Origin of the sequence: Caloramator quimbayensis, assembly GCF_900167605.1 — a bacterium.
In the GTDB taxonomy this organism is placed as follows: Bacteria; Bacillota; Clostridia; order Clostridiales; family Caloramatoraceae; genus Caloramator_B; species Caloramator_B quimbayensis.
In genome coordinates this window covers 115343-173013 of the sequence record NZ_FUYH01000001.1, presented here as the reverse complement: position 1 = coordinate 173013, position 57671 = coordinate 115343, and the positions used below count along the sequence as shown (strand labels likewise).

Annotated in this window: 56 protein-coding genes (2 of these 56 running past the window's edge); 54 read left to right on the top strand and 2 right to left on the bottom strand. The window is 32.8% G+C overall.

The window, feature by feature from the left end:
- The 7 genes from ispE to spoIIR all read left to right on the top strand — a co-directional run.
- A protein-coding gene (gene ispE / locus B5D15_RS00845; RefSeq protein ID WP_078695206.1) for a 4-(cytidine 5'-diphospho)-2-C-methyl-D-erythritol kinase crosses the window boundary here: on the top strand, positions 1-147 show its 3' end. Its footprint begins 708 nt before the window's first position; the window shows 147 of its 855 coding nt (coding positions 709-855); the start codon falls outside the window, past its left edge; its stop codon occupies positions 145-147.
- 11 nt (positions 148-158) lie between these two features.
- Complete coding sequence (locus tag B5D15_RS00840; protein WP_078695205.1) at positions 159-887, top strand: nucleotidyltransferase family protein; 729 nt, start codon at positions 159-161, stop codon at positions 885-887.
- 147 nt (positions 888-1034) lie between these two features.
- The gene (locus B5D15_RS00835; RefSeq protein ID WP_078695204.1) at positions 1035-1247 is read left to right on the top strand and encodes a CLC_0170 family protein; all 213 of its coding nucleotides are present in this window, start codon (positions 1035-1037) and stop codon (positions 1245-1247) included.
- An 11-nt stretch (positions 1248-1258) separates the two neighbouring features.
- Entirely contained in the window at positions 1259-2830 is a 1572-nt protein-coding gene (locus B5D15_RS00830; RefSeq protein ID WP_078695203.1) for a spore germination protein, read from the top strand.
- Positions 2817-3923: a GerAB/ArcD/ProY family transporter gene (locus B5D15_RS00825; protein ID WP_078695202.1), complete on the top strand. Its 1107-nt coding sequence runs from the start codon at positions 2817-2819 to the stop codon at positions 3921-3923. The genes B5D15_RS00830 and B5D15_RS00825 overlap by 14 nt, the downstream gene beginning before the upstream one ends.
- Positions 3913-5109: a Ger(x)C family spore germination protein gene (locus tag B5D15_RS00820; protein WP_078695201.1), complete on the top strand. Its 1197-nt coding sequence runs from the start codon at positions 3913-3915 to the stop codon at positions 5107-5109. The genes B5D15_RS00825 and B5D15_RS00820 overlap by 11 nt, the downstream gene beginning before the upstream one ends.
- A gap of 66 nt (positions 5110-5175) precedes the next feature.
- Positions 5176-5880, top strand: coding sequence for a stage II sporulation protein R (gene spoIIR, locus B5D15_RS00815; protein ID WP_078695200.1), 705 nt, complete (start codon positions 5176-5178; stop codon positions 5878-5880).
- Between the two features lie 4 nt (positions 5881-5884).
- Here spoIIR and B5D15_RS00810 read toward each other — a convergent pair whose 3' ends face one another.
- Complete coding sequence (locus B5D15_RS00810; protein WP_179122131.1) at positions 5885-7000, bottom strand: MGDG synthase family glycosyltransferase; 1116 nt, start codon at positions 6998-7000, stop codon at positions 5885-5887.
- A gap of 190 nt (positions 7001-7190) precedes the next feature.
- Between B5D15_RS00810 and ypeB the strand changes: the two genes are divergently transcribed.
- The 18 genes from ypeB (at position 7191) to B5D15_RS00720 (ending at position 27873) form a co-directional block, all read left to right on the top strand.
- The gene (gene ypeB, locus B5D15_RS00805; protein WP_078695198.1) at positions 7191-8543 is read left to right on the top strand and encodes a germination protein YpeB; all 1353 of its coding nucleotides are present in this window, start codon (positions 7191-7193) and stop codon (positions 8541-8543) included.
- 67 nt (positions 8544-8610) lie between these two features.
- On the top strand, positions 8611-8793 hold the full coding sequence (locus tag B5D15_RS00800) for a small, acid-soluble spore protein, alpha/beta type (RefSeq protein WP_078695197.1): 183 nt from the start codon (positions 8611-8613) through the stop codon (positions 8791-8793).
- A gap of 152 nt (positions 8794-8945) precedes the next feature.
- Entirely contained in the window at positions 8946-9752 is an 807-nt protein-coding gene (murI, locus tag B5D15_RS00795) for a glutamate racemase (RefSeq protein WP_078695196.1), read from the top strand.
- 16 nt (positions 9753-9768) lie between these two features.
- Positions 9769-10191: a YwiB family protein gene (locus B5D15_RS00790; RefSeq protein WP_078695195.1), complete on the top strand. Its 423-nt coding sequence runs from the start codon at positions 9769-9771 to the stop codon at positions 10189-10191.
- 110 nt (positions 10192-10301) lie between these two features.
- Positions 10302-10943 carry an MBL fold metallo-hydrolase gene (locus B5D15_RS00785; protein WP_078695194.1) on the top strand — a complete coding sequence of 214 codons (642 nt, stop codon included), beginning with the start codon at positions 10302-10304 and terminating at the stop codon, positions 10941-10943.
- A 158-nt stretch (positions 10944-11101) separates the two neighbouring features.
- Positions 11102-12712 (top strand): CTP synthase, encoded by a 1611-nt coding sequence (locus B5D15_RS00780; protein WP_078695193.1) that lies wholly within the window; start codon positions 11102-11104, stop codon positions 12710-12712.
- Between the two features lie 93 nt (positions 12713-12805).
- Complete coding sequence (locus tag B5D15_RS00775) at positions 12806-13174, top strand: hypothetical protein (protein WP_078695192.1); 369 nt, start codon at positions 12806-12808, stop codon at positions 13172-13174.
- A 216-nt stretch (positions 13175-13390) separates the two neighbouring features.
- Positions 13391-14350: a class II fructose-bisphosphatase gene (gene glpX, locus B5D15_RS00770; protein WP_078695191.1), complete on the top strand. Its 960-nt coding sequence runs from the start codon at positions 13391-13393 to the stop codon at positions 14348-14350.
- Between the two features lie 284 nt (positions 14351-14634).
- Complete coding sequence (rho, locus tag B5D15_RS00765) at positions 14635-16017, top strand: transcription termination factor Rho (RefSeq protein WP_078695190.1); 1383 nt, start codon at positions 14635-14637, stop codon at positions 16015-16017.
- A 149-nt stretch (positions 16018-16166) separates the two neighbouring features.
- The gene (rpmE, locus tag B5D15_RS00760; protein ID WP_078695189.1) at positions 16167-16379 is read left to right on the top strand and encodes a 50S ribosomal protein L31; all 213 of its coding nucleotides are present in this window, start codon (positions 16167-16169) and stop codon (positions 16377-16379) included.
- Positions 16380-16500: 121 nt separating this feature from the next.
- Positions 16501-17676, top strand: coding sequence for an amidase domain-containing protein (locus B5D15_RS00755; RefSeq protein ID WP_078695188.1), 1176 nt, complete (start codon positions 16501-16503; stop codon positions 17674-17676).
- Positions 17677-17868: 192 nt separating this feature from the next.
- Positions 17869-18576, top strand: coding sequence for a GntR family transcriptional regulator (locus B5D15_RS00750; RefSeq protein WP_078695187.1), 708 nt, complete (start codon positions 17869-17871; stop codon positions 18574-18576).
- Between the two features lie 20 nt (positions 18577-18596).
- Positions 18597-19343 carry a glucosamine-6-phosphate deaminase gene (gene nagB / locus B5D15_RS00745; RefSeq protein ID WP_078695186.1) on the top strand — a complete coding sequence of 249 codons (747 nt, stop codon included), beginning with the start codon at positions 18597-18599 and terminating at the stop codon, positions 19341-19343.
- Between the two features lie 263 nt (positions 19344-19606).
- Entirely contained in the window at positions 19607-21607 is a 2001-nt protein-coding gene (locus tag B5D15_RS00740; RefSeq protein ID WP_242948663.1) for a methyl-accepting chemotaxis protein, read from the top strand.
- A 131-nt stretch (positions 21608-21738) separates the two neighbouring features.
- Positions 21739-22440 (top strand): DUF624 domain-containing protein, encoded by a 702-nt coding sequence (locus B5D15_RS00735; RefSeq protein WP_078695184.1) that lies wholly within the window; start codon positions 21739-21741, stop codon positions 22438-22440.
- A 36-nt stretch (positions 22441-22476) separates the two neighbouring features.
- Positions 22477-23466 carry a glycoside hydrolase family 130 protein gene (locus tag B5D15_RS00730; protein WP_078695183.1) on the top strand — a complete coding sequence of 330 codons (990 nt, stop codon included), beginning with the start codon at positions 22477-22479 and terminating at the stop codon, positions 23464-23466.
- A gap of 176 nt (positions 23467-23642) precedes the next feature.
- Positions 23643-24737 carry a GntR family transcriptional regulator gene (locus B5D15_RS00725; RefSeq protein WP_078695182.1) on the top strand — a complete coding sequence of 365 codons (1095 nt, stop codon included), beginning with the start codon at positions 23643-23645 and terminating at the stop codon, positions 24735-24737.
- Positions 24738-24741: 4 nt separating this feature from the next.
- Positions 24742-27873, top strand: a complete 3132-nt coding sequence (locus B5D15_RS00720; RefSeq protein WP_078695181.1) for an alpha-mannosidase — start codon at positions 24742-24744, stop codon at positions 27871-27873.
- Positions 27874-27913: 40 nt separating this feature from the next.
- On the opposite strand, the gene B5D15_RS00715 is transcribed toward B5D15_RS00720, so the two are convergent.
- Entirely contained in the window at positions 27914-28924 is a 1011-nt protein-coding gene (locus tag B5D15_RS00715; protein WP_078695180.1) for a LacI family DNA-binding transcriptional regulator, read from the bottom strand.
- A gap of 279 nt (positions 28925-29203) precedes the next feature.
- Between B5D15_RS00715 and B5D15_RS00710 the strand changes: the two genes are divergently transcribed.
- The 29 genes from B5D15_RS00710 to B5D15_RS00570 all read left to right on the top strand — a co-directional run.
- Positions 29204-30772 (top strand): extracellular solute-binding protein, encoded by a 1569-nt coding sequence (locus tag B5D15_RS00710; RefSeq protein WP_078695179.1) that lies wholly within the window; start codon positions 29204-29206, stop codon positions 30770-30772.
- A gap of 68 nt (positions 30773-30840) precedes the next feature.
- Positions 30841-31803: an ABC transporter permease gene (locus B5D15_RS00705; RefSeq protein WP_078695178.1), complete on the top strand. Its 963-nt coding sequence runs from the start codon at positions 30841-30843 to the stop codon at positions 31801-31803.
- 13 nt (positions 31804-31816) lie between these two features.
- Positions 31817-32704: a carbohydrate ABC transporter permease gene (locus B5D15_RS00700; protein WP_078695177.1), complete on the top strand. Its 888-nt coding sequence runs from the start codon at positions 31817-31819 to the stop codon at positions 32702-32704.
- 96 nt (positions 32705-32800) lie between these two features.
- Positions 32801-33865, top strand: a complete 1065-nt coding sequence (locus B5D15_RS00695; protein WP_078695176.1) for a glycoside hydrolase family 18 protein — start codon at positions 32801-32803, stop codon at positions 33863-33865.
- Entirely contained in the window at positions 33816-35135 is a 1320-nt protein-coding gene (locus B5D15_RS00690) for an alpha-L-fucosidase (protein ID WP_242948656.1), read from the top strand. Before B5D15_RS00695 ends, B5D15_RS00690 begins: the two co-directional genes overlap by 50 nt.
- Before the next feature lie 12 nt (positions 35136-35147).
- On the top strand, positions 35148-36170 hold the full coding sequence (locus B5D15_RS00685; protein ID WP_078695174.1) for a carbohydrate-binding family 9-like protein: 1023 nt from the start codon (positions 35148-35150) through the stop codon (positions 36168-36170).
- On the top strand, positions 36170-38752 hold the full coding sequence (locus B5D15_RS00680; protein ID WP_078695173.1) for a transglutaminase family protein: 2583 nt from the start codon (positions 36170-36172) through the stop codon (positions 38750-38752). The genes B5D15_RS00685 and B5D15_RS00680 overlap by 1 nt, the downstream gene beginning before the upstream one ends.
- 10 nt (positions 38753-38762) lie before the next feature.
- Complete coding sequence (locus B5D15_RS00675) at positions 38763-40631, top strand: glycoside hydrolase family 20 zincin-like fold domain-containing protein (protein WP_078695172.1); 1869 nt, start codon at positions 38763-38765, stop codon at positions 40629-40631.
- Positions 40632-40647: 16 nt separating this feature from the next.
- On the top strand, positions 40648-41577 hold the full coding sequence (locus tag B5D15_RS00670; protein ID WP_078695171.1) for a uroporphyrinogen decarboxylase family protein: 930 nt from the start codon (positions 40648-40650) through the stop codon (positions 41575-41577).
- Between the two features lie 247 nt (positions 41578-41824).
- Positions 41825-42325: a sigma-70 family RNA polymerase sigma factor gene (locus B5D15_RS00665; RefSeq protein WP_078695170.1), complete on the top strand. Its 501-nt coding sequence runs from the start codon at positions 41825-41827 to the stop codon at positions 42323-42325.
- Complete coding sequence (locus B5D15_RS00660; RefSeq protein WP_078695169.1) at positions 42318-43226, top strand: DUF4179 domain-containing protein; 909 nt, start codon at positions 42318-42320, stop codon at positions 43224-43226. Before B5D15_RS00665 ends, B5D15_RS00660 begins: the two co-directional genes overlap by 8 nt.
- Positions 43227-43484: 258 nt before the next feature.
- Complete coding sequence (locus B5D15_RS00655; RefSeq protein WP_143287161.1) at positions 43485-44579, top strand: hypothetical protein; 1095 nt, start codon at positions 43485-43487, stop codon at positions 44577-44579.
- 118 nt (positions 44580-44697) lie between these two features.
- On the top strand, positions 44698-45822 hold the full coding sequence (locus tag B5D15_RS00650; RefSeq protein WP_078695168.1) for a hypothetical protein: 1125 nt from the start codon (positions 44698-44700) through the stop codon (positions 45820-45822).
- Entirely contained in the window at positions 45809-46075 is a 267-nt protein-coding gene (locus B5D15_RS00645; RefSeq protein WP_078695167.1) for a hypothetical protein, read from the top strand. Before B5D15_RS00650 ends, B5D15_RS00645 begins: the two co-directional genes overlap by 14 nt.
- A gap of 143 nt (positions 46076-46218) precedes the next feature.
- Complete coding sequence (locus B5D15_RS00640; protein WP_078695166.1) at positions 46219-46515, top strand: BMC domain-containing protein; 297 nt, start codon at positions 46219-46221, stop codon at positions 46513-46515.
- Positions 46516-46542: 27 nt separating this feature from the next.
- Positions 46543-46854 (top strand): BMC domain-containing protein, encoded by a 312-nt coding sequence (locus B5D15_RS00635; protein ID WP_078695165.1) that lies wholly within the window; start codon positions 46543-46545, stop codon positions 46852-46854.
- A gap of 23 nt (positions 46855-46877) precedes the next feature.
- Entirely contained in the window at positions 46878-48356 is a 1479-nt protein-coding gene (locus tag B5D15_RS00630; RefSeq protein ID WP_078695164.1) for an aldehyde dehydrogenase family protein, read from the top strand.
- A gap of 83 nt (positions 48357-48439) precedes the next feature.
- Positions 48440-50986, top strand: a complete 2547-nt coding sequence (gene cutC, locus B5D15_RS00625) for a choline trimethylamine-lyase (RefSeq protein WP_078695163.1) — start codon at positions 48440-48442, stop codon at positions 50984-50986.
- Between the two features lie 117 nt (positions 50987-51103).
- Positions 51104-52054 (top strand): choline TMA-lyase-activating enzyme, encoded by a 951-nt coding sequence (gene cutD / locus B5D15_RS00620; RefSeq protein WP_078695162.1) that lies wholly within the window; start codon positions 51104-51106, stop codon positions 52052-52054.
- Between the two features lie 42 nt (positions 52055-52096).
- Positions 52097-52450 (top strand): BMC domain-containing protein, encoded by a 354-nt coding sequence (locus tag B5D15_RS00615; protein ID WP_078695161.1) that lies wholly within the window; start codon positions 52097-52099, stop codon positions 52448-52450.
- Entirely contained in the window at positions 52447-52890 is a 444-nt protein-coding gene (locus tag B5D15_RS00610) for a EutP/PduV family microcompartment system protein (RefSeq protein WP_078695160.1), read from the top strand. The genes B5D15_RS00615 and B5D15_RS00610 overlap by 4 nt, the downstream gene beginning before the upstream one ends.
- Before the next feature lie 12 nt (positions 52891-52902).
- Positions 52903-53601, top strand: coding sequence for a hypothetical protein (locus tag B5D15_RS00605; protein WP_078695159.1), 699 nt, complete (start codon positions 52903-52905; stop codon positions 53599-53601).
- Positions 53583-54428, top strand: a complete 846-nt coding sequence (gene eutJ, locus B5D15_RS00600) for an ethanolamine utilization protein EutJ (protein WP_078695158.1) — start codon at positions 53583-53585, stop codon at positions 54426-54428. Before B5D15_RS00605 ends, eutJ begins: the two co-directional genes overlap by 19 nt.
- Positions 54429-54440: 12 nt before the next feature.
- Positions 54441-54746, top strand: a complete 306-nt coding sequence (locus B5D15_RS00595; RefSeq protein ID WP_078695157.1) for a BMC domain-containing protein — start codon at positions 54441-54443, stop codon at positions 54744-54746.
- A complete protein-coding gene (locus B5D15_RS00590) occupies positions 54740-55003 on the top strand; it encodes a EutN/CcmL family microcompartment protein (protein ID WP_078695156.1) in 264 nt (87 codons plus the stop codon). The genes B5D15_RS00595 and B5D15_RS00590 overlap by 7 nt, the downstream gene beginning before the upstream one ends.
- Before the next feature lie 18 nt (positions 55004-55021).
- Positions 55022-56350, top strand: coding sequence for a 4Fe-4S dicluster domain-containing protein (locus B5D15_RS00585; RefSeq protein WP_078695155.1), 1329 nt, complete (start codon positions 55022-55024; stop codon positions 56348-56350).
- A gap of 1 nt (position 56351) precedes the next feature.
- Positions 56352-56900, top strand: coding sequence for a BMC domain-containing protein (locus B5D15_RS00580; RefSeq protein ID WP_078695154.1), 549 nt, complete (start codon positions 56352-56354; stop codon positions 56898-56900).
- A 50-nt stretch (positions 56901-56950) separates the two neighbouring features.
- Positions 56951-57601, top strand: a complete 651-nt coding sequence (locus B5D15_RS00575; protein ID WP_078695153.1) for a cupin domain-containing protein — start codon at positions 56951-56953, stop codon at positions 57599-57601.
- Between the two features lie 30 nt (positions 57602-57631).
- Positions 57632-57671, top strand: the 5' portion of a protein-coding gene (locus tag B5D15_RS00570; RefSeq protein ID WP_078695152.1) for a BMC domain-containing protein. It continues 662 nt past the right edge of the window; 40 of the gene's 702 nt are visible here — the first part of the coding sequence; the start codon lies at positions 57632-57634; its stop codon lies off the right edge, out of view.

The following is a 57671-nucleotide window of genomic DNA, read 5'->3' as shown; positions in this document are numbered from 1 at the left end:
ATGGAATTCAATGCTTTAGGAAGTCTTATGAGCGGAAGCGGGCCTACTGTATTTGGATTGTTTGAAAATAAAAGTTCTGGGGAAAGGTGCTATAATAGACTTAGAGATTATCTCAAGGAGGTATTTCTTGTCAGGACTTGCAATTAGGGGGGATAGATATGGTTAATGCTCTAATACTTGCGGGAGATAAGGGAACAAATGGAGAACCTAAGGCTTTATTAAAAATTAAGTCTATGTATATGATAGAGTATGTCATAAAAGCTCTTAGGCAATCAGGTGCTGTTTCAAAAATTTATGTAGCTGGGGATGATATTTTAAAAGAAAAAATAGGTCATTTGACAGATGGCTTTATCAAATCCAGCGGCAGCATTATGGATAACGTAAGAAACAGCATTAAAGTTATAAAGGATTATGACACACCTTTATTGCTTTGTACCTCGGACATACCTATGGTTAGCGGAGAGGCAGTTGCGGATTTTATTAAAAGATGTGAAGAAAAAAAACTCGATATTGGATACCCAATTATTGATAAAAGTCTTAATGACAAGAAATATCCCGATGTCAAAAGAACCTATGTCAAGTTGAAGGATGGGATTTATACAGGTGGTAATATAGTCTATATGAACCCTAACGTGGCAGAAAACTGTACTAAAAAGGCAGAACTTCTTATTGAATATAGAAAAAAACCTTTAAAAATGGGAAAGGTTCTCGGATTTACTTTTCTTTTAAGACTTGCTCTTGGAATTCTTCCAATAAGCGATGTGGAGAAAAAGATTTGCAGCATGTTTCAAGTGAAGGGTGCTGCTATTGCAACTTCCTATCCTGAGATAGGGAATGATGTTGATAAACAGGCGGATATTGATTTTGTAAATAAATACATATCTTAGGGTATACCCCTTAAAGCTGTCATATCAGCAGTTTAGAATGCTGATATGACAGCTTTTTTTTATGATTTAATATCGATGTTTTGTTTTTTAAATTTAGAATAAATAATTCCATATTAGCACAAATTAAATAAAAAGGTGGGAGAATATATGGAAGTTATTTTAAAGTTTATAGTCGATACCTTTGATTTAACTGTTTATATACTTTTTATAATTTCAAGTATGTTTTTGATTTTTATAGACTGCAGAGAATACAAAAAGATGAAATTAAATAGAGAATATAAATTTGCAAGGAATACAGCAATAGTATATTTGATTCTTGGAACAATACTATACATAGCAGCAAGATATATAAAAATATAGGAGTGATTTACATGTCCCTTTGGAATAAAGGCAGGTTTAAGTCTCCAAAACCTCTTGTTGATTATAAAATAGAAAGCAGGACTGATATAAGTGAAGAAATAAATAATAATATTACAAAGATAAAAGAAACCTTTAAAGGCTCCGATGATGTTGTTTTTAGAGAATTTGTTGTAGGCGGTTTAGACGGCAGAAGGATGTTTTTAAGCTATATCGATGGCATGAGCGATAAGGCTCTTTTGGATGATTTTGTTCTGATGCCATTAATGCTTATATCAAGGGAAGTAAAACCGGATTACGAAGAAATTAAGGATAATCTTGCAAATATAGCAAAAAACTCAGCCCTGACTGTCACTGACTTTAAAGAGGTTGAAAAAATGGAGGATGTTTATCTTGCAGTTTTGTCTGGCGAAACAGCCCTTTTTATAGATGGCTATAGTAAAGCAATAATTATAGCTACAAGACTGTGGCCTGCAAGAAATACAAGCGAGCCTTCAGCAGAAACTGTAATAAGGGGGCCCAGAGACGGCTTTGTTGAAACTCTTCGCTTTAATACCGCATTAATAAGAAGAAGAATAAGAGATACTAAATTTAAAGTTAAACAGCTGCAAGTAGGACAAAGATCAAAAACCGATGTTGCAATAATGTATATCGATGATATTGCAGATAAAAGAGTTGTTGAGGAAGTAGAAAAAAGAATAAAAAAAATTGATATAGATGCTGTAATTGACAGCGGCTATATTCAGCAGCTCATTGAAGAAAGGCAGTTTACTCCTTTTCCACAGGTTCAGACGACAGAAAGGCCTGATGTTGTTGCGGGTGCTATATATGAAGGAAGAGTGGGGATATTAGTTGATAATTCTCCCTTCGCACTTATTGTACCTGTTACATTGAATGCTTTTTTACAGTCCTCCGAAGACTACTATTCCCGCTCGAGCATTACAACCTTTGTTAGGTTTTTAAGGCTCATATCTGGAGCAATAGCAATAATAGCACCAGGTACCTATATAGGCCTTATATCCTTTAATCCCGGAGTAATACCTTCAAAGCTTCTTTTTTCAATCTCAGCTTCGAGAGAAGGTGTGCCTTTTCCAGCTTACATAGAAGCCTTTGTAATGGAGCTTACCATTGAATTTTTAAGGGAGGCGGGAGTCAGGCTTCCAAGGCCTATAGGTTCAACAATAGGAATCGTTGGAGGTCTTGTAATAGGTCAGGCAGCTGTTCAGGCGGGAATCGTAAGCCCTATAATGGTTATTGTTGTTGCTGTAACAGCGATTTCTTCCTTTGCAATTCCTAATTATGAAGTAGCCGCAGGATTCAGGCTTATAAGATTTTTCCTTATGATACTTGCGTCTATATATGGACTTTACGGAGTTATGCTTGGTATAATTGCAACTTTAATTCACCTTGTAAATATAAAAAGTTTTGGAGTTCCATATATGGCTCCTCTTGCACCTTTTGAAATTGAAGATATTAAAGACAGTGCTTTTGTAAGGCTTTCTTGGAAATATATGAAGAAAAGACCTAAGCATTTGGATCCTCAGGACGAAATAAGGCAGAGGAGTGGTAATAATGACACCAAATGATGATAAGATATCCAATATACAGCTATGTGTTTTAGTTTTTAATATAGTTCTTGGGATAGGAATATTAACTCTTCCGGCATCTCTTACAAAGGCAGCAGAGAATGATGGGTGGATACTTTGCATAATATCTGGTCTGCTTTGCATATTATCTATTTATTTTATGTGTTATGTTGGCAATAAATATGCTGAATACGGTTTAGTAGGAACTTTAAAAAAATTATTCGGAGGATTTGTAGGTACAGCCTTAGCCATTCCAATTATTCTCTACTATATATTCTTCTGCTCGGTTGAGGTCAGACTTTTTGCTGAAACTGCAAAGTTATATCTTCTGCCTAATACTTCCCTCGAAATAATAATACTTCCTCTTATAATTTTAGCGGTATTATTATCAAGAACAGGGATTGAAAGTATCGCAAGGTTTTTTGAATCAATAACGCCCTTTATATTTTTCTTGATTTTTGTCTTGATTACGGTAACTATTCCTAAAAGCGATTATTCCAACATAAGACCTTTTTTAGGAACTCCTTTAACAAAGCTTATAAAGGGGATTTCAGTATCTATTTTTTCCTATGCTGGTTTTGAAATTTTATTATTAATATTTCCTTATCTTAGAACTCCTAAAAAAGCCTTTAAATTTTCATCTGCAGGTTTAATTATTATAATAGTTTTTTATGTTTTTGCAGACATTCAATGTCTTGCAAAGTTTGGCGTTAAGGAGACAGAATCTTTTATTTATCCCACCATTTCTCTTATTAGAGCATCACAGGTGCCGGGAGGATTTATTGAAAGACTCGAGGGGCTTTTGCTTGCTCTTTGGGTAACATCTGTATTCACCACTCTTGTAGGGCTGCTTTTTAGTTTATCGGTTGTTCTTTCAGATGTTTTAAAGCATAAAAAACCAAAACATATAGTATCTATGTTTATTCCAATTATATATATAGTTGCTCTTTGGGGGGACAGCGTTGCAGAACTTTTCGAGCTTAGCGATAAGCTTATGAATACTTTAGGTTTGTATTCCATTGGGATTTTGCCTCTCTTAATGTTTTTATTTTCACTTTTTAGAAAAAGGGATGTGAAAAAAAGTGAAGGTTAAAAAAATACTTACTTTATTTATTATCATAGTATTGACACTTACAACAGGCTGTTACGATAGGGTTGAAATAGAACAAAGGGCTATAATAGGGGCGTTTTCAATAGAACTTGTGGATGAAGTGCAAGAATCCTTTGAAAAAGCAGATGATGCAAAACAGGCAAGCTCAGACAGCAGTTTTAATGAAAATAAAAATGGCCCCTTAAAAATTATTTTTGGTGTAATAAATCCTTCAAAACTTCAAAGCGGTGATAAGGCATTTAAAACGGTAGAAGTTAGAGGGGCAAACATTCCAGATGCTGTTGAGAAACTTGGAGAGAAGATATCAAGACAGCCATATTTTGCCCAAATGAGGATGCTTTATATTTCAGATAAAGTTTTAAAAAACAAAAAGGTTTTCAAAGAGGTTTTAGACAGACTTGACAGAAGCACTAAAATAAACGAAACAGCCAATATTGTTGTAATAAAGGGGGAAACTGATAATCTGGCGAAAGTAGAGCCTGAGCTTGAAAATACTATTGCAGCCCATATTTTTGGAATATCAGAGAATTCAAAGATTACAGCTAATGTATCCGCACTTCCTATATATAAATTTCTATCAGTTATTAGAAATTCTGATGGCTGCTGTTTTATTCCTGTGGTTGAAATAAAAAATATAAAAGGAAAGTTTGAGCCTTCTATAGACAAAGTAGTCTTAATTAAGGATTATCAGTTTTTAAGATATCTTGATACCAAGTATATTAAAACCTTCAGAATTTTAAATAACGATTTTAGAAGCGGAAGAATGCTTATAAATTATGAAAATATTTCAATACCCTATTACGTTTATTCTACAAACAAGAGGATTTGGCTTGAGGAGGAAGAAGGCAAACTTAAATATAAAGTTAAGATTGAATTCGAAGGAGATGTTGAGGAATTAGAGTTTGGAAAGGATTTGTTTGATACGCAGACTATAGATAAGATAAACAAGGCGGCAGAGGAGACTATTAAGGAAGAATTCATTGAAACAACCAAATATTTTCAAGATACTATAGGTTATGATTATTTAGGATTTAAAGACTTTACCCATAAATATTACAATAAGATTTATCAAAAATATAAGGATAATTGGGATGAAGTATTTAAGAATGCCCAGATTGAGTACGATGTAAAAGTATATATAAGAAGAATAGGAATTTCTAAAAAATAAATTTTGATGTTTAAAATCTAAAACTTTGGAAATACTTTAAAATAGCATATGAAACAGGGTGATTTTATGAAAAAAGTAATTTCTTGTATAATACTTATATTTATAATAATGTTTTTGACTTTTACCGCAGATAAAACCAATGAAACACAAAGTATAAATAAAAAGCTTTTAAGATTCCATGTAATTGCTAACAGCGACTCCTATGAAGACCAGTCGGTAAAACTTAAGGTTAGAGATGCTATTTTAAAAAATATCGGGCCTCAGCTTGAAAAGTGTTCGAATCTTGATGAATCTTTAAAAGTAATAGAAGCTAATAAGGATAAAATTGAAGAAATATCAAATGACATACTTAAAAAAGAAGGTAAGGATTATAATGCAAAGGCAATGCTTGGAGAATTTCAGTTTCCTGTTAAAACCTACGGCTCTATTACTTTGCCTGCTGGAGAATATACAGCCCTTAGAGTTGTACTTGGAAATGGTGATGGGAAAAACTGGTGGTGTGTGATGTTTCCCCCACTGTGTTTTATAGATATAACAAGGGGAGTTACTTCAAAGGAAACCGATGAAGAGCTTAAAAGAGTTTTGGGTGAGGATGAAGTTAAAAGCATAACTGCTTTTAAGCAGATAGATGGAAAGGTAAATTCAGTGTCCAACACCTTAAATAAAAACGATGTCAAAACAAAATCTAAACACAGCCCTAATGTAGAATTTAAATTTAAAAGCGTTGAGATTTTTGACAAGTTAAAAGACATAATAAAAAATAACCTGTAAAAGGTTATTTTTTTGATTGTTCTATTATTAATCTGCATATATCTTTTGTTGAGTTTGGCTTTGATTTTTCAAGAGCAATACTTTTCATTTGCTCGAGTCTTGATGTATTTTTTATAAGCTGTCTTACAACGTTTACTGCATCGCTGCTTTTTTTAAAAGTTGCAGCTATTCCGCAGTTTAAAAGATAGTTTGCATTTTTTTCCTCATGACCGGGTATTGGGGAATTTATTATTATAGGCAGTCCTTTTACCAGAGCCTCTGCAATTGTAAGGCCTCCTGGCTTTGTTATTAAAATATCGCTTACTGACATTATTGCATTCATATTTTCTGTATAACTTAGAATTAAAGATTTTTTTTGAGCTTTTTCATAAATTTCTTCTATCTTTTCCTTTAGTCTGTGATTCCTTCCAGTACATACTATAAGCTGTATGTCAAGATCGCTTAAAGATAGCGCTTCATATATTTTTTTTATATTTCCTATTCCGAGACTTCCGCCCATTAAAAGTATTGTAGGCTTACCTTCATATAATCCTAACTGATTTTTAATAGCTGCTTTTTCAACAGGCATTAGGAATTGAGATTCAACAGGTATGCCCAAGGGATATAAAGAATTTATATCGGCACCTTTTTCAGCTGCTTCATCAATAAAATCCTCATTAGGAATTATATAAGCATCTATATAATCATAAAACCAAAAGGAGTGTACTGCATAATCTGTTAAAATTCCAATTGCAGGTATTGATATTTTACCTTTTCTTTTTAAAATTGAAATCATCTCGAGAGGAAAAGGGTGGGTGCATAATATTACATCAGGATTTATATCTTCAACAAGGCTTTTAATTTTTATTGATAATAAGTGATTTGCCATCTCAGAAAAGCTCGATATAGTATCATCTTTATCAGCATGTTCATAAAGCTTTTCATATATTTTTGGAGTTATTTTTATTGATTGAAGGTAGCTTCCCACCACTATTTTATTTATAACAGGATTTATGTACCTTAATGTGTCTATTATTTCCATTTCAACATCGGTGTAATTTTTTTCGAAATAATTTTTAATAGCCTTTGCTGCTTTAAAATGCCCTGTACCTGCTGATACTGAAAGAGCTAATACCTTCATTATATCACTCCTAAATGTTGAATTAATTTGAGCATACATATTATATCAAAAATATATTACTTTATAAATGTTATAGTTGTGTAACGTAATTATTAAATATTAAAAAACAAATCAAAGTATAAAAATGTTTAAAATGCAAAAAATACCTCTTAGAGGAAATGAAAGTTTATTGTATTGAGGAGGCAGAAGGATGTTTAAAAAAAGAGCTGTGTTGGCTTTAGCTGTTTCTATAATAGTTGTAGGTTCTACAACTTTTGGTATTCTTATGTATCTTGATAGAAGGGATTATAGAAATTATCTTCAAAACCAGTATGAAAGGGATCTTTATGACATAGTAAACGACGTTGAGGGGCTTTCGATTGCTCTTTCAAAATCAATGGTAACATCTTCTTCTAAGCAAAAAATACTGGTATTTGGAGAAATATGGAAAAACGCTGAGGATGCACAGGAAAAACTTAATGCTCTTCCTATATCACATTCTGCAATAAGCCAGACAAGCAAATTTTTATCCCAGGTTGCAGATTTTAGCTATGCACTTTTAAAAACAGCTAATAATGGTCAGGAATTATCAAAGACTGAGATGACTAATGTGGAAAAATTAAGAGATTATGCAGGTTATTTAAGTTTGCAGCTTAGAAATTTTCAATCTTCCTTAACAGAAGGAGATATAAAATGGGGTGAGATTAAGGAGGGCGGAAGTTCAGCCTTTGGCAGAGCTACTGAAAATACTATAGAGACCCAGTTTAAAAATTTATCTGATGAAATGCAGCAGTATCCTACTCTTATTTATGATGGCCCCTTTTCAGAAAATGTTCTTAATATAAAGCCCAAAATTTTATCACAAAAGCCAATAAGAGAGAATGAAGCTAAAAACATAGTTTTAAAGCTTTTTCAAAACAATGTAGAAAGTATTGGAATATACAGCAATAAAATAGGTGAAAAGATTCCTGCCTATGCATTTAAAGTAAAATTAAAAAACTCAAAGGAAAGCGATATAAATATAGATATCAGCAGAAATGGCGGAAAGGTAGTATATATGCTAAGGAGCAGGGATATACCAAAATCTAATTTAGATATTAAATCTGCTATTAAAAAAGGATTAGAATATTTAGAAAAAAATGGATATGAAAATATGATACCTACATATTCTTTAAAATATGATAATGTTGCTGTTGTTAATTATGTATATGTTAAAGATAAAGTAGTTGTATATCCAGATCAGATAAAATTAAAAATTGCTCTTGATAATGGAGAAATAGTTGGAATTGAATCTGCTCATTACCTCGTTGCTCATTATGACAGAAATATTTCAAAACCAAGGATTACTGCAAATGAGGCTCGTGTTAATGTCAGCCAAAACCTTAATATAAAAAACATAAGGCTTACTATAATACCTATGGAATCCTTTAGAGAAGTGATGTGCTATGAGTTTTATGGAGTTTATAAAGGAGAAAAATATCTTGTTTATATAAACGCCTTGGATGGAACAGAGGAAAGAATACTAAAAATTGTTGATACAGCAAATGGAGAGCTTACTATGTAAATATTGTATGGATATAATATTTTAAGCGGGGGAAAATAAATTTAGTAACAAGATAGGGGGGATTTTGATGAGCAAACATCACAGCTTGATGTCAGAAGAGCTAAAGATGGAGCTTGCAAAGGAAATCGGGGTATATGACATAGTCCAGCGTGAAGGATGGGGAGCTGTACCATCAAGGGACTGTGGAAATCTTGTTACTGCTGCAATTCGCTATGCAGAAAGGGCAATATCACAAAACAACTCAAAATAAAGAGCCGGTCAGCCGGCTCTTTTTTAATTTTAAAATATTTACAAATGATATATATTGTTTTATTATTATATGGACAAAAAAATTAATATGTACTACAAAAAGATTACTGAAAAATAATATAATAATATTATAGAATTTAAGGTAGGGATAATATGGACGATAGAGCTGTTGGAGTTTTTGATTCAGGTATAGGAGGACTTACTGTTGTAAAGGAAATAATGAGAATACTTCCTAATGAAGATATAGTATATTTTGGAGATACGGCAAGAGTTCCCTATGGAAGCAAATCTACTGAGACTATTACTAAATTTTCATTTCAAAATACACGATTTTTAATGAGCATGAATGTAAAGGCTATAGTTGTTGCTTGTAATACTGCTTCTGCACTAAGCCTTGAAAGCCTTCAAAGCGAATTTAATATGCCTATAATAGGTGTTATTGAACCAGGAGCAGACATGGCAGTTAGTGCAACTTTAAATAACAGGATTGGCATTATTGGGACTGAAGGAACTATAGGAAGCAGAGCCTATGAAAGGGCAATAAAAAAACTTAAACCTGAGGCAGAGCTTTTTGCATATCCATGTCCTCTGTTTGTACCAATTGTTGAGGAAGGGTGGGCTGATACCAATGTATCTATGCTTATTGCACAGGAATATTTAAAACCCTTAAAAGGTCTTAATATCGATACTCTTGTTATGGGATGTACACATTATCCTCTTTTAACAAAGACAGTTGGTGAGGTTATGGGAGATAAGGTTAAACTTATAAATCCTGCTTTAGCAACGGCTTTGAAATTAAAAGAGATACTATTAAACTGTGGTATTGAAAACAGAGAAAAGAGAGAGGCTAATTATAAATATTATGTTAGCGATAATCCTGAAAGATTTTTAAAAGTTGGGGAAAGATTCTTAAATACTGAGATAAGGAAGATTATTAAGGTAGATATTGAGAAGTACTAAAATTAGGAGGATAAGTATGGAAAGCAAGGTTTTAATATCGGTAAAGACTAAGCAATATATTGATGGAGAACCGGAAATTATAGAACTAATCACAGAGGGAAATTTTTTTAAAGAGGATAATAAATATATGGCGGTTTACGACGAAAGCGAAATATCAGGTATGGAAGGAACTAAGACAACATTAAAGATAGAAGATAATTCCCTGACTATTATAAGGAGAGGGACAACTAATTCAAATCTTGTTTTTAGGAAGGGAGTTAATGATGTGAGCATTTACAGCACTCCTTTTGGCTCTCTCGAGGTTATGATAAAGCCTACTAAAGTTGATATTGACGTGAATGAAAGGGGAGGAAAGGTTCAGCTTGAATATAGGATGGAGGCAGCAGGCTTTGAGCCTATAGATAATTCCCTCGAGCTTAATATAAAACCTGTACAATAAAGCATTTTGCTTTAAAGTTTAATAAATTATAAATATTATAAAAAACTATTGAATATTATTTATAATAATGGTAAAACTATTTCAAAGTTAATATATTAGGGAGGGGTTTTATGAGAATTAAGTGGCTTGGACATGCATGTTTTAAAATAACTATGAACAATGGAGTTAGAATTTTAACGGATCCCTTTGATGACAACGTAGGCTATAAAATTCCATCTGTTGAAGCCGACATAGTTACAATAAGCCATAATCACTATGATCATAATTTTACTGATTGTATAAAAGGGAATTTTGAAGTAGTAGATAAAGTTGGGAACTTCTACATAAAAGATATTGTAATAAATGGAATTCATACATATCACGATGAAGTCTCAGGAGCTAAAAGGGGGAATAATACAGTTTATGTTTTTGAACATGAAGGTATTAGGCTCTGCCACCTCGGAGATTTAGGACATGTACTATCGGATGAGCAGATTAAAATGCTTGGTAAAATAGATATACTTTTAATACCTGTTGGAGGAGTTTACACTATAAATGCAGATGAGGCTTTACATCTTGTGGAGAAAATAAGCCCCAAGGTAGTAATACCTATGCATTATAAGACACCTGTACTTAAATTTAATTTAGACGATGCTGAAAAATTCTTAAAAGGTTTTAACAGAGTTGAAAGGCTAAAGTCTCAGGTTGTTGAAATAAAAAATGAAAACCTTAATAATGATGAAACTTTAGTTTATGTATTAAACTATGAATAGGCGGCAGAGCTGCCTATTTTTATTTTAAGTTTTATGTTTTAAAGTTTTTAATTATGGTATACTAAATTATGTATAAATTTCAAGAAGATTTTTTGTTGATTTAAGATGCCATTTGAAGTAAAATATAAAAGTTGATGTTTTGGATTAGGAGGGGAACTATGGCAACCAAGTATATATTCGTAACCGGAGGAGTTACATCATCTCTTGGGAAAGGCATAACTTCATCGTCCCTTGGGAGACTTTTGAAATGCAGGGGACTTAAGGTATCTATACAAAAATTTGACCCATATATAAACGTTGACCCTGGAACAATGAGTCCATATCAGCATGGAGAAGTATTTGTAACGGATGATGGTGCTGAAACTGATTTGGACCTCGGACATTATGAAAGATTTATCGATGAAAACTTATCTAAGAACAGCAATGTTACAACTGGAAAGATTTACTGGTCGGTTATTCAAAAGGAAAGAAAAGGGGAATATCTTGGAGGAACAGTTCAGGTAATTCCACATATCACAAACGAAATCAAGCAGAGAGTATACAGGGTAGCAAAGGAAAGGGAAGTTGATGTTGTAATCACTGAAATAGGCGGTACGGTTGGAGATATTGAAAGTCTTCCTTTTCTTGAGGCAATAAGACAGATTAAATATGAAGTTGGAAGAGAAAATGTATGCTTTATACATGTAACGCTTGTTCCTTATCTTTCGAAGGCTGGAGAACTTAAAACAAAGCCAACCCAGCATTCGGTTAAGGACTTAAGAAGCATAGGTATTCAGCCGGATATAATAGTATGCCGCTCTGAGAAACCTCTTTCAGCAGAGCTTAAGGATAAAATAGGACTTTTCTGCAATATAGATGGAGAATCAGTAATACAGAATCTCGATGCGGAAACGCTTTATGAAGTTCCTCTTCTATTAAAAGAAGAAGGCCTCGATGATCTTGTTGTTAAAAAGCTTCACATTGACTGCGGTGAGGCACAGCTTGATGAATGGAAGGCAATGGTTAGCAGGCTGAAAAATCTTAAAAACAGGGTTAAAATAGCTCTTGTTGGTAAATATGTTGAACTCCATGATGCATATCTTTCAGTTGTTGAGGCTTTAAAACACGCAGGTATTTCAAATGATGCTGAAGTTGAAATTGACTGGGTAAATTCCTGCGAAGTTGATGAAAGCAATTATGAGGACATTTTAAAAGATGCTGACGGCATATTAGTTCCAGGAGGATTTGGAGACAGAGGAATAGAAGGAAAGATACTTGCAATAAAGTATGCGAGAGAAAATAATGTTCCTTTCCTTGGAATATGCCTTGGAATGCAGTGTGCAGTTATAGAATTTGCAAGGAATGTTTTAGGACTTAATGGTGCAAACAGCTCTGAGATTGCACCTGATACTAAATATGCGGTTATTGACCTTATGCCTGAGCAAAAGGATATAGACGAAAAGGGAGGAACTATGAGGCTTGGACTTTATCCATGCAAGCTCAAAGAAGAAACCTTCTCTTATAAGGCTTATAATGATGAGGTAATATATGAAAGACATAGACATAGATACGAGTTTAACAACGAATACAGAGCTCAGTTTACCTCTGCAGGAATGGTTTTTGCAGGAACATCCCCTGATGACAGGCTTGTTGAAATAGTTGAAATTCCACAGCACAAATGGTTTGTGGGTGTTCAGTTCCATCCGGAATTTAAGTCAAGACCAAACAGATCCCATCCTCTTTTCAGGGATTTTATAAGTGCAGCACTAAATAATAGGAATGACAAATAAGGGCGTTTTGCCCTTTTTCTTTTTGCGATATTTTTCGACAATAGAAGGAATTATAAAATGGGTGGAGAATAAATATAATATGGAGGTGAGTATATGGTTCTTGATGCTTCCAATAAAATTGCTGTTAAATGTGCAGAGTGTGGGGAATACAACATAATAGATGTGGATATATTTAATTTAAAGGAGACAATGGAGGCAAAGTGCAAATGTGGTGCAAGCATGTTTAAAGCAAAAAGAATAAAAAAGGAATTAGTGTTTGATATAAACTGCGTTGCCTGTGAAAATATCCACCGTTTTAAGTTTAAACTTTCAGATTTAATGACAAAACCTCTTAATATTATAACCTGTCCCGTTTCAGGCATGGAAATAGCTTTTTTAGGGAAAGACGAAAATGTAAAAGATATTGTTGAAAGATACAATAATGATATGTTAGAGCTTTTAAAAGCCCTTGGGATTATGTAAATTATATGTACTTATAAAATGCAGATATTTAATAAAACTTTCATATGAGCCTTTCATTCAAAGAATAGATTGAATGAGAGGTTTTTTGTTTACAATAGTATACAACAATCAATATAAAGTATAGCATAAATTATTAATATGAGGCTTATATTGACATTAAATGGTTTTTAAAATATAATATTTATATGATTATGAGTAGCATATTGGAGGATTAATATGAATATGGATCTTGCATTGGGGCTGATTAGGGTTACTGAGGCTGCTGCCCTTGGAGGGGCAAAGTTTATGGGAAGAGGAGATAAGAATGCAGCGGATCAGGCTGCAGTTGACGGAATGAGGAGGATGTTTGATATTCTCGATATAAGGGGGACAGTAGTAATAGGTGAAGGCGAGATGGACGAAGCGCCTATGTTGTATATCGGGGAGAAGGTTGGATGCGGCGATTTAAATTCTATTGAAGTAGATATTGCAGTTGACCCTCTCGATGGTACGAAATGTGTTGCAAGAGGACTTCCTAATGCTCTTGCGGTAGTTGCCCTGTCAAGCAAAGGAGGGCTTTTGCATGCACCTGATATGTATATGGAAAAGATTGCGGTAGGACCTAAGGCGAAGGGATGTGTAAACCTTGATGCGCCTTTGAGTGAAAACATTAAAAATGTGGCAAAGGCGCTTTCAAAATCCGTTGAAGATATTACGGTTATAATGCTCGATAGAGAAAGACACAATAACTTAATGGACGAGGTTAGAAAAGTTGGAGCAAGGATGAAGCTTATAGGGGACGGCGATATTGCTGCTGCTATAGCAACGGGTTTTGAAGATACCGGGGTTGACCTTATGGTAGGGATAGGAGGAGCACCGGAAGGAGTTATTGCTGCTGCTGCATTAAAATGCCTCGGAGGAGATATGCAGGCAAGACTTTATCCTGAAACCGAAGAAGAAAGAAAAAGATGCAGTGAAATGGGTATTAATGATTTGAGCAGAATAATGATGCTCGATGATATCGTAAGCGGTGATGAAGTATATTTTGCTGCAACGGGAGTATCTGATGGAGACCTTTTAAAGGGAGTAGTATATTACGAAAAGGATAAGGTAAAAACCCAATCAGTAGTTATGAGAGCAAAGACAGGCACAATAAGATTTGTAAAAACTGTGCATAATTTAAAGGCAAAAGAGTAAAATAAATTTAAGGCAGCGTATTCTAAGAATAGGCTGCTTTTTAAATGCCTCTTTACTTTTTTATCCAAATGTTGTAGAATAATAAAGTTAGGACGATAGTTATATCCTTCGTGAATATCAAAACAAATCTTAAGAGCTCAATTTCTATTATATCATCCTTAATATCATATAATAGATGAATCCCATTTTGATATTACATATAAAGTTATATTTTTTATAATTTGAACATTAATTTTAAATATTATATATGTGTCTATATTTTTACTCGATTTTGGAGGTATAATATGAACTTTGAAGAACTAAAACACAAAACCCTTGAGGAACTCAGGGAAATAGGCAAAGAGTACGACATAAAGTCTATTACAAAATACAGAAAGAGCGAGCTTATTGAGGAGATTTTAAGGCTTGATGAAGAAAAACGAAATAAAACAGAAGAGGTTAATGAGCCTGTACCTGCTGTGATTCCTGAGGTTGAAAAGCTTGTTGAGGATATTAAGCTAAATGACATTGATGAAGAAAAAAGAGGGAAGATGCAGGAACTTATTGCTGATTCTGAAACTGTTGAGGGAATATTCGAGCTTATTGAAAATCAGTCCTATGGATTTTTAAGGCTTGATAACTATCAGCAGGGTCCAAGGGATATATATGTTTCTCCGTCTCAGATAAGAAAATTTAATCTAAAAACAGGAGATAAAATTAAGGGCAAAGCAAGATTTCCAAAGGAAACGGAAAAATATAAGGCTCTTATTTATCTTCAGGAGATAAACGGAGCGGCACCGGAGAAGATAATAGGCAGAAAGCCTTTTGAAATGCTAACTCCTATATATCCAAACAGAAGGCTTAACCTTGAAACTACAGGAAACGATATAGCAACAAGGCTTATTGATATACTCGCTCCTATAGGAAGGGGACAGAGAGGACTTATAGTTGCACCTCCAAAAGCGGGCAAAACCATACTTTTAAAGAAAATAGCAAATGCAATAACTCAGAATTATTCGGATATTGACCTTATAGTTCTTTTAATAGATGAAAGACCTGAGGAAGTTACTGATATACAAAGGTCTATAAAAGGTGAAATAGTTTATTCTACTTTTGATGAGGAACCGGAGAATCATATAAGGGTTGCAGAGCTTGTTTTAGAAAGGGCAAAAAGGCTTGTTGAGATGAAAAGGGATGTTGTTATACTTCTTGACAGCATAACAAGGCTTGCAAGGGCATATAACCTTACTATTTCTCCAACGGGCAGAACGCTATCTGGAGGTCTTGATCCAGGGGCATTAATTCAGCCAAAGAAATTCTTTGGAGCTGCAAGAAATATTGAAGAGGGAGGAAGCCTTACGATTATTTCAACTGCCCTTGTTGAAACGGGAAGCCGTATGGATGATGTTATATTTGAAGAATTTAAAGGAACTGGCAATATGGAAGTTCATCTTGATAGAAAGCTTCAGGAAAGAAGGATTTTCCCTGCGATAGATATAAACAAGTCGGGAACAAGAAAGGAAGAATTACTTCTTTCTATGGATGAATATAATGCTGTTATGGCTATAAGAAGGCTTTTGGCAAACGAAACCACTCAGGAAGCAACAGAAAAGCTTTTAACAGCTCTGCTTAGGACTAAAAACAACAGGGAGTTTGTACAAATATTCCCTAAAATTATAAAAGATTAGAGTTATAGCAAAAACAGTTGATAACAAAAAAAATTTGTGATATAATTTAAAGGTCAAAATGCCTACATAGCAAGTTGTGCATTGAGAACAGAAATAATAACCATGAAAATGGATTATGTAGAATATAAGCAGAGAAAGAGGTGATATGGATGAAGGAGAATTTACATCCAAACTATTCCCATGAGGCAGTAGTTAAGTGTGCTTGCGGCAATACTTTTACAACTGGTTCCGTTAAAAAGGAATTAAAGGTTGAAATTTGCTCAAAGTGCCACCCATTCTTCACTGGAAAGCATAAGATGGTTGATACTGGCGGAAGAGTAGAAAAGTTCATGAAGAAGTACAACTTAAAATCAGAAGAATAATAAGACCGGGAATCCGGTCTTTTTTCTTTTATTTTTCTTTTATTCATCTGTTTTTTTAGAATAATAAATGCAATACATAGAATATAAATTGTATAGAGATTCTAAATTGGTGGAGGATAGAATGGTTTCTTTTAGGAAAATACATTACTTTATAATCTTAACCGTTTTAGCTGTAGTTCTTTTGTTTATATATGTTTTTCTTCCTGATGCCTTTGTGATTTCAAACCCCTATTCTAAAGATGAAATTGCTAAAGAAATTGAGAAAATATATAACATAAGGAACGTGGCTCTTGTTACAAAAAATATGAGAAATCTTTCTGGTTTATTTGATACATCTGAAAAATATGGTCAGTGGGCAATGGAACATGAAGTAAGAAGGGTAAAATATTTAAAAGACTGGTCAGATGAGAGAGGGATAAAGTTTACCAATGTACAATCAATGGTTAGAGTTAAAAAAATGTATGAGGTTAAAAATAAAATAAAAGTTTCTCTTGAAGAGAGTATTAGATTTGATTATATATATGTCAGAGATGAAAATCCGGCAGTTAATTCCTTTGGAGTAGGGCTAAGACACTATTTAAGTCTTGTTAAAAAGGATGAAGGATATTATATCTACAGCGATTATTATACAGATTGCTTTGAAGATGCTATGCAAAGATATTCGGGGGATATAAAAGATACAGAGGATACAGAAAATTATGATGACTTTGAAGATATTTTTACTTCAAATGTTATAACAGAAAAAGTATCCTATAACAGGCAAAGAGCAGTAGCCTATGCAGATAAATACTGCGGTGCTGCATGGGGAAGCGGAAACGGTTTTAAATATAATAAAAAGTACAGCGACTACAACGGTTTAGGAGGAGATTGTACTAATTTTATCTCTCAGGTTCTTTCGGATGAAGAGGGAGGGGGACTTTTAGAGGATAGTATTTGGTTTTGCAGCGGCTCTAAAGGAGGAAAATGCTCTGGAAGCAGGGCATGGGTCAATGCAGCATCTTTTAAAGAATATATTTTAAGCAGCGGAAAAGGAAAATTAATTAAGAAGGGGACATATAAGGAATTAACTAAACCTGTAGAAGGCTATGAAGGCGGCTTTGTATCTAAACTTCAATTGGGAGATTTGATATGTTATGAGAAAAAAGGAAAGGCGGATCATTTTGCTGTTGTAACATCCTATGATTCCCACGGATATCCTCTCGTAAATTCCCATACCGCTGATAGATATCATGTACCTTGGGATCTTGGATGGGGAGATAAGGGGATTAAATTCCTGCTTATTCATATAAACGGATAATGGATAGTTTACAGAATTATTTTTCGATGGTATTAATAATTACAAAAATATAGGTTTGTTTCATTGAGTGAATTTTAGGCTGATAAAAAATCAGCCTAAAAAAATATACGATGTGGTATATACCAATTTTAAATATGGTATATACATTTGATGCTGAATATGGTAAAATAAAATTAGAAAGAAGGGATAAATATGCCAAAGGATAATATGGAGCCTGCATATATAAAGCTTCAAAACGATATAATGGACAGGATAAAAAAGGGTGAAATTAAAATTGGAGAAAAACTTGAGAGCGAGAGGGAAATCGCTGAAAAGTATAATATAAGCAGAATGACTGTAAGACAGGCAATAGGAAACCTTGTAAACATAGGTGTTTTAGAGAGAAGGAAAGGAATAGGCACCTTTGTATGCTCTCCGAAGATTACTCAAAACAACATAATGAGTTTTACGGAAATAGTTAATGAAACGGGGCTGAAATCAAAAACTGAAGTTTTAAATTTTAGAAGATGCGAAAAGGATGAGATGTCTATACCAGAACTGAAGGATGAATGCATATATGAAATTCAAAGAAGAAGAAAGATTGAAGATGAAGTCGTAGGTATTGAAACGGCATATATACCTTTTAAATATATAAGCAGCATTAAAATACAGGATTTAGAGGGCTCTCTTTTTAATTTCCTTAAAAAGCAGGGGCTAAATATAAAACTTTCTAAGGCAAGTATACAATCACTGCTTATGAGTTCAGCCCATTATAAACTTTTTGAAACAGAGAGGATTCTTCCTCTTCTTATGGTAGAAAGCAGATATTTTGATGAAAACAATGAGCTTATATTCATTGAAAATTCCATATATAACTGTCAGGTTTACAAGCTTAATATAAATATAAGCAATGATTTTTAGATTTTGAATGGAGGGTTAATATGAGGATATCGGTTGTTTCTAATTATGATGAAATGAGTAATTTAGCAGCAGAATATATAGTTAATCAAATCAATATAAAAAGAGAGTCCGTTTTAGGACTTGCGACGGGGTCGACTCCACTTGGAATGTATAAAAAACTGATAGAATATTATAAAGCTGGTAAGGTTGATTTTTCTAAAGTTACAACTTTTAATCTCGATGAGTATATAGGACTCGATAAGGAAAACGAGCAGAGCTATATATATTTTATGAAAAATAATCTTTTTAATCATATAAATATAAAAGAGGAAAATGTATTTATACCCGATGGAACAGCAAAGGATGCAAAGGCGGAGTGTGAAAGATATAATAAATTTCTTGAAAAACTTGGTCCTATAGATATTCAGATATTAGGCATAGGGGTAAACGGGCATATAGGATTTAATGAACCTTCTAAGGATCTTACATTAAGAACCCACGTTACTGATTTAACTGAAGATACAAGAAAGGCAAATTCGAGATTCTTTGATGATATAAGCAAAGTTCCTCAAAGGGCGATTACAATGGGAATTGGAGATATAATGAGAGCAGAAAAAATAATACTTCTTGCAAGCGGGAAAAGCAAGGCTCCGATTATAAAGCACATGGTTGAAAGCGGGGTAAGCACCTTCATACCAGCATCGATATTAAAACTTCACAAAAATGTTGAAATAATAGCAGACAGTGATGCGGCATCCCTTATAGAAAAAAAGAATTGTATAGCGTAAAATTAAGGCAGTACCTTTAGTAAGAAGGTATTGCCTTAATTTTATAGTATAATCTCAATTTTTAATCAGATAACCCGTAAAAAATATCTAAAAGATTATAATTATAATATATAGAGCAAATACGTTTTATAACAAGAATATATTTTAAAAATTTTATAGGTACATATACGAAAAGTATATTTGTGTAAAAAATATGTAAAGTATGCAAAAAAAATGTCGACAACTATATTAAATATAAAAAAGAGGGGGAATAATAGGTGTCAATGGGGAAAAAAATATCAATACTTATTCTGACGGTTTTTGTTTCAGCTATGATTATTATTGGGATGACCACAAATACTAAGGTAAAAAATGAGATTAATAATAGAGTTAAGGGTGAAATACTAAATGTTTCCTCTTCTGAAGCTGAAAAGATTGATGTTTTACTTGAAAGGGAAATATCAGAGCTTCATGGTCTTTCAGAATCAAATGACGTAAAAAATCTTCTATCAGGAAAAGGAGATTCTGAAACTGTAAGCAGAATATTCGATAACCATTTAAATGATGTTGGAAATTGTGAACATATATTTTTGGTTAATAAAGAAGGTACAGTTGTTGCGGACAGCGATAGAAAACTTATTGGTAAAAGTGTTATGGACAGGCAGTATACTATTGATACATTAAATAATAAAAAGCCTGTAATAAGTGAAGTTTTAGTATCAAAATCAACAGGGGAGCTTGTAGTTGCAGTTACTTATCCTGTAATAATAGATGGGGATATTAAGGGTTTTGTTGCAAGTGCAGTAAAGTGCAGCAGTTTTTCTAAATTTGTTAAAGATGAAGGAGTTGCGGGATTAAAATCAGGTTATACATATATTGTTGATGAAAAGGGCATGATGGTTTACCATAAGGATAAAGAGAAGATAGGAAAATTAGTTGAAAATGATACAGTTAAAGCTTTAGTTGAAAAGTTAAAATCAGGGGAAAAACTTTCAAGGAATGCTATAGTTTATAATTACAAAGGCATAGATAAAATAGCAGCCTATGATTTTACAAAAAAGACAGGATGGATTGTTGTTACTACTGCTGATAAAAGCGAAATTGTAGCACCAATTAATAAAATGATATATTCGCTTCTTTTGGTTTTTGGAGTTATAGGCATAATAGCCCTTGTGGCAGCGTACTTCTTTGTTAATAGGTTTACAAAACCTCTTAAAAAGATTGTTAATCTAATTGATGAAACTTCTAATTTTCAACTTGGTAACAAGGCAGAATATGATTATCTTTTAAAATATAAAGGTGAGGTTGGGCATATTGCAGGCGCTGTAGCAAATCTTAGAAAGGAGCTTAGAGAAATTGTAAGTAAGATACTTGAGGTTTCAAATATAATTGAAGAGAATGCAAATAAAGTTACAAAGACCGTTGATTCTCTAAAACTTGAGGCGGATGATACTATGGCTACAACTGAGCAGCTTGCGGCCGGCATGGAAGAAACCTCAGCATCTACTGAAGAGGTTACAGCAACTTCAGATGCAATACTCTCAAATGTTGAGAATATAAAAGAAAGAATAGAAAAAGTTGCACAGTATGCTGACGAAATAAAAGATAGGGCAGAGATGATTGAAAATGGAACTAAAGAATCTAAAGATAATGCTCTTAAAATATATGAAAAGGTAAAAGTTGATTTAGAAAAAGCAATCGATGATTCTAAACAGGTACAGAAAATAAACGAACTTGCAGATGCTATAATAGGAATAACATCTCAAACAAATCTTCTTGCTCTTAACGCAGCAATTGAAGCGGCAAGAGCTGGAGAAGCAGGAAGAGGATTTGCAGTTGTTGCAGATGAGGTCAGAAAGCTTGCTGAGGAGTCCTCAAAGATAGCAGAAAATATACAAAAGGTTGTTGAGGTTGTAAACCGCTCCGTTCAAAACCTATCAAAGGGCGGAAGCGAAATGCTCGAATTCATAGAAAATAATGTTAACAGCGATTATAACGCTTTTATAGAATTGGCAGGCCAGTACAATAATGATGCTGATAAAATTGCTGATTATATGGAAGAAGTAAATATTCAGATAAAAGAGGCAAATAAAGCCGTAGCAGACATAGTAAAGGCAATAGGAGATGTTGCAAAAACTGTTAATGAGGGGGCAATAGGTACAGAAAACATCGCGGGCAAAACTCAAAACATAGTAGTTGCAATCGATGGAGTAAGGGAGACATCCCACGAAAATTTAGAGGGTGCAAATAAGCTTAAGGAAGTAATGAGTATAATTAAATTATAAGAGAAATATTATATAAAATATCACCATAGATGATGACAAATATGGTTATCTATGGTGATTTTTGCTTGAAAAAAAGTTAAAAATAAGGTAACATTTAATTATTGTAATTTTTATTAAAAAGGAGAAATTTCGTGGTAAAGAAAAAAGATATTTTTGATTCCCCTTTATATACTATTTCAAATTATATATGGTATTTTTTTATGGCGAATTTTTGTTTTGTTTTAACTAGTTTCCCGCTAATTTTAACTATAGCTGCATATAAAGAAAAGATATTTTCAGAAGGATTTTTATTTTTTGTAGTTACTTTTTTACTTGAAGGTCCTGCTGCTACAGCTCTTTTAAGTATAATGGGCAAACTTGAAAGAGAAAAGGATATAAATACAGTTAGGGATTATTTTAAGGCATATAAAGTTAATTTTGTTCAATCTTTATTTGTGTGGTCAGTTCAATTTTTAATAATTTTTGCTCTTATTGAGGATATAAGGATTATAAAAAATATAGGTCATGGAAAATTTTTGATTCCTGTTTTTTATGTGCTTCTATTTTTTATATTAAGTATAGGGTTATATATGTACCCTGTATTGACCCGATTTTATTTAAAAACTAAGGACTTAATAAAGTTTTCAATGTTTTTTTTAATAGTTAAAGTTAAAAATACATTGATATTAATTTTTATGGTAATATTGATTAGTCAAATTATGCTCTATTTATCTATTCTTCCTTTTTTGATTTTTGCAAGCGTCATAGCCTTTGGTATTATGTATATTCAAAAAAATATTATACAAGATTTGGAAGAAATGAAGAAAAAACAAGATTCTTTGCTTGATAAATAAGCTTATAAATTTTTATTTTAAATAAAGAATTTATGAATGGGGGTCAAAAAAATGATATTATCAGGTAGTCTGCCAAACATACCTTGGGAAGAAAAACCAGAAGGCTGCAGAGATGTTGTCTGGAGGTATTCTAAAAATCCAATTATTCAAAGAGATGCTATAAAAAGGAGCAATAGTATATTTAATAGTGCTGTAGTTCCTTTTAAAGATGGATTTGCTGGAGTTTTCAGGTGTGATGACAAGAGAAGAGAGATGCTTTTACATGCAGGCTTCAGTAAAGATGGTATAAATTGGATAATCGATGAAGAACCTATTAGATTTAAGTATGAAGATGAAGAAATTGGGAAATTTGAATATGGATATGACCCGAGAGTATGTTTTATTGAGGATAGGTATTATGTTACATGGTGCAATGGATATCATGGACCTACAATAGGGATTGCATATACTTTTGATTTTAAAACTTTTTATCAATTAGAAAATGCTTTTCTACCTTATAACAGAAATGGTGTTTTATTTCCAAGAAAAATAAATGGTAAATATGCTATGCTAAGCAGACCAAGCGATACAGGTCATACTAAATTTGGAGATATATTTTATAGTGAATCACCAGATCTTATATATTGGGGAAAACACCGTCATGTTATGGCACCAAGAGGATGGTGGCAGTCAACAAAGATAGGGGCAGGACCTGTACCTATTGAAACTGAGGAAGGATGGCTTCTTTTCTATCATGGAGTGTTAACTTCATGTAATGGTTATGTATATAGTTTTGGAGCAGCATTACTTGATATTGATGAACCGTGGAAAGTTAAGTATAGAACTGAGCCATATCTTTTATCTCCTCAAAAACTTTATGAATGTGTCGGAGATGTACCTAATGTAGTGTTTCCTTGCGCAGCTTTACATGATAAAGACAGTGGAAGAATTGCTATTTATTATGGATGTGCAGATACTGTGACAGGGGTTTGCTTTGCACAGGCAGATGAACTTATTAATTTTATAAAGGATAATTCAAAACTTTAATATATGTGTTTAGACAAAGGCTGTTTATGATAATTAAATATTGTAAACAGCCTTTATGTTGAGTCTGAAATAATTTTTGTATAGAAATAATTAAAAATATTTAAATAATTATTGAATATGTCATATCAATAGATATATAATATAAGTATAATGATATATCATTGTGAGGTAATAAGATGAAGGAAGATAAGAAAACTCTATACAGCAAAATAGTTCAGGATTTGATAGAAAATATAGAAAAGGGAGAAATGGTTAAAGGACAAAAGTTGCCTACAGAAAAAGAGCTAATGGAATATTATAATGTTAGCAGAATAACGGCTAAAAGAGCACTTGAAGAGCTTAAGAATATGGGGCTCATTTATAGAAAAAAAGGGCATGGAAGTTTTTTAAATGAAAATGCTTCTAAACAAGAGATTTATAAACAGAAGTTTATTTCTATGATATTGCCCTATGAAAATTCTTCAGGAAGATTCATAGATTACATAAAAGGTGCCAGTGATTATTTATATTCAAAGGGATATTTTCTCTCTGTAAATTGTACAGATGGTGATGAATTTAAAGAAAAAGAATATATTACAAAAATGAGTTCAGCTGGAGCAAAGGGTATAATATATTATCCAGCAAAAAATATGAATAATTTTGATATATTATATCTTCTTTATACAAAGAAATATCCAATAGTTACTATTGATAAATATTTTGATTCTTTGCCTATAAGCTATGCTGTTTCTGATAATTTTGGCGGAGGATATGAACTGTGTAAATATCTTATAGAACTTTGCCATAAAAAAATTGCATTTATATCAAGTATAGATATAAGTTCTGCTTCTTCAGTAAGGGAGAGGTTTTTAGGATATGTTAAAGCTTTAAAGGATAGTAACATCAATATAGATGATAATGTTGTTATAAATGGATATTTAAAGCATGAAAATTATGATTTGATAAAAATATGTAAAAAACTTTATGATTGTGGAGTAACAGCTATAATTTGTGAGAATGATTTTATTGCTTTAGATATTTTAAAAAGTTTAAATGTGCAAGGAATAAATGTGCCTAATGATATATCATTAGCTGGATTTGATAATGTACCTGTATTGCAGCAAATGGATATAGAATTAACAACAATAGAACAGGATTTTTATGAAATAGGCAAAAAAGCTGCAGAATTGGTTATTGAATATATTGAAAGGGAAGGGGGAATTCAGAAAAAAGCTGTAATTCCAGTAAAACTAATAAAAAGAAAGTCAATAAAAAATATTTTGAAGGGGTAGAGCTATGTATTATGTATTAGAGAGAATCCAAAAAATATGCAATGAATTAAAAAATTATGTTTATCCTAAAAAGGTGGAAATTACCGACTATAAGATGATGGAAGGTAATTTCCTTGGTATGGAAGGTATAAATAATTCTAAAGGAGAATGGAAGGACTTTAAAACAGGGGAGAACTGGGGAGGAAGAGATTATCACTGTTGGTTTAAAACAAGCGTAAGTATACCTGAGGATTTTGCTGGAAAAGTTGTTGCACTTAATTTTAAGACTTTTGATGAAGGATGGGATGCTATAAATCCTCAATTTATTCTTTATATCAATGGAGAATATATTCAGGGACTTGATATTAATCATAGGGAAGTTATTATTTCTGATTGTGCTGAAAAAGGGAAAGTTTATGAAATTGATTTACATGCTTATAGCGGTCTTATAGATAGAAAGGCTAAACTTTTTGGTGAATTAGTTGTAATAGATAAATCTACTAGAGAATTGTTCTTTAATTTACAGGTACCTGTATGGGTCTGTGAGAAACTTGACAAAGAAGATAAAAGAAGAATTGATATGCTAAATGTTTTAAATGAAGCTGTAAATATATTGGATTTAAGAAAGCCATTTTCAAGCGGGTTTTATGAGAGCATAAATAAAGCTAATGAATATCTAAGAGAAGAATTTTATGAAAAATTATGCGGACATAGTGAAGTTATAGCAACATGTGTTGGACATACTCACATAGATGTTGCTTGGCATTGGACTGTTGCACAGACCAGAGAAAAGGTTGCAAGGAGTTTTTCAACGGTATTAAAGCTTATGGAACATTATCCCGAGTATGTTTTTATGTCAAGTCAGCCTCAGCTTTATAAATTTTTAAAAGAAGATCATCCCAAAGTATATGAAAAAGTAAAGCAAAAAATAAAAGAAGGTGTTTGGGAAGCAGAAGGGGCTATGTGGCTCGAAGCTGACTGTAATGTAACCTGTGGAGAATCGCTTGTGCGTCAAATATTATTTGGGAAAAGGTTCTTTAAAGAAGAATTTGGAATAGAAAGTGAAATACTATGGCTTCCAGATGTTTTTGGATATAGTGCAGCACTTCCTCAGATACTTAAAAAATCAGATGTTAATTATTTTATGACTACAAAAATTGCTTGGAATCAGTTTAATAAACTTCCTTACGATACATTTATGTGGAGAGGAATAGATGGTACAGAAATTTTGACACATTTTATAACGACTAAAGATCCGTATCAGGATCCAAAATCACATTTTACAACTTATAATGGACAGATACACCCAGGAGCAATAATAGGGGCTTGGGATAGATATCAGCAAAAAGATATAAACAATGATGTTCTTGTTTCCTTTGGTTTTGGAGATGGAGGAGGAGGAGCAACTTATGAAATGCTTGAGGTTGCGAGAAGATTAAATAAGGGTATTCCAGGTTGCCCTAAAGTTAATATGGGTACATCTTTGGATTATTTTAAAAGATTAGAGAAAAAAGTAAAAGGAAATAAGAGACTGCCTAAATGGGTAGGAGAATTGTATCTTGAATATCATAGAGGGACTTATACATCTATGGCGAGAAATAAGAGAGATAATAGGATAAGCGAAAACTTATACACTTCTGCTGAAAAGGTAAGTTCTTTTGCAAAACTATTAGGGAAAAATTATCCTCAGCAAAAGCTGAACAAGGGATGGGAAAATATACTTTTAAATCAGTTTCATGATATACTTCCAGGATCATCTATTAAAGAGGTTTATGATGTTACTAAAGAGGAGTATAAAGAAATTATACAAAACGGAAAGGATATACTTTGTGAGGGTATTGAGGCTATAGCTGCAAATATAAATTTAAATAATAAATCTTTAGTTGTATTTAATACTCTTTCTTTTGAAAGGAATGATATTGTAGTTTTTGATATACCAAATAACATGAAAGATGTTATTTTGATTGATGAAGCAGGAAAAGAAATAGTATGTCAGAAAATTGGTAAAAATAGAACTGTATTTTTCGCAGAAGGTATTCCGCCATTAGGTTATAAAGCTTATACAATAAAGGAAGGAAGTTCTAAAAAAGAGAGCAGTATTAAGGTTGACAAAGATATAATTGAAAATGAATTCTTTAAGATTTCATTAGATGATAAAGGACAGATAAAATCTTTTTATGATAAAAAAAATAATAGAGAACTATTAAAAGAAGGTGAAATTTTAAATGTTCTCTTAGCTTTTGAAGATAAACCTATGAATTTTGATAATTGGGATATAGATATTTATTATCAGGAAAAGATGTGGAAGATCGATAATATTCAAAGTATTGAGATTGTTGAAAGAGGACCGGTAAGAGCAGCATTGAGAATAAAAAGGAAATTCTCTGATTCTATTATTATACAAAATATATATGTATATAATGATATACCAAGAATTGATTTTAATACATATGTAGATTGGAAGGAACATCAAGTTTTATTAAAAGCAGCGTTCCCTATAGATATAAATACATCTAAAGCTACTTATGAAATACAGTATGGAAATATTGAAAGACCAACTCATTATAATACATCATGGGATGTTGCAAGATTTGAAGTTGTTGGACAAAAGTGGGTTGATATTTCAGAAGGAGGTTTTGGAGTAAGTCTTCTAAATGATAGTAAATATGGACATGATATTAAAGATGGAGTTATGAGATTGACTCTTATTAAAAGCGGTATAGAGCCTAATTTGACTACTGACCAGGAAGAACACATTTTTACTTATTCACTTTACCCTCATGCAAATGATTGGAGAGACGCCAATACTGCTCATATGGCTTATAATCTTAATGTGCCATTATATACTAAAATAGAAGATGAACACAATGGAAAACTTCCTGAAAAATTATCTATAATTAGTGTTGACAAAGATAATGTAATGATTGAAGTCGTAAAAAAATCTGAGGACAGTGAAGATATATTAATTAGGATGTATGAATTCCATAATAAAAGAACTAATGTTAAAGTTTCATCTTTTGCAGAAATTAAAGAAGTTATTGAGTGTAATTTAATAGAAAGAGATATTCAGATTCTTAAAGCGGACAAGAATAGTTTTTCTTTTGAAATTAAGCCCTATGAGATAAAGAGTTTTAAATTAAAACTAAAAAGTTTATAATAAAAAAGCAGGATCTTATTATAAGGTCCTGTTTTTTTGTTTAGCTTATATTCTTAACTGAATTCCTTTCAATTAGGGATACAGAAAGTCTTATATCTATATAAGGGCTGCGTGGGTTTTTTATCCTATAAATAAGCTGCTCCATTGCTTTTTGCCCCATAATTTCTTTCGGAATGTTAATTGTTGTAAGTTCAGAAAAACTAGAAACAGAAATATTGTCAAAACCAACCACACTAATATCTTCTGGAACTTTAAGATTAATTTCGTTTAATGCTTTTATAAATGTTAAAGCTGTATTATCATTTACACATACCCATGCGGTAGGGAAGCTACTATTTTTTATTGTAGATAAAATGTTATTTTTTAAATAATTAGTTTCTATGTATTGAGCTTCTAACCATAAATATTCTTCGCTTATTGGAAGTTTAAAATAATTCATATACTTTTTGAATGCATCAAGTCTTTCTTCGAAACTATGAGCAGATATATAGTTGCTTATAAAACCTATTTTTTTATGACCATTCTTATAAAGATGTTTAATTAATTTGTATATTCCAGATTGGTTTGATGTATTTATATAATCACATTCTATTTCCTCGCTATAATGATCTATTACTATAAAGGGTATGCGTGAATTTTTAATTCTTTTTAGAAAATTATCGCTTATAGTTCCAGCTATTATAATTCCATCAATATCATTTGATAAAATAGTTGAGAGTGTATCAGGTTTATCTTCTTTATTTTCATCAACATTAACAATATTTAATTTTATATTGTTTTGGCTTGCGTAGTTTGTTATACCATATAAAACTTTTGCCCAAAACGTTTCATCTATCAAGAAAGTTTTACGACATAGTAAAGTTATATTATAAGTTAAATTTAGGTTATTTTTTTGAAACTTTTTATAATTTAATTCAACCGCCAAATTACATATTTTTTCTCTTAACTCATCACTTACTCCAGGAGCACCCCTTAGAGCTTTGGAAACAGTATTTTTTGAAACGTTTAGCAATGAAGCAATATCTTCAAGAGTTACTTTAGATTTAGACATTTAAATCACCTACATATCTTTTATATTTGGATGTTTACTAAATAAAATTACTATAAGTATTATATATTATATATATTGTGGATTACAAATACAATACAATTATCGTTAATGTTTAAATAAATTATTCAATAAATAATATTAAAAATTTTATATATTTTACAAATATATATTGATTTAAAAACAAAATCGGGTTATAATTAGATTATAAATAAGGTTAAAAACAAAAAATAACCTTATTTATAATCTAAATATACAATTTATTAAATTAGGGGGGATAAAATGAACCGTAAAAAAATTCTAAGTCTATTTTTAATAGTTACTCTAATTAGTTCATTTTTTGCAGGATGCAAAAAAGAGGAAGCATCTTCAACTAACTCTACAGAAAAAATAAAGATATCGATGACATTAATGGGTGGACCTAAAAAACCTGATACATGGTTCCAAAAAGAACTTGGAAATAAGTTGAATGCGGAATTTGATTTTATTATGCTCCCAGGATGGGAAGAAAAGAATGTTAAAACAAATCTTCTAATGCAGGATAAAGATAAAATGCCTGATGTGCTTTGGTTTAATGGAATGGGCAAAGAATATACGCAGTGGGTAGAAGCAGGTCTTCTTGTTGATTTGATACCTCTTTTAAAGAATACAGCGGATAAAAATATATTGAAAAAAATGACTGCAGAAATGCTATTCCCATATTATAAGGATGGAAAGCTTTATAGAATTCCTACAGATATAGGTGGTAACGGCTGCTGTATGTCAACTTTTGTAAGAAAGGATTGGCTTGATAAATTAGGGCTTGAAGTTCCGAAAACAGTTGATGATTTTATAAAAGTTGCAAGAGCGTTTACAAAGAATGACCCCGATGGTAACGGTAAAAACGATACTTACGGTTTTGGGGGTCAAAATTCAGGATCAGTTGACTGGAGAGCATTTTCACCTATATTCTATGCCTACGGTTATGCACCGGACTTTTTCGGAAAGTATAAGGATGGTACTGTAAAGCTTGGAGCTACAGTTCCAGAAACAAAGCAGGCTTTAATAGTTCTTAGAGATATGTATAAAGAAGGTTTAATTGAACCTACTATATTTACAGGTAATGATATTGGACAGCTCGTATCAAAGAATAAGATAGGTATGTTCTATAGCTGGCAGAGTTTTTATAATCCAGAAGATGGAACAAACAAGGCTTTGAAGGCTAATGTTCCTAATGCGGAGCTTTTGCCAATTGACCCAATAAAAGGACCTGAAGGTTTTAGTGCAGACTATCCAGAGCCGCCAGGATCATGGTGCTATATAAGCGTAACGAGTCATGCTAAAGATCCACAGGCTGTTGTAAATGTTCTTGATAAGATGATGACAAAAGAAATAGGTATGCTTAACGAATATGGCGAAGAAGGAAAACACTACAAAATTGAAAATGGGAAAGTTGTAAGAACAATATCAGAAGAAGAAAAGAATAATCTTGGATTAGGTTCACTTGGTTGGATATGGTTTGGTCCAAAACTTGTAGAAGATCCACCACAGATTGCAAAACTTGCTGAAGATAGAGCAAAGTCTGCTAATGCAGCAAGGGATAGAATACATCACTTTAGCTTAAGCGTTAGAGATAATATGCCTACTTACATGAAACATGCTACTGAAATAGATGATATGATGAATGAGGTATTTGTTGGTATTATAACAGGTCAAAAGGATATATCGGAATATGATAAATTTGTAAATGCATTTTATAACAAATTTGAAGGACATCAAATAGAAAAAGAAGCTACTGATCTTTATAACAGAGAACAGGTGGAATTTGAAAAATTCAAGGAATTTTATGACAAGGAATTAAAAGTACAGTAAAAAGTTTTGGAGATATTTCTAACATAAAATTGTTAGAAATATCTCTTATTTAAGGGAAGTGAAGTAAGATGAGTGAAGTTAATGTTTTGATGAATAAAAAAATAGTAAAGAAAAAAAATACATCTAAAAAAATATGGGCTAATATTTGCAAGTATAAATATTTATATTTACTTATTTTACCGGGGTTCATTCATTTATTGGTATTCAGATACGCAACTATGTATGGCTCGATTATTGCTTTTAAAGACTACAATATGTTCAAGGGAATTTTTGAAAGTCCTTGGGTTGGATTTAAAAATTTTCAAGACTTATTTAATACTCCTAAGTTTCCTTTAGTTATGAAAAATACCCTTATTATAAGCCTCCTTAAAATGATTTTTGGTTTTCCCGCACCAATTATTTTAGCACTTTTATTAAATGAACTTAAAAATCTTAAGTTTAAAAAAGTTACTCAAACAGTTGTGTATCTTCCACACTTTATTTCATGGGTTGTTTTTGCAGGAATAATTAGAGCTTTTCTAAATCCTGTAGATGGCTTTATAAATGAGATAATTAAGGTCTTTACTGGCGGAGTTCCCTATGATTTTTTAGGAAGTAAAAGTACATTCAGAAGTCTTTTGGTAGTTACTGATATATATAAAGGTATTGGATGGGGTACTATTATTTATATGGCAGCTTTAGCGGGAGTTGACCCTGAGCTTTATGAAGCTGCAACTATTGATGGTGCAAATCTTTTTCAGAGAATGTTTTATATAACGCTTCCAAGCATAAAACCTGTTATTATGACGTTGTTTATACTTGGACTTGGCGGAATATTAAATGCAGGTTTTGAACAAATATTCCTTCTTTATAATGATATGGTTCTTCCAGTTGCAGATATAATAGATACTTATATTTATAGAAAAGGTATAAAGGAGGCTGCTTACAGTCTAGGTGCAGCAGCAGGTATGTTTAAATCGGTTATTGCATTAATTCTTGTAATAATTACAAATAAAATTGCAAATAAAATCGGTGAAGAAGGAGTATGGTGATGGAGGTGAGTATATGGCAATAAAAGAATCAAAGGGAGAAAGAATTTTTCATGTTATAAATGTTATACTAATGGTTATTTTAATGATTCTTATGATATATCCTTTCTGGTACGTTATAATGTATTCCTTCAGTAAGCCGGAACTTGCGATGAGCGGTGGAGCTTTTTTAAAGCCAAAGGGTTTTACTCTCGATGCTTATAAAATGGTTTTTAGAAATAGATCTATTTTATATGGATTAAAAACATCTTTGATAGTAACAATAGGAGGAGCAGGTATAGGTACATTAGTTTCTGCAATGACAGCATATCCATTGTCAAAGAAAGATATGCCAGGTAGAAAAATATTTACATACTTATTTTTATTTACAATGTTTTTTGGCGGTGGATTAGTACCGGAATATCTTCTCTTAAAAAAGCTTCACATGCTTGATACTTATTGGGCGTTGTTTCTACCAGGCTGCATCAGTGTATGGAATATTCTTGTTATAAAAAATTTCTACAAAGGTATTCCAGACAGCCTTGAAGAATCTGCAAAGATAGATGGAGCATCGGATTTAACAGTATTTTTTAAGATTATACTGCCTTTATCGAAGCCTATTTTAGCTACAATTGCATTATTTTTAGCTGTAGGTTTTTGGAATGACTTCTTTGGTTCGATAGTATACATTTTTGATAAGGATAAATGGTCCTTACAGGCTGTTCTTAGAGAAATTATTACTAATACTCAGGAGGCTATGACCAGACAGGGAATTACTATTAGAAATGAAAATTCATCAAACGTATCACAAAAGACTCTAACGATGGCAACTATTATGGTTACAACGGTTCCTATTCTGATAGTTTATCCATTTGTACAAAAATATTTTGTAAAGGGTACTATGATTGGGTCAGTAAAGGGTTAACAATATATTATACATAGAACTGACAATTTAAATTGTCAGTTCTATGTATAAAATGGGAAATATTTAATATATAAAGAAAAAGAATGGAGAGTTAAGATGGCTTTAAAAATAATTGCATACTTGGATGATAGTAAAATATGGGATGAAAAAGATATTAAAACAGAAAAACTAACACATATTAATTATGCTTTTGCACATATAAAAGATGGAAAAGTTTCTGCGGATTTAAAAAAGATAGGTATACTGGAAAAAATAAAACATAAAAATCCTGATATTAAAATTTTAATTTCAATCGGCGGATGGGGAGCTGATGGATTCTCTGATGCTGCACTTAACTGTGAGAGCAGGGAGATTTTTTCAGATAGTGCAGTTAAGTTTATGAAAGAAAATGGTTTTGATGGAATTGATTTGGATTGGGAATATCCCTGCTGGGATCAGGCAGGAATAAAGGCAAGAGAGGAAGATAAGTTTAATTTTACTTTAATGCTTAAAAATTTAAGAGAAAAGCTTGATGTGGCAGGGAAAAAAGACGGAAGATATTATCTGCTTACAATAGCAAGCGGAGCTATTGAAGAAATAATTATGGATATGGAAATGCCAGTTATTCATAAATATTTAGATTTTATAAACGTAATGACCTATGATTTAAGAGGCAGTTTTACTAATATTACAGGACATCATGCCAATCTTTTGCCTTTAAAGGGACAAAAAAACAGTATAAGTGCTCATAATTCAATAATGAAGTTAAAAGAGTGTAAAGTGCCGAGCGAAAAAATAGTAATAGGCGCTGCATTTTATGGTAGAATGTGGAAGAATGTAAAAAGTAGTGGTTCTGGGTTAAATGAGACTGCAAAAACTACAGGGGAGTATATGTACGACTATACAGTGCTCCTTGAAGATTATATAAATAAAAATGGATATAAAAGATATTGGGACGATGATGCAAAAGCATGTTATCTTTTTAATGGGGAAAATTTTATTTCTTATGAAGATGAGGAGTCTATTGAAAATAAATGCCGCTATGTAATGGATAATAATCTTGGGGGCATAATGTTTTGGGAGTATTCATTAGATAAAAGCGGAACTCTTTTGGATAAAATTTATAAAATTATTGATAGGAAATTTGAAGGAGAGAATAAAGATGATGCAGCAGTGGTTTGAAGATGCTAAGCTTGGAATATTTATACATTGGGGTATATATGCAGTAAAAGGCGTTTCAGAGTCGTGGTCTTTTTATCATGGAAGTATATCCTATGAAGATTATATGAAGCAGTGTGATGGCTTTACGGCAAAAAATTATGACCCTGAATACTGGGCAGAACTTTTTAAAAACATTGGCGCAAAATATGCTGTTCTTACGACAAAGCATCATGACGGAGTTGCTCTTTGGGATACAAAACTTAGTGATTTAAATGTAGTTAAAAAGACGCCTGCAGGAAAAGATTTAGTTAGGCCCTTCGCAGAGGCAATGAGAAAAGAAGGCATTAAAGTCGGGCTTTATTTTTCACATATTGATTGGTCACATCCTGATTATGCTTCTATTCTAAGAGAAGATGAGAGAGAAGCTGGAGAAAGTTTTAAAAAGCATAAATATACTCATCCAGAGGGTGAAGAAGATTTTGAGGCTTGGGAAAGATTTCTAAAGTTTCACAGGGGGCAGCTTGAAGAACTTATGACTAATTTTGCTCCTGTAGATTTGCTATGGTTTGATGGGGACTGGGAAAAAAGTGCACAGCAGTGGAGAATGAAGGAGCTTAGAGAATTTTTGCACAAGCTAAATCCTAATGTTGTTTTAAATTCGAGAATGTGGGGATATGGGGATTATAAAACTCCTGAGCAAGGGATTCCAATAATAAGACCAGAAGGGCCATGGGAGTTTTGTGTAACTATTAATGATTCATGGGGATATCAGCATAAAGATAAAAATTATAAATCAGTACGACAGCTTATAAGGATGTTTGCTGATTGTATAGGAATGGGTGGGAATATGCTTCTTGATATAGGGCCTATGGAAGATGGAAGTATAGATAAGGAGCAGGAAAAAAGGCTTTTAGGACTTGGAGAGTGGATAAATAAACATAAAGAGGCGATATATGAAACGAAAGCGGGACTTCCCCTTGGACATTTTTATGGGCCTACTACTCTTTCAAAGGATAATAAAACGCTTTACTTATTCTGTTTTGATAAACCTTATGATGATATACCGGTTAAGGGGATAAGAAATAAAATTAAAAAAATATCAGTTCTTGGAAGTGAAAAAGAACTCAGCTATAAAAAAATAGGAGGGGCTCCATGGGTTAATATTCCAGGAATCCTTTGGATAGATGTTGAAGATGAATTTATAGATAAGAATTGTACGGTTATAAAAGTAGAATTTGAAGAGGAATTGGATTTGTATCGTGAAGCTGGACAAAATATTGAATTGAATTAAGGAGGGGTTAAATTGCTGTCAGGTGTTAAAGAACCAAATATAGTTTTTTCTCCACCGCAATATATATGTAAAAAAACGAATAAGGAATTTAACTTAGATGGTAATATAAATAAGCCTTTTTGGGAGGATGCTCCATGGAGTTCTGATTTTGTTGATATTGAAGGAGATTTAAAACCTAAACCTTCAAAAAAAACGAGATTTAAAATGCTTTGGGATGAGGATTATCTTTATTTTGGAGCTTATATGGAAGAAGATAGTATATGGGCAACGTTAACTGAAAGGGATAGTGTTATATTTCATGATAATGATTTTGAAATATTTATAGATCCTGATGGGGATACCCATAATTATTATGAATTTGAAATGAATGCATTAAATACAATCTGGGATTTGTTTTTGCCAAAACCTTACAGAGACAATGGCATACCTGTGAACAGTTTTGATATTAGAGGAATAAAAACAGCGGTTTATATAGACGGTGAGCTTAACAATCCATCAGCTGACAATAAAGGATGGAGTGTTGAGGTTGCTATGCCTTGGACTGTACTTATTGAATGTGCAAAGGAAAAAAGAAAGCCTGTTCATGGGGAATATTGGAGAATTAATTTTTCAAGGGTAGAGTGGAAAACAAAGATTGAAAATAACAGTTATGTAAAATGTTTAAATATAGATACTAATAAGCCTTATCCAGAGGATAACTGGGTTTGGGCACCAACAGGAGTCATTAATATCCATTATCCAGAACTTTGGGGTTTTGTTTGGTTTGCCGAAACAGATGATACTGATTTTATAATTCCGGAAGATGAAATTATTAAGTGGGAACTTAGAAAGCTTTATTACAGACAGAGAAATTATTATGAAAAAAACAAAAAATATTCCAGCGATTTTAATGAATTAAAAGGAGAAGATAAGTTTAATATTTTTCCACAAATAGAGATAACGAGCAGTCTTTTTCAGATGTCTGTAAAATTGAAAGATGGTAAACACAGAATTTGTATAAGAGAAGACGGCTTTGTCTGGAAGGAGTTGCTATAATGCAGAACTGTTTTGAATTAGATAAGGAATATTTGGAAAAAATAGAGCACAAATTCAATATAAAAAAAGATATTGCAAAGAATAGGTATAATGAGCTTTTTTCTGTTTTTAATGATAATTTAACTTCTGAAGAAGAATTTTTACTAAAGTTTTTATATGCTTATATGCCTTTAAATGATATGGCAGATTATAGTGGTGAATTTTTCTTAAAGCATATAAGAAATATTTTAAACATAAAATCAAAGGTTTCCTGGGGAAATAAAATAAGTGGATCTGATTTTCTCCATTTTGTACTGCCGTATAGAATAAATAATGAAAACATAGAAAATTTTACCGAAGTCATGTTTAAAGAGCTGTATCCAAGGATTAAGGATTTATCCATGTATGATGCTATTTGTGAGGTAAATCATTGGTGTCATGAGAAGGCAACTTATATAAGTACAGATATAAGGACAGCATCTCCGCTTACAGTTATTCGTACAGCTTTTGGTAGATGCGGAGAAGAATCTACACTGCTTGTTGCGGCATTAAGAAGTCTTTGCATACCTTCACGTCAATGCTATACTCCAAGATGGGCTCATTGTGATTCTAATCATGCATGGGTTGAAGCATGGGCAGATGGAATATGGTATTTTTTAGGGGCATGTGAGCCGGAACCGAGACTTAATATGGGATGGTTTACAGCACCTTCTAGAAGGGCTATGCTTGTTAATACGCGGATAGCGGGAAATTATACGGGTGCTGAAGAGATAACCTTATCACATGAATGGTATACGGAAATAAATCTTTTAAGAAATTATGCTCCTTGTAAAAATATAAAGGTTAAAATTAAAGATGAAAATGGAAAATTTGTCACAGGGGCACAGGTAAGATTTGAAATTTTTAACAGCGGCGAATTCTGGCCTATTGTAAGGCTTACAACGAATGACAAAGGAGAAGTTTCTTTGACAACAGGATATGGGGATATACTTATTCATGCCCATAAAGATGGAGTTTTTGGTTTTCAGAAAATAAGCGTTAAAGATAATGATGTTTTTGAAGTTATAATATCACAAAAGTCTGTTGCAGAGGGAACTCTTGAATTTAAAATGATTCCTCCACCGGAGATTAAAGATAATGAAACAAGTATAACTGAAGAGGAACAAAAGAGAAATACTTTAATGCTCAAAGAAGAAGATGATATAAGAAAAGCATTTGAAAATACTTTTATAAGTCAAAAAGAGTCAGATGAGCAAGCATATAACTTAGGGCTCCCCAAGGACAGGCTATGGAAGATATTAAAGATGAGCAGAGGAAACAGCCATGAAATATTGAAATTTATAAAAGAACAAACGCCAAAGTACGGAGAATGGCCTTTAAAACTTCTTGAAAGTTTAAAGGAAAAGGATTTAACGGATACATTTATTCCTGTGCTTACGGATCATTTAATATATTCTTTACCATTGAAAGGTAATCATGAGGATGAAGTATTTACTAAATATATAATGTGCCCAAGGGTTAATTACGAGATGATAGGGGCATATAAACATTTTTTTCAGAGCAGATTTTCAAAGCATGAGATTGATGAGTTTAGAAAAGAACCAAAGCTTCTTGTAAATTTTATAAAAAAGAACATAGAAATTTTAGATGGATATAATTATTATGTGGGTTATTCAACCCCAAGAGGTACCTTTGAACTTAAAAAATGTGATTCTCCTTCAGTGGATATTCTTTATGTTGCAATGGCAAGAAGTTTTGGGATTCCAGCAAGGCTGAGAATGGGAGATAAAAAGCCACAGTATTTAAAGAATGGAGAATGGATAGATGTAAATCTGAGAGAAGATAAAGTTTTAAAACAAAATAGAGCAGTATCAAAGATAAGATTTAATTTTGATGATTCTGCACAGAAGCCTGTTTATTTTGGTAATTTTTCAATAGCAAAATTAAATAATGGAATATTTACTTCTCTTGATTTTGAAGATATTGATATAAATCTTTTTAAAGAAGGAGTAGATTTAGAAGAAGGGGAATACAGGCTTACAACAGCAACAAGACTTTCAGATGGAACAGTTCTTGTAAGGTTTACTTTTATAAAAATAAAAGGAAATGAAACCTTAAATATAGATGTTAAATTTTTAAGTGAAGAAACTGAAAATAAATTTTATGGCATATTGCCCATTGATTTTAAAGTCAAAACTTTGAATAATGAAAACTTAAATGCTGTAGACAGCTTAAAGGATAATGGCATTGTATTAGCTTTTATAGAGCCTGATAGGGAACCTACAAAGCATCTTTTGAGAGAGCTTAAAGAATTTTCTAAAGAGTTTAATGAAAAGGGCAACAGGATTTTCCTTATAATAGCAGAAGATAAATATACATCAGCTTTTGATGATAAAGAATTAAGCAATCTTCCTGATAATGTGATATTTTGTATAGATATAAATAATGATGCTTTAAAAGAAATTAAAAAAGCAACAAATAATGATATACCTGAGAAATATCCTATTGTGTACGTTTCAGATAAAGAAGGCAATTTGATATATCAGTCCATTGGATATAAGCTTGGAATTGCAAGTGATATTATAAAAATAATAAATAAATAGGGGGATTTTTATGGTTTTGCTGCCGATGCCTCAGGAAATCAAAAACAGAGATGGGGATTTTACTATATTTTATGATACAAAGATAATATTAGATGAAAGCTGCGTCTTTGATGTTTTGAATGAAGCTTTAAATTTAAATCAGGAGATATTTAAAAAAATTAAAATAAAGCTTCCAATAACAAAATCCTTTAAAAATGATGGGAATTCTATATATTTAAATAAAATAAACGGGGAAAAGGAAAGTTATGAAATAGATATATCAAAAGAGGGGATAGTTATAACAGGGGCAGATGATGCAGGACTGTTTTATGGTATTCAAACTTTAAAACAGATAATACGAAGCAGTGCACCTGTTATTCCAAATCTATATATAAAAGATAAACCTTCTTTTAAAGTAAGAGGCTTTTATCATGATATAACAAGAGGTAAAGTTCCAACATTAGATACTTTAAAAGAATTAGCTGATAAAGCATCTTTTTATAAAATAAACCAGCTTCAGCTTTATATAGAGCATACCTTTGCTTTTAAGAATTTAAGTGAGATGTGGTTAGGAGCTGATCCTTTAACGGCAGAAGAAATACTTATACTAGATGAATATTGCAGAAAAAAACATATTGAGTTAGTTCCATCCCTTGCAACATTTGGACATTTATATACTCTTTTAACAACAAAATCATATAGGCATCTGTGTGAACTTGAAGTAAAGGACAAGCCATTTACATGGTATGATAGAATGGCTCATCATACTATAGATGTATCAAATGAGGAAAGTTTAAAACTTATAGATAAAATGCTTGAAGAATTTATTCCTCTTTTTTCGTCGGACAAATTTAATATTTGCTGCGACGAAACTTTTGATATAGGTGAGGGCAAGAATAAGGGGTTAGCTGAAAAACTTGGCAAAGGTCAGTTATATCTTGATTTCTTAAATAAAATTATAGGATGCGTTAAAAAATATAACAAAAAAGTTATGTTTTGGGGAGACATAGTCTTAAGGCACAGAGAAGTTCTGAAAGATTTACCAAAGGACTTAATTTGTCTTAACTGGAACTATGCTCCAAATCCTTGTGAAGATAATATAAAGATAATATCGGAATGTGGTCTTGAACAGTATGTATGCCCGGGTGTTGGCGGATGGAATCTTCTTATGAATATATATGATTCTGCATTTTCAAACATAAAAAATATGGTTCGATATGGGAAAAAATATAATGCTGAAGGCGTTTTAAACACTGATTGGGGAGATTTTGGACATATTAATTTATATCAGGGTTCGATTATTGGTATGATTTACGGGGCAGCACTTTCATGGAATGCAGATTATGATGAGGATTTTGATATTGTAGATAAAAATATATCAAAGTTGGAGTATGGGGATAATACGGAAAACTTAGTGGGGCTTTTAAGACAACTTTCAAGATGTCAGTTGTTTCCACATAATTATATAGCTCTTTGGTGGTATAATAAGATTTTTTCTGATATAGAAATTACTCAAATGCAGAAAGAAGAATTTTTCTCACAGACAAATGAGCAATATAAACAGGCTCATATAAAGATAAAGGAAATATTAGGTGATATTATGAAGCTTTCGCAGCGGGTAACTGTTGATAAGAGTATAGATTTTGAGGAGTTTTATGTGTCTGCGAGAGGGATAGAGCTTCAAAATGCTCTTGCACTTGTAATAAGGAAATATGATTTGAATAAAGAAGACAGTATATTAATATATGAACCTGAAGAACTTGCAAGGCTTATTGAGTATTGGATATATGATTATATAAAGGTATGGAGAAAGAGAAATAAAGAAAGTGAGTTGTATAGAATAAGAGATTTTTATAAGGAAATATGCGGCTATTTAAGGGACATAAAAAATTTATATTGATAAGGGGGATATTATTATGACACCTAAAGAAAGAGCGGTAAAAGCATTAACTTTGCAGATACCAGATTATGTACCTACATTTGAATTGGAGTTTCAGCTTGAAGATATTATGTTTGGCAAGAAATTTTTGCATCAGGAGGATTTAAAGGATAAGTCTCCCAAAGAAAGAGAAAAACTTATAAAGGAAAATGCTGAATATATGCTCTTTGTTTATGAAGAACTTGAATATTCTATAATACCAATTCATTATTTGGATTTGCATGGGATTATAGATACTGCAAGATATATAAGAAAGATGTCAGGGGATAAATTTATGTTAACTACTCATGGAGATGGTACTTTTGCTATTCCTGATGGAAATGAAATGTATGAATTTGCTTATGCAATTGCTGATGATCCTGAGGGCGTAAAACAAAAGGCAGAAAATATGGCATTAGAAGCAATAGAAAGAAATAAAAAACTTGCAGATGCTGGTTTTGATTGTTTGATATTGTGTTCAGATTATTGCTATAATTCAGGTCCTTTCCTATCACCAGCAATGTTTAAAGAATATATACAGCCATATCTTTATAAGATTATTGATGAAGCTAAAAAATGTGGTATGTATACGATAAAACATACCGATGGTAATATAATGCCTATTTTAGATCAACTTGTAGAGTGCAGACCAGATGCTATTCATTCTATTGATCCAATGGCAAAAGTTGATATAAAGGAAGTAAAAAGACTTATTGGAGATAAAGTATGTTTATGTGGAAATGTTAATTGTGCATTAATGCAGACAGGTACTGATGAAGAAGTAATAGAGAGTGCAGAATATTGTTTAACACATGGAAAACCTAATGGAGGGTATATCTTTTGTACAAGCAATATACCTTTTGCGGGACTGCCAGTTGAAAGATATAAACTTGTTTTAGATGTTTGGAAGAAATTAAGATATTATTAAATTAAAAAAAATTCCTCTTGATTCAAAAAATCAAGAGGAATTTTTTTTAGGTGTGTCTGACATAGGCTACAATTTGACGGTGAAAGTATAATATGGTATTGGTAGAGGCAAGCATTTTTTAGTCAGAGGAGAATTTTGCTAAAAACTGAAACTATTTATAAAACATATTTGTCTAATAGTTGCAACATGAATTCATGTTAATAATACTACGGGAGGGATAATTCTGAAGGAAGTTATTTTAAAAGCCATGCATGGAGATGGAGAGAGTTTTTCGCTTCTTATAAAAGAGAGAAAAGAAAAAATTTACAGGATAGCATACAGTTACGTAAACAATGCTGATGATGCACTTGAAATAGTTCAGGAAGTTGTTTATAAAGCTTTTTTATCTATTAAGATGTTAAAATATCCTGAGTATTTTGATACATGGATTATTAGAATAACTATAAATACGAGTATAAATTATTTAAAAAGATATAAAAAAGTTTTATATCTTAATGAAGAATTTGATAATTATATTTCAGAGGGAAGTCCTGCTTATAATGAAGAAGTTATAGATCTTTATAATGCTTTAAGTAAACTTGATGCTAAATATAAAACAGTAGTAATACTAAAATATTTTGAAGATTTAACTTTTCAAGAGATATCAGATATACTTGATTTACCTGTAAATACTGTAAAGACACAGCTATATCGTGCATTGGATATAATGAAGTTAGAACTTGACAAGGAGGGAAGCAGAATTGGATAAAAGAATAAATGATTTAAAAAAGATGTATATGGACGTTAAAATACCAGATGATATAGATTATATTATTGATGAAGCAGTTAAGAAAGGGGAGATTAAAATGAAAAATAAATTAAAAATAAATTTAATTAAAGGGATATCGTCTATTGCTGCTGTATTTTTAATTTTTGCTGTAAGTGTTAATACAATTCCTGTTTTTGCAAACTCTATGAGCGATGTACCTGTAATAGGAAAACTTGTTCAAGTTTTGCAGTTTACTGATAATAAAGCTCAGGGTGGTAATATGACTGACGGGGTTGATATTGGTATGATATCTTTAAAAAAAGCAGGAAATAGTGAAGAGGTAATTATTAAATTTGATAAGAGTGGAGATAATATAGCTCCAAGTTATAATATTAAATATGACAAGTATCCTTATTCGATGATTTTTACAGTTTCTGGTGTTAGAAGGTTTTCTGCTGAAAAGGATTTTGAAGCGTTAAAGTATAGCAGTTTAATATCTGATTCTTATAATATAATAACACTTGATGATTCTGCAGTACGTTTTGCAATTAATTTCAAAAAACCTGTTAAATATGAAGTAAAAGAGTATAAAGAACCTGCACAAATTGTTATATCATTAAAGGAGGATAAAAAAGGCGGTGATAAGGCATCTTATATAGTAAGAACTAATTCCTATCCACAAGGAGAAACTTTAGGAATTTTAGAAGAAAGACTGTATGAATTTGAAAATATAAAGATTGTCAAAGATGATAAAGGTACTTTTGTAGTTGAAGCAGGTGCTTTTGAAAATGAAGAAAAAGCAAAAGAAAGAATAAGGGAGATAATAAATAAGTGCGGTTCAGATATAAAATTATATGTTGAAAAAAGAGATGCAGGGCAGCTTCCAAAACAAATACATTAATTTAAAAAGCTTCTGGAATTTCCAGAGGCTTTTTAAGGTTATAAATTTCAAATGACTTTTGTTCAATAAAATAACTATAGTACAAAAATTTTAATAAAGGTATGGAGATTATACAGTAAAAAATTCGAACTAATTCAATAAAAAAAACTTGTTGTGGGTTAATATAAAATTGATGCAAGCATCAATAATATTTTTGCGAAAATATTTGAAACAAGCTTATTCAGAAAATTTAGGCTTTTATAAAAAGGGGGGATTTTTGTGATTGAAGTTTTAGGAAAAGTTGATGTGGCTGCAATTGCTGCTAAAAAGAAATTATCATCACAATTTTTTAGAAAAGGCATTATAATTGCCTTGTTTTCCGGTTTAATGTATGGATTTTATTCAGCTTTTTTGACACTTGGAATGAAAAATGGAGTGTGGGCTGACTGGTATGGCGCAAATACAGCTGCGCTGTCTGTTTTTGTTATTACATATTTATTAGGTGCTCTTGGAAGTGCTGTAAATGATATATGTAGTGCAATTTGGGCAATGATTGTTGCAGCTGTTAAGGGAAAATTTGGGGATTTCTTAAGATGCATTAATAGCGTACCAGGAAGAGTTATGATTTTAGCAGCTCTTATAGGAGGGCCTATTTCAAGCACAGCTTATGTAGTTGGTCTTCAAATGGCAGGCTCAATTGTTATACCAATAACTGCGCTTTGCCCAGCAATTGGTGCTATTTTAGGAAGAATTTTGTTTAAACAGCAATTAAACAAAAGAATGACATTAGGAATTATAATTTGTGTTGCTGCCAGTTTTATTATAGGAAGTACAAGTATTGGTGCTGATGCACAGAAAGGAGCATTTGCAGGAATATGTATAGCTTTCATAGCTGCCCTTGGCTGGGGATTTGAAGGTTGTGTGGCAGGCTATGGGACATCTATGATTGATCCTGAAATTGGAATTACAATACGTCAAGCTACATCTGGTATAGCAAATCTAATCATTTTACTTCCTATATTTGGTATTATGGCAGGAAATGCTAAGCTTTCAATGGAACTTGCATACCAAGCATTTACAAGCGGTTCTTCTATGATATGGTTTGCAGTAAGCGGTCTTTGTGCATATCTATCATATATGAGCTGGTATAGAGGAAACAGTATGTGTGGAGTTGCTCTTGGTATGGCATGTAATGGTACATATTCATTTTGGGGACCATTTTGTTGCTATATTGTGCTGGGTATAATTTTTGGAATGGATGGATGGGCATTACCTCCTGTTGTTTGGTTTGGTGCAATAATGATGATGTTTGGTATCTTAGTAATATCAATGAATCCGCTTGATTTGTTTAGAAAAAGGGATACAGAGATATAGAATAGAGAATTTTCAATAGTTAGAATTATTAAAAAATCATGTAGTTATTTAAAAACTGTATATGTAAATTAAATTCTACAAAGTAAAAGACAAATAAATCGAAAGGAGGAAGTGTTCTATGGCTGCAGGTTCACAAAAAGTAAGTTTACAAGCAAACATTGCTTATAAAAAATACAGAAGTAATTTTTTAAAAAAGGGTATAGCCATAGCTTTATTTTCAGGACTTACCTATGGAATGTATACAGCACTTATCACAATGGCTATGACAAAAGGAGTATGGGCTGATTGGTATGGTGATAATAAAGCAAAGTTATCAGCGTTTGTTATAGCTTATGTTATAGCTGCACTTGGTAATGCAATAAATGATACATGTAGTGCAGTATGGGCAATATTATATTCAATAGTTAAAGGTAAATTTGGAGATTTTGTAAGATGTGTAAAGTCAACCCCTGGTCGTATGATACTGTTAGCGGCTCTTTTGGGAGGCCCTATTGCTGGGACAGCTTATGTTATATCTCTTCAAATGGCGGGCTCAATAGTTGTTCCAATATCGGCTCTTTGTCCTGCTATTGCTGCTATATTAAGTAGAATTTTATTCAAGCAAGAATTAAATAAACGTATGATGGTTGGTATAGCAATATGTGTTTTTGCAAGCTTCTTAATTGGCAGTACAAGCATTAGTGGTAGCTCAGCTTCAGCAAACACTGTTGTTGGTATAATTATAGCAGTTATTGCAGCCCTTGGATGGGGATTAGAAGGTTGCTTAGCAGGGTATGGTTCGGCAATGGTCGATCCTCAGATAGGTATATGTATTCGACAGGTGACATCAGGAATAGCAAATCTGTTTATTTTAGTTCCCTTCTTCTCACTTTTGGCTGGTGATATAGGTCTTTCAGTTAATCTTCTTACTCAGGCAGTTACGAGTGGTGCAGCAATGCCTTGGTTCATATTAAGTGGTCTATTTACAGTTATTACTTTTACCGCATGGTATGCTGGAAATAGTATGTGTGGAGCAGGACTTGGTACAGCATGTAATGGTACTTATGCGTTCTTTGGACCATTGTTTTGTCTGTTGCTATTAGGAATTTATGGAGGTATGCCTGGATGGTCACTGCCTTCAGTTGCATGGGTAGGAGCTGTAATAATGACTTTTGGTATTTTTGTCATATCAATGAACCCGCTCGATTTGTTAAGAAAGAACAAAGAAAAAGAAGAGGAGGTTGAAACATATGATGCCGCTTAATTATGCGATTCTAAAATATTTTACTAAAGTTGAAGAAGCTTGTGCAGATGATGTTATTAATGCGTTAAAAGATACCTATGGAAATTTTAAAGCTCTAAATAAAAAAGATGTTATTACTGCTTTAATGACAGCAGAAGCTAACGGTCTAATTGAGGAAACAAGATTTGAGTTGGATAATAATAATGAGCTAAAGGTTTATTATCATGCCCATGAAGAAGGTGCAGCTACAATTAATAAATATATTAAAGATTGAAATTTTGGGTTATTATTTGAGCTCTTTGAGTTCTAATAACAAATAGATTTATTTAAGCATAGGAACTTTAATTTTAAGAAACAATTTTCTTGAAATTAAATTATCCTAAATATGCAGTATTAAGAAAAAAGGAGGGTTTTTAAATGAGGTATTATGGTGAAGAAGCATTGGGTCTTGTGGAAACATTAGGTATGGTTCCTGCAATTGAAGCGGCAGATAAAATGCTAAAAGCTGCTGATGTCGAGCTTATATCGTATGAAAACGTAGGTTCTACTCTTGTTACAATAATGGTAAAAGGAGATGTTGCTGCAGTTAAGGCAGCTGTGGAAGCAGGAGCTGCTGCAGCTTCAGCAATAGGCAAATTAACAGCCAAAAATGTTATGGCAAGACCAATTAAGCCAGTTGGAGACATTGTTTCAATTTATGATATTGATGCTTAAAAATAAAGTGGAAGAGAGGAACTACAGATGGGTAAATATAATGCTTTAGGTTTAATAGAAACATTTGGTATTGTTTACGCTTTAGAAGCTGCTGATGCTATGTGTAAGGCAGCTGATGTGGAACTTATCGGCTTTGAAAACGTTGCATCTGGTTATATTTCAGTATTGGTTCGTGGAGATGTAGGAGCTTGTAAAACAGCTGTAGAAACTGGAGTTAAGGCTGTAGAAGATATGGGAACGGAAGTATATAGTTCAGTTGTAATTGCAAGCCCTCACAAAGATCTTGAGAAAATTATATCACGTTATTCTATTAAAAATTTAATACCTGAAAACGAATAAAGAATAAAAAAGGAGAGTTAGAGATGAATATTATAGATAATGATTTACTCTCCATCCAAGAGGCACGTATTCTTTCGGAAAATGCCAGCGAGGCGCAAAAGAAGCTGGCAGTTTTTCCACAGGAAAAACTGGATGAAATTGTAGAGCGCATTGCAAAAGAATTAGATAAGTATTCAAAAGAGCTTGCAATCATGTCCCATGATGAAACTGACTATGGTAAATGGGAGGATAAGTATATAAAAAATCGATTTGTTTGTGAATATTTACCTAAGATACTTAGAGGAATGCGTTGTGTAGGTGTAATTAATGATGATAAAAAGAATAAAACAATGGATATTGGTGTGCCAAAAGGTGTGATTATTGCATTATGTCCTGCTACAAGTCCTGTTTCAACTACAATATACAAGGCTTTAATTGCGATAAAATCAGGCAATGCAATTATTTTTTCTCCACATCCAAGAGCTAAAAACACAATACATAAAGTTCTTGATATTATGATACACACAGCCGAAACATATGGGCTTCCATCTGGAGCACTTTCGTATCTGCATACTGTTGCTAAGGCTGGTACGATAGAACTTATGAATCACAAATCAACATCGTTGATTATTAATACTGGAGTTCCTAAAATGCTCAAGGAGGCCTATAAATCTGGTAAACCTGTCATTTATGGAGGAAATGGAAATGGACCTGCTTTTATTGAACGTACAGCTGATATAAGAAATGCAGTAAAAGATATTATTAATAGTAAAATCTTTGATAATGGCATGGTATCAGCTGCAGAACAGGCAGTAGTGGTAGACAGCCCTATTGCTGCTGAAGTGAAGCAGGAAATGAAGAGTAATGGTGCTTATTTTATGTCAGAACAAGAGTCTAAAATCCTTGGTTTATTGTTATTTAATCAGGATGGGTCAATGAATCCTCAAATGGTCGGGAAGAGTGCATATGAATTAGCAAAAAGAGCAGGTTTTAGTGTTCCAGAAAGTACAACAATACTTATATCAGAGCAAAAATACGTTTCTGAAAACAATCCATACTCAAAAGAAAAACTTTGCCCTGTATTGGCTTATTATATTGAGGATGATTGGATGCATGCTTGTGAAAAATGTATAGAGCTGCTTCTAAACGAAAAAAAAGGACATACTCTTGTCATACATTCCAAAGATGAAGATGTAATTCGTCAATTTGCACTAAAGAAACCTGTTGGAAGAGTGCTTGTTAATACTCCTGCTACCTTTGGTAGTATGGGAATTACAACTAACTTATTTCCAGCAATGACTTTAGGAAGTGGTTCAGCAGGTGAAGGCATGACATCGGATAATATTTCGCCTATGAATCTTATTTATATTCGAAAAGTTGGATATGGGGTAAGAAAGATTGAAAATATATTTAATGAAGTGTTTATAACGAAAAAAAATTCTGAAAATTACATGGAATATAGTTCTGAAGATTTGAAGTTTTTTCAAGATATATTAAAAAAAATTATGAATGAAATTGAATAGCTCAAATGCTAAAGATTACAAAAGATGACAAATACAATTAATTACATGAACCAAAATATTTTTGAAGAAAAGAGGTAATAGCATTGGATATTCGTGAATTTTCAAATAAATTTGCGGAAGCGACAAAAAATATGTCTGCTCAAGAAAGAGCAGCATTAATGAAGATGTTTGAAAGCATTTCAAAGGAGATTACAAATGAAGAATCTGAATCATGTTCAGCATCTTCAACTTGCTATGAAGATACAGGGATTCCAAATGGAATGACAGAACGTTTAAAAAGACTAAAAGAAAATTATTTAAAGCAGGTTCCATCAATAACAACATATCGTGCAAGAGCTATTACAAAGATAGCTAAAGAAAATCCAGGAATGCCAAAAATTATGCTTCGTGCTAAGTGTTTCCGTTATTGCTGTGAAACAGCACCTCTTGTAATACAAGATGATGAATTAATCGTAGGGGCTCCTAATGGTGCACCACGTGCTGGAGCATTTTCTCCTGATATAGCTTGGAGATGGCTTGAAAATGAACTTGATACGATTGGGACAAGACCTCAGGATCCTTTTTATATCTCTGAAGAAGATAAGAAAATAATGCGTGAAGAACTATTTCCTTTCTGGAAAGGTAAGTCAGTTGATGAATATTGTGAAGATCAGTATAAAGAAGCAGGGGTTTGGGAACTTTCAGCAGAATCATTTGTTTCAGACTGCTCGTATCATGCAATTAATGGAGGAGGAGACTCAAATCCGGGATATGATGTAATTTTAATGAAAAAAGGTATGCTTGATATTCAGCAAGAAGCTAAAGAACATTTAGCAAAACTTGACTATGAAAACCCTGATGATATTGAAAAGATATATTTCTATAAATCTGTTATTGATACTACTGAAGGTATAATGATTTATGCTAAACGTCTGTCTGATTATGCAGCAGAACTTGCTGCAAAGGAAACAAATCCTAAACGTAAGGCAGAGCTTCAAAGAATTTCAGAAGTTAATGCTTGGGTTCCAGCACATAAGCCACGTAATTTCTGGGAGGCTATTCAGGCAGTATGGACTATTGAATCTCTTCTTGTAGTTGAAGAAAACCAGACAGGTATGTCAATAGGTCGTGTAGATCAATATATGTATCCGTTTTATAAGGCAGATATAGAATCAGGCCGTATGACTCAACGTGAAGCCTTTGAACTTGCAGGGTGTATGCTTATAAAGATGTCAGAAATGATGTGGGTAACAAGCGAAGCTAGTTCAAAGTTTTTTGCAGGATATCAGCCCTTTGTTAATATGACGGTTGGAGGAGTTACCAGAGACGGTCGTGATGCAACAAATGAACTTACTTATCTTTTAATGGATGCCGTTCGTCATGTTAAGGTTTATCAACCATCATTGGCGTGCCGTATACACAACAAGTCACCTAAAAAGTATTTGAAAAAGATTGTTGATGTAGTTCGTGCTGGTATGGGATTTCCAGCTTGCCATTTTGATGATGCACATATAAAAATGATGTTGGCAAAAGGTGTCTCAATAGAAGATGCAAGAGATTATTGCATGATGGGATGCGTTGAACCTCAAAAGGCAGGTCGTTTATATCAATGGACTTCAACAGCATATACACAATGGCCAATTTGTATTGAACTTGTTCTAAATCATGGTGTTCCGTTATGGTATGGAAAACAGGTTTGCCCTGATATGGGAGATTTAAGTCAATACAAGACATATGAACAATTTGATGCTGCTGTTAAAGAAATGATTAAATATATTACAAAATGGACTGCTGTTGCTACAGTTATTTCACAGCGTGTTCACAGAGAATTAGCTCCAAAGCCTTTAATGTCAATAATGTATGAAGGATGTATGGAAAAAGGTAAGGATGTCTCATCAGGTGGTGCTATGTATAATTTTGGTCCAGGTGTTGTATGGACAGGATTAGCAACATACACAGATTCTATGGCTGCTATAAAGAAATTAGTATTCGATGAAAAGAAATATACTTTAGAGCAATTAAATGAAGCATTAAAGGCAGATTTTGTAGGATATGAACAAATAAGAAAGGATTGCCTTGCAGCACCTAAGTATGGTAATGATGAGGATTATGCAGATTTAATTGCAGCTGATCTTATCAATTTTACAGAGATGGAACATAGAAAATATAAAACGCTCTATTCAGTAATGAGCCACGGTACATTATCTATCTCCAATAATACCCCATTTGGTCAGCTTACAGGAGCATCTGCTAACGGACGTAAGGCCTGGACCCCACTTTCAGATGGAATAAGTCCGACTCAGGGTGCTGATTACAAGGGACCAACCGCAATTGTTAAATCTGTTTCAAAGATGGCTGTAGATAATATGAATATTGGTATGGTTCATAATTTCAAACTTATGGCAGGACTTCTTGATACCCCAGAAGGTGAAGAAGGACTAATTACATTACTGCGTACTGCTTGTATGCTTGGTAATGGACAAATGCAATTCAATTACTTGGATAATAATACATTAATTGAGGCACAGAAGCATCCTGAACAATATCGTGATCTTATTGTTCGTGTAGCAGGTTACAGTGCATTCTTTGTTGAACTTTGCAAGGATGTTCAAGATGAGATTATAAGTAGAACAATGCTGACACATTTTTAGTCAAAGGATATATTATTTAGCTGCCGCCTGTAACTGCATGCTGTAAGGTGTGCAGTTATAGAGGCAGTTTAATTCTTTGTGTTGATTAGTAAATTTAATCAAATGGGGGAAAAGATAATGAGCGGTACAAACTTAACAGTTGTTGAGAGAAAAGCATTTATTTTTAATGTTCAAAAATACAATATCTATGATGGGCCAGGCGTAAGAACATTAATATTTTTTAAGGGATGCCCATTGCGATGTAAATGGTGCTCAAATCCAGAGGGATTGGAAAAAAAGTATCAGGTTATGCTTAAAAGAAATCTATGTGTTGATTGTGGTGCGTGTGTTTCAGTTTGTCCCGTTGGAATACATTCCATTTCAAAGGAACAAAAACATGAAGTAAATCGAAATATAGACTGTATAGGCTGCCGCCGATGCGAAGAAGTCTGCCCCCAATCTGCAATGACAATTGTTGGAGAAATAAAAACGGTTTCTGAACTTATGAAAGTTATTGAAGAAGACAGAAGCTTTTATGAGCTTTCAGGTGGTGGTGTTACTCTCGGAGGTGGTGAAGTCACAATGCAGGCAGAATTTGCTGCAAACCTGCTTGCAGCATGTAAGCAAGAGGGAATTAACACTGCAATTGAAACTTGTGGATATGTAAAACTTGAAACTGTGCTTAAAATTGCTGAATTTACAGATTTATTTCTTTTTGATATAAAGCATATGGATTCTGAACGCCATTATCAATTAACAGGAGTTCATAATGAACTTATTTTAGGAAATTTGAAAGAACTTCTTAACCGCAGGTTTAATGTTAAGGTCAGAATGCCATTATTAAAAGGAATAAATGATAGCCAAGAAGAGATTGAAAGTGTAGTTAAATTTTTAATGCCTTTCCGTGATTTTAAAAATTTTAAAGGTATAGACTTACTTCCTTATCATAAGCTTGGCGTAAATAAATATGAACAATTGAATAAGGAATACCCAATAAAGGGAGATCCAAGTTTGAATAAAGATGAATTGGATATGATTGAAAGTTGGGTTAAGAAGTATGATTTACCAGTTCAAGTAATCAGACATTGATAAAAGGGATTGTTACAATATATGGATTGAGAGGTAGCTTTTATGGATTTGGTTGGCGAAAAAGCTGTGCAGCGTGTTATAGAGGAATCTGTACCAGGGAAACAAGTCACTATAGCTCATGTTATAGCTTCACCTATGCCGGATATTTATGAACGTTTGGGAATAGATGATAAGGGAGCAATAGGAATTTTAACCTTAACACCCTATGAAACGGCTATTATTGCAGCTGATATAGCTACTAAGACTGCTGATGTTGAGATTGGATTTCTGGATCGTTTTACGGGTTCTGTTGTTTTAACTGGAGATGTTCAAGCTGTTGAAACAGCACTTAATGCGGTAAATGATACATTAAAAAATCTTTTGGATTTTATGACGGCCCCAGTTACAAGAACATGAGAAAGAAAAGAATAATGGTCATAGGACCAACGAAGTGCGGAAAAACAACGTTGGTTAATTCTCTAAATGATTACGATGGCCCATTAAGGAAAACGCAGGATGTTATTTACGGAAAGAACACTATAGACGTTCCAGGATCTTATATTGAAAATACATGGATGTATAAACATTTGATTGCAATTGCCCAAGATGCATCTCATGTTTTGATTTTGATTGATCAGTCAAATTGCACAGATGTTTATTCCCCTAATTTTGCAAAGGCATTTATATGTCCAGTAATCGGCGTTATAACCAAGGTTGATTTAATGAAGGAAAATGAAGAACGTTGCATTAGACTTTTAAAACAAATAGGAATTTTAGAGCCTTATTATAAGATTAGTGTTCCAGGCGGAATAGGTATAACCGATTTAAAAGAATATCTGTTTTTAAATAAAAGGTAAAGGGGGATTGGGATGAAATTTATAACCGAAATAGATTTACGGGATTTGTATAGGAAAGAACCTTTTACAACCTATGAATTAGAACCGGGAGTAAGACTCACACCTGGAGCACGGCAGTTTCTCATGGATATGGGAATTAAAATGTCAGAAGAAAGTTCTTCAAAAAAAGTAGACATAAAAAAAGTTGCAGATGAAAATGTGCCATCTGAAAAAACATCAATTGAAAAAAATAAAAGTTTAAAAGACAAGAAACTATATAATAGGATGAAATCAATAGAAGCTTTGTTTCTTCTTACAGGGGAAGAACTTTTAAGAAGAGATGTTTTTTTATCACAAAGCGTTATAAATTTAGCCAGGTATTTTACAGAGATTAAAAAAGGTTTTAAAGACGGCAGAATATCAGTTGAAAATTTAAATTGTAGTGAATGTACAGGAATAAATAAAAATAATTTTTGTGATGACTTGGAGGATTGTTTTGAAATTACAGAATTTCACATGCAGCTTGAAAGAGGAAGAGAAATTATAATATTGCATAATTTACGTTGTGCTCTTAAAGAATTTCAAGTATTTCTTTTAGAATTATGCGAAGAAATTAATGGGAAAAATCAAATTTATGATGAAATTATAAAAAAAGTTAATCAGATTATCAATACCTTATCCCAATTAATTTGTTCTATTTTTGGAGGTACAAAATGTCAGAGAAAAAGTTAAGCTATGAATATTGTGAACAACTTGTAAGCGATTTTGAAAATGTAGTTAAACATCCAATTGTAGGCAAATCTTCTGTTTATTATACAGGAGTGGATTTAGGAACAGCTTGTGTAGTTTTAGCTGTGTTAGATGAAAATTATAAACCCGTTGCAGGTGCCTACAGGTATTCTGATGTAGTTAGAGATGGAATGGTTGTAGATTATATAGGAGCAATTAAAATCGTAAGAGAGATGAAACAACAAATAGAAGAAAAATTGGGGACGGAATTGATTTATGCTGCTGCTGCAATACCACCGGGGACAGATGCACTGGATGGAGGAGCAGTTAAAAATGTGGTTCAGGCTGCAGGGTTTGAATTAACTAATTTACTTGATGAGCCAACAGCTGCAAACAAGGTTCTTAAAATTAAAGACGGCGCTGTTGTGGATATAGGTGGTGGAACAACAGGAATTTCTATTTTAAAGGATGGAAAAGTAGTTCATGTTGTAGATGAGCCGACTGGGGGCACTCATTTTTCGCTGGTTGTTTCAGGAGCATATAATATGCCATTTAATGAAGCAGAGCTTTATAAACGCAATCCTGAAAATCATAAAGAGTTACTACCCGTATTAAAACCTGTAATAGAAAAAATTGCATCAATTATTAATTACAATATAAAAGGGTATGACGTGGAGCAAATATCCCTTGTAGGCGGGACGTGTTGTTTGACTGATATTGAAAAGATTATAGATAAGCAGACAGGTATTTTTACTCATAAGCCTAAAAATCCTATGTTTGTAACTCCATTAGGTATAGCCTTAAGTTGTACACAAGAAGCAATGGAATAGGAGATGTTTAGTATGGAGTTTAGGATTATAAAATCTCCTTCAAAAGGGACTATAGATATGCTTTTAAGACGTATGGGAAATGGAGTAAATAAAGATTTACTCTGCACTGATGCAGTGGGGCTTGTTCAGGGAAGATTGATTGAGATGATTTGTGCGGCAGATATTGCAGAAAAGGCAGTTGGTGTAACAGTTGAAGACATAAAAGGTAGCTGCCCTCAAAATATGATAATGATTGCAATTTTTGGAGATACGGCATCCGTTGAATCAGCTATTAATGAAATTAAACGTAGCATAGAAAAGGGGAATGATTTATGTTAACAGCAAAACTTATTGATAATATATGGGCAACAAGAAAATGCGAATCCCTTAATGGATTAAAGTTTATGCTGGCAGAAGTAATAGGTGGAATTGAAGCAGGCAGACGACTTATTGTTGTTGACACTATAAGTGCTGGAATTGGAGATAGGGTTATTGTTTGTACAGGTTCGTCAGCACGCCGAATGCTCGATGATGATAAGATCCCAGTTGATGCAGTAGTTGTTGGAATTATAGATGAAGATTGTAATTTTGAGTAAACTTTTGAGGTGATAATAATGAGTCTTCTTGATAAAGTGAGAGAAGCTGGTGTTATAGGTGCAGGCGGTGCAGGGTTTCCTACATATGTAAAGCTTTCCTCAAAGGCAGAATATATACTTCTTAATGCTGCTGAATGTGAACCTTTGCTTAGAGTAGACCAACAGTTAATGCTAATGTTTCCTAATGAAATAATTAGAGGATTTAAAGAAGCAGGTAATTTGGTTGGTGCTAAAAAGGGGATTATAGGAATTAAAGGAAAACATAAAGAAGTAATTGCAAAATTGAATGAAAGAATTGAAGCTCTGTGCTTAAGTGATTTTATAGAAGTTAAAGAACTCTTAGATATTTATCCAGCTGGTGATGAACAAGTTTTAGTTTATGAATTGACTGGCAGAGTTGTTCCAGAAGCTGGTATTCCAATCAATGTGGGATGTGTAGTAGTTAATGTAGAAACAGCATTAAATATTTATTATGCCAGTATAGATAAGCCTGTTACAGAAAAATATATTACTATTGCTGGAGATGTTCCAGAACGTCTGACTGTAAAAGTACCTATTGGGACACCGATTATAGATGTTTTAAAACTTAGCGGTATAGATAATTTTGATGATTATAGCGTTATTGATGGCGGACCGATGATGGGAGCAGTTTTAAATAATATAGATGGATATATTACTAAGAAAAATAAGGGCTTTGTAATTTTAAAAAAGAATCATCCTCTGATACGCAGAAAATCTACCAACATAGAACAGGCAAAAAGAGTAAACAAAGCTTCATGTGAACAGTGCCGTATGTGTACAGATATGTGTCCGCGTTATCTTTTAGGACATAATGTTCAGCCGCATAAAATGATGAGAGCTTTGAATTATTCATTAACAGATATTGAGGATGTAAAGATTGCACAGCTTTGTTGTCAGTGCAATTTATGTGAATTATTCTCATGTCCTGCAGGACTTTACCCTAAATCAGCTAACCTTTATTTTAAGGATAAGCTGCTACAGGAGAATATAAAATATAAACCAGTAAATAATGAATTTTCCCCGCGTAAAAGTCGTGAATACCGTCTGACTCCAAGTAAGCGCCTTATCGCAAGATTAGGTTTGCATAGTTTTGATAAGATGGCTCCAGTAAAAGAAGTTGATTTAATGCCCGAACTTGTTCACATTGCTACAAGGCAGCATGTAGGAGCAGCTGCAATTCCAATTGTATCAATTGGAGAACATGTCAGCATTGGACAGAAAATTGGTAATATCCCTGATGGAAGTTTAGGAGCTTCGATTCATGCAAGCATTTCAGGAACGGTTGAAGAAGTAGGAAAAGATTTTATCGTGATAAGGAGGGACTGATGTGTCGAATGCAATAGGAATGGTTGAGTTTACAAGTATAGCTCGTGGTATATATGCAGTGGATCAGATGGTAAAAACTTCAGAAGTTGAAATAGTAACAGCTTCCTCAGTTTGTCCTGGAAAATACATCGCTATTGTTCAGGGTGACGTTGCAGCAGTTCAGGATTCAGTAAGTGTTGGAGAAAGACTGGCAGAGGAGTTTTTGGTAGATTCAATAATTATACCGAATGTTACTCCTGACATTTTCAGAGCAATTACAGGAACAACAATGCCTGATAAAATTAAAGCGCTTGGAATTATGGAATCCTTTTCACTATCGACAATGATAATTGCTGCAGATGCTATTCTTAAGGCAGCAGATTTACAGCCTTTGGAATTACGTTTAGGAAGTGGTCTTGGAGGTAAGTCTTTCTTTACATTTACAGGTGATGTGGCTGCAGTTAAAGCTGGTATTGAAGCAGGGAAGACTATTGCACAGGAAAAAGGCTTATTAGTGAATTTAGAGGTTATTCCTTCCCCATCAAATGTATTAGTAGCTTCTTTGCTTTAATACATACAAATAATTTAATATTATGCTGCTAAATGAAAGGATGTGAAATAATGAAAAAATTAATTTGTGTAAAGGATGTTGAAAATGCACAAAAAGAAGGTAGAAAAGTTATATATATTGACAATAATACTATTGTTACACCTTCAGCGAAAGATGCAGCAAGAAACATCGGAATAGAGTTTTCGACTGAACAACCGATATCTGTATGCAAAGAAAATATCTGTGAAATCAAACCTTCTGAAGCAAAGGTATGTGATGATGAAATTGACAGTGAAATGATTTACAAAGTATTAAGAGCTCTTATGGATAAAGGACTTTTAAACGGAGTGATGGATATACTTTCTAATAAGCCTTATGTTTCAGAAGTAGATTCGACTGGGTTGAAAGTAGTAAGAGGCAGTTCTGTTAGATATGAAGCACTTGATACAGGTAATTCTAACAATAAGGTGTTCTATCAGGAAATAATAAATTCTAAAGATGGATCTTCGATGAACGCAGGATTTATTACAATTGAGGACTGCAATTTCGATTGGGAAACTGCTTGCCAGGAAATTTACTATGTTGTTGAAGGTACATTAACGGTAAAAGCAGGCGAAAAAGTTTATACTGCTAATCCTGGAGATTCAGTATTCTTTCCAAAAGGGGTTAAAATAACCTTTGGTTCACCTAACAAGATGAAGGCATTCTATGTAACATATTAGAATGCTTAAGTAAGCTGAGGTGGTTAAAGAATGCAGGCTCTTGGGTTAATTGAGACAATAGGACTTATTG

Coding starts and splice junctions, on each gene's coding strand:
- B5D15_RS00840 (WP_078695205.1), top strand. CDS start 159: ATGGTTAATGCTCTAATACTTGCGGGAGATAAGGGAACAAATGGAGAA.
- B5D15_RS00835 (WP_078695204.1), top strand. CDS start 1,035: ATGGAAGTTATTTTAAAGTTTATAGTCGATACCTTTGATTTAACTGTT.
- B5D15_RS00830 (WP_078695203.1), top strand. CDS start 1,259: ATGTCCCTTTGGAATAAAGGCAGGTTTAAGTCTCCAAAACCTCTTGTT.
- B5D15_RS00825 (WP_078695202.1), top strand. CDS start 2,817: ATGACACCAAATGATGATAAGATATCCAATATACAGCTATGTGTTTTA.
- spoIIR (WP_078695200.1), top strand. CDS start 5,176: ATGAAAAAAGTAATTTCTTGTATAATACTTATATTTATAATAATGTTT.
- B5D15_RS00810 (WP_179122131.1), bottom strand. CDS start 7,000: ATGAAGGTATTAGCTCTTTCAGTATCAGCAGGTACAGGGCATTTTAAA.
- ypeB (WP_078695198.1), top strand. CDS start 7,191: ATGTTTAAAAAAAGAGCTGTGTTGGCTTTAGCTGTTTCTATAATAGTT.
- B5D15_RS00800 (WP_078695197.1), top strand. CDS start 8,611: ATGAGCAAACATCACAGCTTGATGTCAGAAGAGCTAAAGATGGAGCTT.
- murI (WP_078695196.1), top strand. CDS start 8,946: ATGGACGATAGAGCTGTTGGAGTTTTTGATTCAGGTATAGGAGGACTT.
- B5D15_RS00790 (WP_078695195.1), top strand. CDS start 9,769: ATGGAAAGCAAGGTTTTAATATCGGTAAAGACTAAGCAATATATTGAT.
- B5D15_RS00785 (WP_078695194.1), top strand. CDS start 10,302: ATGAGAATTAAGTGGCTTGGACATGCATGTTTTAAAATAACTATGAAC.
- B5D15_RS00780 (WP_078695193.1), top strand. CDS start 11,102: ATGGCAACCAAGTATATATTCGTAACCGGAGGAGTTACATCATCTCTT.
- B5D15_RS00775 (WP_078695192.1), top strand. CDS start 12,806: ATGGTTCTTGATGCTTCCAATAAAATTGCTGTTAAATGTGCAGAGTGT.
- glpX (WP_078695191.1), top strand. CDS start 13,391: ATGAATATGGATCTTGCATTGGGGCTGATTAGGGTTACTGAGGCTGCT.
- rho (WP_078695190.1), top strand. CDS start 14,635: ATGAACTTTGAAGAACTAAAACACAAAACCCTTGAGGAACTCAGGGAA.
- rpmE (WP_078695189.1), top strand. CDS start 16,167: ATGAAGGAGAATTTACATCCAAACTATTCCCATGAGGCAGTAGTTAAG.
- B5D15_RS00755 (WP_078695188.1), top strand. CDS start 16,501: ATGGTTTCTTTTAGGAAAATACATTACTTTATAATCTTAACCGTTTTA.
- B5D15_RS00750 (WP_078695187.1), top strand. CDS start 17,869: ATGCCAAAGGATAATATGGAGCCTGCATATATAAAGCTTCAAAACGAT.
- nagB (WP_078695186.1), top strand. CDS start 18,597: ATGAGGATATCGGTTGTTTCTAATTATGATGAAATGAGTAATTTAGCA.
- B5D15_RS00740 (WP_242948663.1), top strand. CDS start 19,607: ATGGGGAAAAAAATATCAATACTTATTCTGACGGTTTTTGTTTCAGCT.
- B5D15_RS00730 (WP_078695183.1), top strand. CDS start 22,477: ATGGGGGTCAAAAAAATGATATTATCAGGTAGTCTGCCAAACATACCT.
- B5D15_RS00725 (WP_078695182.1), top strand. CDS start 23,643: ATGAAGGAAGATAAGAAAACTCTATACAGCAAAATAGTTCAGGATTTG.
- B5D15_RS00720 (WP_078695181.1), top strand. CDS start 24,742: ATGTATTATGTATTAGAGAGAATCCAAAAAATATGCAATGAATTAAAA.
- B5D15_RS00715 (WP_078695180.1), bottom strand. CDS start 28,924: ATGTCTAAATCTAAAGTAACTCTTGAAGATATTGCTTCATTGCTAAAC.
- B5D15_RS00710 (WP_078695179.1), top strand. CDS start 29,204: ATGAACCGTAAAAAAATTCTAAGTCTATTTTTAATAGTTACTCTAATT.
- B5D15_RS00705 (WP_078695178.1), top strand. CDS start 30,841: ATGAGTGAAGTTAATGTTTTGATGAATAAAAAAATAGTAAAGAAAAAA.
- B5D15_RS00700 (WP_078695177.1), top strand. CDS start 31,817: ATGGCAATAAAAGAATCAAAGGGAGAAAGAATTTTTCATGTTATAAAT.
- B5D15_RS00695 (WP_078695176.1), top strand. CDS start 32,801: ATGGCTTTAAAAATAATTGCATACTTGGATGATAGTAAAATATGGGAT.
- B5D15_RS00680 (WP_078695173.1), top strand. CDS start 36,170: ATGCAGAACTGTTTTGAATTAGATAAGGAATATTTGGAAAAAATAGAG.
- B5D15_RS00675 (WP_078695172.1), top strand. CDS start 38,763: ATGGTTTTGCTGCCGATGCCTCAGGAAATCAAAAACAGAGATGGGGAT.
- B5D15_RS00670 (WP_078695171.1), top strand. CDS start 40,648: ATGACACCTAAAGAAAGAGCGGTAAAAGCATTAACTTTGCAGATACCA.
- B5D15_RS00665 (WP_078695170.1), top strand. CDS start 41,825: ATGCATGGAGATGGAGAGAGTTTTTCGCTTCTTATAAAAGAGAGAAAA.
- B5D15_RS00650 (WP_078695168.1), top strand. CDS start 44,698: ATGGCTGCAGGTTCACAAAAAGTAAGTTTACAAGCAAACATTGCTTAT.
- B5D15_RS00645 (WP_078695167.1), top strand. CDS start 45,809: ATGATGCCGCTTAATTATGCGATTCTAAAATATTTTACTAAAGTTGAA.
- B5D15_RS00640 (WP_078695166.1), top strand. CDS start 46,219: ATGAGGTATTATGGTGAAGAAGCATTGGGTCTTGTGGAAACATTAGGT.
- B5D15_RS00635 (WP_078695165.1), top strand. CDS start 46,543: ATGGGTAAATATAATGCTTTAGGTTTAATAGAAACATTTGGTATTGTT.
- B5D15_RS00630 (WP_078695164.1), top strand. CDS start 46,878: ATGAATATTATAGATAATGATTTACTCTCCATCCAAGAGGCACGTATT.
- cutD (WP_078695162.1), top strand. CDS start 51,104: ATGAGCGGTACAAACTTAACAGTTGTTGAGAGAAAAGCATTTATTTTT.
- B5D15_RS00615 (WP_078695161.1), top strand. CDS start 52,097: ATGGATTTGGTTGGCGAAAAAGCTGTGCAGCGTGTTATAGAGGAATCT.
- B5D15_RS00610 (WP_078695160.1), top strand. CDS start 52,447: ATGAGAAAGAAAAGAATAATGGTCATAGGACCAACGAAGTGCGGAAAA.
- B5D15_RS00605 (WP_078695159.1), top strand. CDS start 52,903: ATGAAATTTATAACCGAAATAGATTTACGGGATTTGTATAGGAAAGAA.
- eutJ (WP_078695158.1), top strand. CDS start 53,583: ATGTCAGAGAAAAAGTTAAGCTATGAATATTGTGAACAACTTGTAAGC.
- B5D15_RS00595 (WP_078695157.1), top strand. CDS start 54,441: ATGGAGTTTAGGATTATAAAATCTCCTTCAAAAGGGACTATAGATATG.
- B5D15_RS00590 (WP_078695156.1), top strand. CDS start 54,740: ATGTTAACAGCAAAACTTATTGATAATATATGGGCAACAAGAAAATGC.
- B5D15_RS00585 (WP_078695155.1), top strand. CDS start 55,022: ATGAGTCTTCTTGATAAAGTGAGAGAAGCTGGTGTTATAGGTGCAGGC.
- B5D15_RS00575 (WP_078695153.1), top strand. CDS start 56,951: ATGAAAAAATTAATTTGTGTAAAGGATGTTGAAAATGCACAAAAAGAA.